Origin of the sequence: Nocardia camponoti (assembly GCF_014646135.1) — a bacterium.
In the GTDB taxonomy this organism is placed as follows: domain Bacteria; phylum Actinomycetota; class Actinomycetes; order Mycobacteriales; family Mycobacteriaceae; genus Nocardia; species Nocardia camponoti.
The window spans coordinates 1-56,807 of sequence record NZ_BMMW01000006.1 but is presented as its reverse complement, the minus strand read 5'-3'; the positions used below and the strand labels follow the sequence as shown (position 1 = coordinate 56,807).

The following is a 56,807-nucleotide window of genomic DNA, read 5'->3' as shown; positions in this document are numbered from 1 at the left end:
ATCGCTACGCTTGGCGACGCTGTCGCATTGGATGCCAATCGCTAAAGGAGACCCAGTCATGTCCCACGGTGATGACCTCGCGCTCACGCACGTCGCGCTGTTGATCGGTGATCAGGACGAAGCGCTCACCTTCTACCGCGACCTCATCGGGTTGCAAGTCCGGTCCGATATTCCGTTCGCCGACGATCAGCGCTGGCTCACCGTGGGGCCCGTTGACCAGCCGCATTTGGAGATTTTGCTGGAGACGCCGGGGATGTCGCCTGATCCGGTCAACCAAACCGCGCGCCAAGCCCGGCTCGACAGTGGCGCGCAAGGCACGTTGATCTTCGACACCAACGACCTCGACGGCACCTTCACCCGCATCAAAGACGCAGGCGCCACGGTCGCGCAGCCGATCGTCGAACAGCCCTACGGTCGCGACTGCGCCTTCACCGACCCGTGGGGCAACCAGCTCCGCTTCCACGCGCGCCAGCACCACCACGGCTAACGCTTGCCCAACGGCATCCCGAAGAACGTCGCGTACTTGGCGGCGAGCGAATCACCAAGGAACGCAAGCGATCCCGGCTCGCCGAGCATCGACGTGACGTCTGTTGTCGAGCAGCCATCCGGGGCTGGTACGCCGTCAAGGCGGTCGCGCAGCCACAGCAGTGCTGCGGGGCCGCCAACGACTTCGGCGACCACGTGTTCGCTCGCATGGTCGCGCGTGTAGGTGAGCGAGGTCTTTGGGTCGGCGCAGTAGGTGCCGACCAGGGTGTTTGTCGCGTGCAAGGGCAGAATTTCGTCCCACGCCGAATGCCAGAGGTAAAGCGGCATGTCGGGGACGGTTTTGCCCATGCGGGTGTCGGCGAGCACCGCTGCGACGGGCGCGTCGTCGAGGGGATTTCCGTCGGAACCGATCATGCCGATCATGTTGAGGAACGGCAGCAACGTCGACTGGTACTGCACGCAGAGCGGGGACTTGAGCACCGCAAGCGCCTGCCCTAGTGGGTCGAGCCGCTGGTGGAGATAGGTTGCGAAATCAGGGTATTCGCGCGCCAGACCGAGGACGGCGGCGAACACCAGACCCGACGTTGCCTGACCATTCGACATCGTCAACGCCGCGCCGAGGTCGGCACCAACGCCGCCTTCGGCCGCGCCGACGACATTCAGTTCTGGAGCATACGAGGCTTTCAACTCGGCTGCGTGCCCGGTGGCGATCGAGCCACCCGAGTAGCCGTATAGGCCAACCGGAACAGACGGTGAAAGTCCAAGCGGCGCAAAGGAAGTGGCCGCACGAATGCCGTCGAGGGTGATTCGCCCAGCAAGTGGGCCCGCGGCGTAGGCCGAGTTCGGGCCCTGATGGTCCGGCACGACAACGGCCCACCCCTGCGACAAGGCAGCCTGCGCGAAGAGGAATTCGGCGGGGACGACGACCTGGCCCGCCACGGCAGCGAGCGAAAGATGTTGCAGCGCATAGGAAGGCGCGCAGTAGCCAGCGGTGGAATCCTCGGCGAGCTGCACCGATAGCAACTTCGTCGGTGTCGCCCCGCGCGGCTTGATGACGGTCGCTACGGCCGGAATCGCCTCGTCGCGACTGTTATTGGAGCGGTAGGAGACCTGCCATGCGTCGACGTCGACGGGCAGGATCCCGAAGTCCGCGATCCGCACCTGCCGGGCGGCGATGATTTGCCCGGGCGCCGCAGCGGAAACAACGTCGCCAGCGGGCAGGTAGAACCCGGCATCCAACTCCGGCGGCAGTGGAATCGTGACCGGCGGCGTCACCGCGACGGGCTCAGCGTTCGCGGGCCACCCCGCGACCACAACGGAAAATAGCCCCGCGACCAGCAAAGACCATCGGGAACGCCTCATAACAACCACCCTTGCGCGATATTGAGACGCCATCGTCTCAATGTGAAGCACTATGGCACGGGTGTGGTGTGGATCGCAATGGGCTCAGTCGTGAAATCCGCACTGCAGCAGTCGTGAAGGGTTCCAAGACAGCGGGCAGCAGCCGACCTATCCCGCTCAAAGCGGCGACGAAACCTCACGTACGCCCAACGCTGAATGCCGTCGTCTCGCACGATGGGAGCACTGCCCGGCGACAGCGGGCACAACGTGAAGCGACCACCATGGCATAAACGTGCGCGTTCGCGGGCAAACCCCCGAAATCAGGGCCGCCAAACGCGAACCTGCACGAAAATGCCACGCCTATCGCAACTACTTAGTTGCCAAGCGGCTCAATCCGCAGTCAAAGCCGTCAACATCCTCGCGAAGATCGCAACCAATGCCTCAACCGGCGGCCGCGACTCATCCGCGCTCCACTGCTGCACCGCCCCGTTCACCGCGCCAACGAACGCCGCCATCGCCAACGGCCATCCGCCCGGCGGCGTCACCACCTCCGGTCGACCAGCGGCAATCGCCGCGACAACCTGACCCCACTCGTCACGCACCCCCGCACGGTGTCGCTCAACGGCCGGACTCACCCCGACAATCTCAACGAACGCCACCTGCACCCGCCGCCGATCCGCCGTGATCGCCTCGATGTACGCCCGGCCAGCAATCTCGATCAGCGAAGGCAACGCCGCGTCGGGAACAGCCGACAACGCCGCAACGACCGCCTCCCGCGCCTGGCCCTGCACCTGGTCATACACCGCGACAAGCAATTCCTCGCGCCCGGAAAACAGCTCATAAAACTGCCGACGCGACAATCCCGCCGCCGCGCAAACATCGGTCAGCGAACTTCCCGCATACGATTTCGTCGCGAACACCTCAAGCCCCGCGGCGAGGAATAACTCGCGCCGCTCCTCCTGCCGTTCGGCCACCGAGGAACCGCGATACGAATGCCGGGCGCGTGTCACTTTGGCGAGCCTACTGGGCTTTTCGACAGCGCCAGCGCGGCCAGGTTGAACTCGCGTAACTCCGGGCGCGGCAATACTGTTTCATCATGGGCGAGGACGTACGCATCGAGACCGTATCCGAAGCCACCCGGGAGCTGCGGGAGGACATTCGCTTCCTCGGGTCGATCCTTGGCGAGACCATCCGCGACCACGAGGGTGCCGAAGTGTTCGACCTCATCGAGGCCGTCCGCACCGAAGCGTTCCGGGTGCGCAGAGCCGAGGTTGAGCGCAGCGCGGTCGCCGACATGCTCGACGGCACGCCAACCGAAGTCGCGCTGCCGCTCATTCGCGCGTTCAGCTACTTCGTGCTGCTCGCCAATCTCGCCGAAGACATCCAGCGTGACCGTCGCCGCGCCGCCCACATCCAAGCGGGCGAACCGCCGCAGGACAGTTCCCTCGCAGCCACCTACGCCAAGCTCGACGATGCGAAACTCGACGCCGAAACCGTCGCTGACCTGCTCACCGACGCCCTCGTTTCCCCGGTCATCACCGCGCACCCCACCGAAACGCGCCGCCGCACCGTCTTCGACGTGCAAACCAAAATCACCGAGCACATGCGCACCCGGCGACGCCTCGACCCGACCGACCCCGACTACGCCGCGACCGAACTGCAAATCCGCCGCGAAATGCTCGCACTCTGGCGCACCGCGCTAATCCGCTTGGCGCGCTTGCGAATTCAAGATGAGATCGCCGTCGGCCTTCGCTACTACGACCTCACCCTCTACGACGTGATCCCCGCGATCAACGCCCAGGTCCGCACCGCGCTGCGCGAACGCTGGCCCGACGCCGACCTGCTCCCGCGCCCCATCCTGCGCCCAGGTTCGTGGATCGGCGGCGACCGCGACGGAAACCCCTTTGTCACAGGCGAAGTCGTGCGCTTCGCCGCCGAAAGCGCGTCGGCGTACGCCTTCGACCGCTACCTGCGCGAGCTGACGGAACTGGAAAAGGAACTGGCGCAGTCGGCCAGACTCGTCGACGTCACCGCGCCCGTCGCCGCCCTCGCCCAAGCGAGCTACGACGACCCGAAGGTCTTCGCCGACGAACCGTATCGCCGTGCGCTGCATGCCATTCGGGCCCGACTGAGTGCGACGGCCGCACAAGCGTTGACAGAACTTCCCGAAGCGGCCTTGTCGACACAAGCAGCCCCGTACGCGAATCCCCAAGCCGCTCTTGATGATCTAGACGCCATCGATGAATCCATGCGCGCCAACGGCGACGGTCTCCTCGCCGACGGCAGACTCGCCAATCTCCGCCACGCCATCGAAACCTTCGGCTTCTACCTCCAAGGCCTCGACCTGCGCCAGAATTCGGAAGTACACGAACAGGTCGTCGCCGAACTCCTGAAGTGGGCGGGCGTCCACGACGATTACGCGAGCCTCACCGAAGACGAGCGCGTCGCCCTCCTGCGAAGCGAACTCCACACGCGCAGACCACTTCTCGGCCCGACAGCACAGTTGAGCGAACTGGCGACCAAAGAACTTGCCGTTCTCAAAGCAGCCAAAGACGTCATCGACACGTTCGGCGTCGGCGCGATCCCGAACTACATCATCAGCATGTGCACCTCGGTCAGCGACCTCCTTGAGGCCGCGCTGCTGCTTGCTGAAGCAGGCATCCTCGACCCGAGCGGCCCGTCGAGCCCGGTCGGCATCGTCCCCCTCTTCGAAACGATCGAAGACCTCAGGGCTGGTGCCGAAACACTCAGGAGCGCACTAGAAGTCGACGTCTATCGAGATTTGATCCAAGCCCAAGGCATGCGCCAAGAGGTCATGCTCGGCTACTCCGACTCCAACAAAGACGGCGGCTACCTCGCCGCCAACTGGGCGCTCTACCGCGCCGAACTCGACCTCGTCGAAGTGGCACGCGAAACGGGAATTCGGTTGCGGCTCTTCCACGGTCGCGGCGGGACGGTCGGTCGCGGTGGCGGTCGGTCCTACGACGCGATCCTCGCCCAACCCGTCGGCGCGGTTCGCGGATCGCTGCGGCTCACCGAACAGGGCGAAGTGATCGCCGCGAAATACGCGGAAAGCGGTGCGGCACACCGCAATTTGGAGTCGCTCATCGCGGGAACGCTCGAATCGACCCTGCTCGACGTGGAAGGTCTCGGCCCCGACGCCGAACCGGCCTACGAAATCCTCGACGAACTCGCCGCCCTCGCCCGTGCCGCCTACGGCAGGCTCGTCCACGAGGCACCCGGTTTCGTCGAATACTTCCGGCAATCGACCCCGGTCGCCGAAGTGGGCGACCTCAATATCGGCAGCCGCCCTGCCTCACGCAAACCAACGAATTCCGTCGCTGACCTGCGCGCGATCCCGTGGGTGATGGCATGGAGTCAAGCGCGCGTGATGCTGCCCGGCTGGTACGGCACCGGAACCGCGCTCGCCGAATGGGTAGGCGACGATCCCGCGCGCCTCGCGCAACTGTCGGAACTGTACGAGCGGTGGCCGTTCTTCCGCACAGTGCTCTCCAACTTGGCGCAGGTGATGGCCAAAACCGACCTCGACATCGCCGCGCGCTACGCCAACCTCGTCGAGAACGAGGAACTGCGCGACCGCATCTTCGGGATGATCACCACCGAACACGCCCGCACGATCGCGATGTATCAGGCCGTGACCGGCCACGCCGAGCTGCTAACCGACAACCCTTCGCTCGCCGAGTCGATTCACAACCGGTTCCCGTATCTGGAACCGCTCAACCAACTGCAAGTCGACCTACTGCGCCGGCTGCGCGCGGGCGACGATTCGGAGTTGGTGAAGCGCGGCATCCTGCTCACGATGAATGGGCTGGCTACCGCGCTCCGCAACTCCGGCTAACCGGATTAGATGCAGATGCTGATGCTGACCGGGCCAACCGGGATGCTGGTGCAGATGGTTGCCGAGCCAACGATCGGGGTGGCCGACGGGGTCGCTGCGGCAGCGGTGCCAGCGCCAAGGGCGGTGACGGCGAAAGCGGCGGCGACGACAGCGAGCGGACGGGCGAAACGAGACATAAACACAGTCCTTGAGGTAGTGCGTTTGGTGCGGGCCCCGGGGTCGGGGTGACCCATCACAACATACGCCCGCGTGTCTCGTCGCCGCTTCCGCGAATATCGCGCTAGCGCAACATCAGTCGCTGACCACGGCGAACGCGTCGATCTCCACCAGCATCTCTTCGCGCGGCAGCCCGGTGAAAACGGTGGTGCGCGAAGGCAAAACGCCCTTGGTCGTGTGCTTCTCAACGAACTCGCCGTACGCCTCGTTCATGATCGCGAAATCCTCGCGCTTGGTGAGGTACACGCGCAGCATCATCACGTCGTCGAAGGTCGCGCCCGCCGCTTCGACGATGGCCCGCACGTTCATCAGAGTGCGGGTGGTTTGGGCGGCGACGTCGCCGGGGTGCAGGTACTCGTTGGTTTCCGGGTCGACCGGACCCTGGCCCGAGACCTGCACGAACGGCCCCTTGCGCACGCCCTGCGAAAACGTGTGCGCGGGCGCGGGCGCGGCGGTGGTAAGCACGGCGACCTTCTCAGACATGGTTAACCCTTCTTTGGCAAGACGGCTCGGGCCGGTGCGGCACCGAGTTCGGCGGAAATGGCGTCGGCGGTTGCCTTCACCTGGGGGAGCAGCGCTAGCACTTGGTCGTGGTCGAGCAGCATGTCGGGCACCGATACCGAGATCGCGGCGACGGTCGCGCCGAAGCCGTCGCGAATCCCGACCCCGACGCAGTTGACGAAACTCTCGTGTTCCTCATGGTCTTCGGCGAAACCCTGCTTGGCGACGAGCGCCAACTCGGCGAGGTACTGCTCGGGCGTTCGCAGGGTACGCGGGGTGAACGGGTGATAGTCGAGGCGCGCCGCGATGGCCGGCCACTCTTCGGGTGGCAGCGCGGAGACGAGGATCTTGCCGACGGCCGTGCAGTGCAACGGGGCGGGGCGGCCGATGCGCGAATACATCCGAACCGCTTGTGCCGCATCGACTTTGTCGAGGTAGACCGCGTCGCCGGACTCGTATGCGGCGAGGTGAACGGTCTGCCCGGTCGCCGCGCCGAGCGCGCGCAGATGCGGGCGCGCGATGGTGCGCACGTCGCGACTTTCCAGTGCGTGACTTGCCAATTCGAACATCCGCGTGCCCAGCGAGTAGCGGTGCGCGTCGTCGTGGGTCACGAACCGTTGCGCTTCCATCGTTTGCAGCAGGCGCAGCACGGTCGACTTATGGACGCCAAGTCGCGTCGCTAAGTCGTCAAGCGACTGCGCGCCCTCGCTCAACGCGATGAGAACGACAAGGGCGCGCGACACACTTTGACTCATGACGTCATCGTCGCATTCACGGCATCGGGGTAGCGGAGCGTGGCCCAGGCGTGGTCGTCCAGCGCGGCTAATGCTTGAAGTTGTTGGGGTGACGGGACTTTCGCGGAATCGCCCGGTGCGGTGAGCGCGGCGGCCGCGCACAGGTGGCCGTAGCGGAGTCGAGTGCGCGCGTCCGCGCCGTGCAGGTGCGCGGCGAGGTAACCGCCCGCGAAGGCGTCGCCCGCGCCGATGCGTTCGGTGACGGTGAGGGCGAGCGCGGGGACTTCGATATGCGCCTTGCCGTCGAAGGCGACGACGGAATGCTTGTCGTTTTTGACGACCAACTGCGCGGGCTCGGGGAACAGCGCGCGGAGTTCGTCGGGTTCGCCGGTGCCGAACAGGTCAGCGGCTTCGTCGGCACCGAGCAAAACGATGTCGGCGCCGCGGACGTGGTGGGCCAGTTCGTCCGCGGCATCACGCGAATCCCACAGGGCTGGACGGTAATTCAGATCGAAGCTGACGGTGGTCGGCTGGGCGAGCAGCGCTCGGGTGAGCTGGCTTGCTGATGGCGAAAGGGCCGGCGTGATGCCGGTGAAGTGGATGAGGTCAGCGGTCGCCAGCAATGACTGGGCAACCGAAGTCGTGAGGTCGTCCGGCGACAGCGCACTCGCCGCCGACCCCGCGCGGTAGTAATGCATGCGGCTGGAATCACCACCGAGGTCGTACCGCGACGCCGTACCGGCCCCGCGTTCCTTCACATACAGTCCCGTCGGCCGAGCGGGGTCGACCGCGACCGCGTTCACGTCCACTCCGCGCGCCGCTAGCTGGGCGACGAGGTAGCGGCCGAACCCGTCGTCGCCAACGCGCGACAACCACGCCGCCGAAACGTCCAGTTGCGCAAGCACCGTCGCGACATTGGCCTCCGCGCCACCGGCACTCCGGTCGAAGGAATCCGACGCTTCCAACGGGCCGGGTGCGGCGACCAGCACGGCCAAGCCCTCACCAACGGTGACGGCCCGCGGCTGAACTTTAGTTACCTGAGTCACCCGATTTCCCCTATGTGCTTGCGACCACTGTCTCTGAGATGCACAATAACGAGCACTAACAGACAGTGCAACCGGTGTTGCGCAGTGTGCAATTGGTATCCGCTATAGCGAAAAGGGAAGCTGTGACGATCGACAACGCCGTCGTTGACGCCCTCGCCAACGCGACGCTCGGGCCGCACGACAAGAGCGTGCCCCCAACCGCGTGGGGCGAAACCGTGCGCGACTTTCTGGTTGCCGAGCCGAGAATGGGCGCGTTTGCCACACCGTTGCTCACGCTCGATCGCGGCAGGCTCGATAGCAATCTCGCTGTCATGGCCGACTGGGCCGCCGCGGCAGGCGTCGCGTTGGCACCGCACGGCAAGACGACGATGGCGCCGCAGCTCTGGCGCGAACAGTTCGACGCTGGGGCGTGGGGGATCACGCTCGCCACGCTGTGGCAGGTGCAGGTCGCGCGGTCGGTCGGCGTTAGTCGAATCATGTTGGCTAACACCGCCATTGACCCGGTTGGGTTGCGCTGGCTCGCTGGCGAACTGGGACCCGACTTCGAGTGTTATTGCTGGGCGGACTCGGTCGCGACGGTGGAGTCGATGAACGACATCCTGCGCGACGCCCCCGCCGGGCCGCCGGTGCGGGTGATTGTTGAGTTGGGCGCGCCGGGCGGCCGCACGGGTGCGCGCACTCGCGCCGAAGCGCATGAGATCGCCAAGGCGGTCTCGGCGGCTGAGCGCCTGGAACTCGCTGGTGTTGGCGGGTACGAGGGCGCGCTCGCGCATGATCGCAGTGCGGCGGGCCTTGACGCCGTGCGCGATTACCTCGCCGACATGGCGGTGCTGCACGTTGAACTCGCCGACGAATACCCCGGCCACGCGGTCGTCACCGCAGGTGGGAGCGCCTATCCCGACCTTGTTGTCGAACAGTTGGCCGGTCTCGCTGACGCGTCAACGACGGTCGTTCTGCGCAGCGGGGCGTACCTCGTGCACGACGACGGGTTCTACGCGGGCATTTCGCCGCTCACCGCGCCCGCCGTCGAACCGGGCTTGCGCGCGGCGATGCACGGGTGGGCTCGCGTGGTGTCGCGGCCGGAACCCGAGCTCGCGTTGCTCGATGGTGGGAAGCGTGACTTCCCGTTCGACGAGGGACTTCCCGTGCCGCAGCAGGTGTTTGGCGGCAGTCTGCCCGCTGGCTCGCACGTGAGCGCGCTCAACGACCAGCACACCTTCCTTCGCCTGCCCGGTGCGAGCGCTTCGGATCTGCCCGTGGGATCGGTTGTGCGTCTTGGGCTTTCGCACCCCTGCACCGCGTTCGATAAATGGCGGCTGATCCCGGTTCTCGATGACGCCGACGCGGCGAACCCGCGCGTGGTCGACCTTGTTCGCACGTTCTTCTGAGTAGCCGCCATGAACCACTTCGTTTTTCGCGACATCGATATTGTCGACGGCACCGGCGCCGCCCGCGTTCGCGGGGATGTCCTCATCGGCGATGGCAGCATCGTGCGCATCGCAGCACCAGGGTCCATCGTGGACGAGCAAGTTATCCCGACGCTGCCCGGCTCGGTCCTCGCCCCCGGCTTCATCGACATGCACGCCCACTCCGACCTGCATCTGCTCACCGAACCCGCGCACCTGCCCAAAATCACCCAGGGCGTGACGACGGAAGTGATTGGGCAAGACGGACTTTCGTACGCGCCCATCGACGATGACGCGCTCGCGATCGTGCGCAAACAGATCGCGGGCTGGAACGGCAACCCCGTCGATTTCGACTTTTCCTGGCGCACGGTCGGCGAGTACCTCAGTCGGCTCGACGAGGGCATCACGCCCAACGCCGCCTACCTCGTCCCGCAGGGCACGCTGCGGCTGCTCGTTGTCGGCGCGGAGCAACGCGAAGCGACCACCGCCGAAATCGATCGCATGTGCGCGCTGCTCGCCGAAGGGCTCGACCAGGGCGCGGTTGGGATGTCGTCCGGGCTTACCTACACGCCCGGAATGTATGCCAGCACAGGTGAACTCGCCGCGTTGTGCTCGGTTGTCGCGTCCTATGGCGGCTTCTACGCGCCGCACACGCGCTCCTACGGCGCGGGTGCGCTTGAGGCCTATGCCGAAATGATCGGCCTCGCCCGCGACACCGGCTGCGCGCTGCACCTCACGCACGCGACGATGAACTTCGGTGTCAACCGAGGTCGTGCTGGGGAGTTCCTCGCGCTCATCGCCGAAGCGCGCGCGGCTGGCTGCGACATCACCCTCGACACCTACCCGTACCTGCCCGGCTCGACCACGCTGTCGGCGCTGCTGCCCAGTTGGGCGATGTCGGGCGGACCGGACGCCGCGCTCGACCGACTCACCGATCCCGCGGTGCGCCAACGCGTTACCGAAGACGTGAACGTCAACGGTTCCGACGGCTGCCACGGCGTAACGGTGGAATGGGAGACCATCCAAATCAGCGGCGTTGGCAACCAGGAGCTCAGCGACGCGGTCGGACACACGATTGCCGAGTTAGCCGAAACCTCAAGTCGCCCACCGGTTGACGTGTTCTTCGACCTGCTCACTCGTGACCAACTCGCCACCACGATCCTCCAACACGTCGGTCACGAGGACAACGTCCGCGCGATCATGCGGGACGCCGGGCACATGGGCGGCAGCGACGGCCTGCTCGTCGGCGCGCGACCACACCCGCGCGTCTGGGGCACCTTCCCGCGCTACCTGTCGCACTACGTTCGCGAACTCGGGCTACTCGGGCTCGAAGACTGCGTGCACCACCTCACCGGCCGCCCCGCCGCGCGCCTCCGACTCGCCGAACGAGGTCTGGTTAAGCCCGGCTATGCCGCTGACCTGGTTGTCTTTGACCCGGCGACCATCTACGACACCGCGACTTTCGACCACCCACGCCAGCCCGCGCGCGGCATCCAGCACGTGCTCGTCAACGGCGCGTTCGCCGTCGAGGACGGAACGCCGACCGGTATTCGTGCTGGCCGGGCGCTGCGGATGAACGCGATCAACAAGGAGACTCGATGAGTACCCAGCCCGACGCGATGGAAGTGATTCGCGCCGACCGAGCACTCACGGTGGTGCGCGCGCCAGTGCCGATTTCCGACCCGATCGCGCTCGCGGAAAGCCTTGCGGGCGCGGGCATTCGGGCCGTTGAACTCACCTTCACGACGCCTGACGCGCTTGATGCGGTGCGCGCGGCGGCGAAGGTCGCCGACGCGGTGATCGGGATCGGGACGGTGGTCACGCGCGAGCAGGCCGAGCAGGCGATTGACGCCGGCGCGCGCTTCCTCGTGACCCCCGCGTTGCGACCTGAAGTTGCCGAATTGGCTGTCGCACAAGGTGTTCCGGTCGTGATGGGCGCGTTCACGCCCTCCGAAGTGCTCGCCGCCATCGACATGGGCGCGGCCGCGGTCAAGATTTTCCCAGCCCGGGCGCTGGGACCCACCTACCTGAAAGATCTACGAGGGCCGTTCCCGGACGTGGCCCTCATCCCCTCCGGCGGCGTCAACTCCGGCAACGCCCGCGAATTCTTGCGGGCCGGAGCCATCGCCGTCACTGCGGGCACCGAAGTGGTTGCCCCGTCGGACGTGGCGGACGCGCGTTGGTCGGCCATCGCCACCCAAGCGCACCGTTTCGTCCATTCGCTTGATTGAGAGGTAACCCTATGGGCGCCACTATTGATTGGTTGCGCACGACCACACCAGGCTTGCTTGTGTTGTGTGGTCTAGCGATCGCCGTGCTCCTTTTCGCCATTATCAAGGTGAAATTGGAGCCGTTTATCGCGCTGTTGATGACGGGCCTTTTGCTCGCGCTCGCAGCCGGTCTGCCTGTTTCCAAGATTGTCGGTACCCCGCTTAAAGCGGGCGAATCCATTCTCGAAACTGGCTTCGGCGGCATTCTCGGGCACATCGCGGTCATTATCGGATTGGGCACCGTACTCGGTGCGATTCTCGAAAGATCCGGTGGCGCCGACGTTCTCACCGACCGCTTGCTGCGGATCTTCGGGGAAAAAGGCGCGCCCATCGCGATGGGTCTGCTCGGGCTGATCTTCGGCGTTCCCGTCTTCTTCGACATCGGCATTTTCGTGCTCGCCCCGATCATTTATGTCGCGGCCAAGCGCGGCGGGCGTTCACTTGTGCTGTATGCGATGCCGATGCTTGCCGGTCTGTCGATGACGCACGCGTTCCTGCCGCCGCACCCGGGCCCGGTCGCGCTTGGTGGGCTGCTCGGAGTGAGCCTCGGCTGGTTGATCATCATGGGCTTTGTCTGCGGTATTCCCGGCTTTATCGCCGCCGGTATCGTGTGGGGTACGTGGATTGGTAAGCGCGTCATTGTTGAGGTGCCCGCTGATTTCACGCCGATGGAACCGGATGAGGATCCCGAAGCAGCGAAGGCCGCTAAGAATCCGCCGTCGGTTTGGTTGATCTGCGCGATCATCGCGATTCCGCTTGTGCTGATTCTCGGTGCCACGTTCGGCTTCCAGATTCTGGACAAGGATTCGCGCCTGCTGCAGGTGCTGACCTTCTTCGGTACCCCCGCTGTCGCGCTGCTGATCACCGTGCTTGTCGCGTTTTATCTGCTTGGCATTCGACGCGGGCAGAGCGTGCAGGAATTGAGTTCGATCACCGCTGAGTCGCTTAAGCCGGTCGGCATGGTGCTGCTCGTTGTCGGTGCTGGCGCGTTCTTCGGCAAGGTCATTTCGGCGACCGGAATTGGTACCGCGCTGGCGGACACGATGTCGGCGGCGGGTTTGCCCGTGATCGTGCTGTCGTATCTGATCAGCTGTGGTCTGCGGATCGCGCAGGGTTCGGCGACCGTCGCGATTGTGACGACGGGCGGCATCGTCGCGCCGTTGGTGATCGACCACGGGTACTCGCAAATGTCGATCGCCCTGATCGCGATGTCGATCGCGGCAGGCTCGATCATCCTGAGCCACGTCAACGACGGCGGTTTCTGGATTATCGCGAAGTACTTCAACATGACGGTCAAGCAGACCCTGCAGACCTGGACGGTGCTCGAAACCATCCTGTCGGTGGTGAGCTTCGCGGTGGCAGCGCTGCTGTTCGCGATCGTCAGCTAGGTGAAACGTGCGCAAGCGGGGCGGACTCTGGTTCGCCCCGCTTGCGCGTTTCATCGACCTTGCCGCGGTAATGCGGTGCAGGTAATGTAGGTACATACCTACAAGGGGAGTGGTGCGATGACGTCGATGAGTGCTCGGGAGTTCAATCACGATGTGAGTGCGGCCAAGCGGGCTGCTGAGCAAGGTCCCGTCGTGATCACCGATAGAGGCGACGAAGCGTTCGTGCTGCTCTCGATCGCCGACTATCGACGGCTGAAAGCAGACAGTCGAGACCTGGTCGCCCGGTTGAGCATGGATGATGACGACATCGAATTCGAGCCAGCGACGCTCGATGTCACGCTCAAGGACGTGGACCTGTGAGCTTCCTGCTCGACACCAATGTGTTGAGTGAATTGCGTAAATCGCCGCGATCAGCTTCGCCTGCGGTTCGCGCGTGGACGGCGCGCCATCGCCCGTCAGACCTGTACCTGAGCACGATCACGGTGATGGAGGTCGAGCTCGGCATTTGTCGAGTTGAGCGTCGCGATCCCGCGCAGGGCGCTCGGTTACGCAGTTGGCTCGAAAGTGAAGTGCTTGACGCCTTCGCTGGCCGCGTCTTAGCGCTTGATATGGCAGTCGGTCGTCGGGCTGCCCGGCTCCACGTTCCAGATCCCCGACCTGAGCGCGACGCGATGATCGCCGCGACGGCGAGTGAGCACGGGATGTCGGTGGTCACGCGCAACGTCAAAGACTTCGTGCCGATGGACGTTCCGGTGATCAATCCCTGGGACCACGTCGATTCTTGAGGCGTCACGAAAAAGGTTGGTGGCGGCAAGAACACGTAGACTGACTGAAGCGATGGAGTTGGCGGACCGCAGACCGCCAGTTCCATCGCTTTTACGTTTCGGCGTGCCACGATGACCTGCATGAATCTGCTCGCGCACGCGGTTCAAGCAGCTGAACCAACGGGTCAGTCCCACTCGCCGATCGTGTCGCTCCTGTGGATCGCGGTAATCGCCGTCGCGGCACCACTGGTCTCGAAGATGCTGCGCGGGTATCTGCCTGGTGTCGTCGTCCTGCTTGGGGCGGGGGCCCTGATCGGGCCGTATATGGCCGACTTCGCGGCCTCGACCGGTGGTGTTGAGTTGGTTAGCCAACTAGGGCTCGCCATGTTGTTCTTGCTCGCCGGTTTCGAACTCGACCCCAAGCTCGTTCGCGGTAAGGCGGGTCGCGTCGCATGGGAGACGTGGATCATCTGCCTGGTTTTCGCGTTCGCCCTCGTTTCGCTCGTCGCTACGCGCGGTGTCGAGTCGCGCATCGCCATCGCGATCGCGTTGACCTCGACCGCGCTCGGCACCCTGCTCCCGATCATCACCCAAGCGGGCATCCTCAACACCCAACTCGGCAAAGCGGTCATGCGCAACGGCGCGGTCGGCGAGCTGGGGCCGGTCGTCGCGATATCGGTGCTGCTGTCGAGCAAAAGCCCCGGCTCCGCGATCGCGGTCGTTGTCATGTTCATCGCCGCTGTCGTCGTTATCGGGTTTGTCCCCGTTCGGCTGCTTGACCGGTTTCCCCGCCTCGTCAGCGCGCTCAGCGGGCTCAGTGGCGGTGCGTCACAGTTCCCGGTGCGCGTCGTCGTCATGCTGCTGCTTGTCCTGATGGCGCTTGCCCAAGAATTCGACCTCGACCTCGTTCTTGGCGCGTTTGCGGCGGGCATGATTTTGCGCCAGTTCGTCGTCGCAGGGATGCCGTCGGTGCAAGAATCGCTTGAGTCGATGGGATACGGCCTGCTCATCCCGGTCTTTTTCGTGGTCTCCGGGATGGGTATCGATCTTCACGCCGTGACCGAGGAACCCGGCAAATGGCTGTTGTTCGTCGCGACGATCGCCGTCGCGCGCGGCATCCCGGTGTTCCTCAGCGAATGGTTGGTCCCGCACGGCGACAACCTGCAAACACCACGCGAACGCGTCGAATTGGCGTTCTACTCCGCGACCGGTCTGCCGATCATCGTGGCCGTGACCGAGGTGGCGACATCCGCACACCTCATCACCGACCAGCTCGCCTCCCTGCTCGTAGCGGCGGGCGCGACGACCGTGCTGCTGTTCCCGCTGGCAGCGCGCCTGATCGGCACCACTTCATGAATGAGCTTGCATAGTCGTGCATAATACTCACATGGTTGATTCGTCTGGAGCGCCCGTGTTGCGGGTGGCGGTCGCTGGTGCGAGTGGGTACGCGGGCGGCGAAGTGTTGCGACTGCTGCTTGGACACCCGGAGTACCGCGCTGGGCGCCTCGACATCGGGGCGCTGACCGGCGGATCTAACGCGGGCACCGCGCTCGGCACCCTCCAGCCGCACCTGCTGCCGCTGGCCGATCGCATCCTCGAACCGACCACCCCCGAAACCCTCGCTGGCCACGACATCGTCTTCCTCGGCCTCCCGCATGGCCAGTCGGCCGCCATCGCCGCCGCCCTGCCCGACGACACCGTCGTCATCGACTGCGGTGCCGACTTCCGGCTCACCGACCCCGACGCGTGGACGAAGTACTACGGCAGCGAGCACGCCGGCTCGTGGCCGTACGGTCTGCCCGAATTGCCCGGCGGACGCGACCAGCTCGTCGGCGCGCGGCGCATCGCGGTGCCCGGCTGCTACCCGACTGTCGCCAGCCTCGCGCTCGCCCCTGCCATCGCGGCGGGCATCATCGAACCCACCGTCACCGTCGTCGCGGTCAGCGGTACTTCGGGTGCGGGCCGCAAGCTCGACACGTCGCTGCTGGGTTCGGAAGTCATGGGTAACGCCCGCGCCTACAACATCGCGGGCGCGCACCGGCACACCCCGGAGATGATCCAGAACTTGAAAGCCGCTGGCGGCGTTGACGTTTCGGTGTCCTTCACGCCGGTGCTCGCGCCGATGTCGCGTGGCATTCTCGCCACCTGCACCGCACCGGTGAAGGTCGACGGCGCCCAAGCGCGCGCGGTGTACGAAAAGGCTTACGCCGATGAACCTTTCATCCACCTGCTCCCCGAAGGTCAACTGCCACAAACTGCTTCGGTGCTCGGGTCCAACGCCTGCACGCTGCAGGTGGCCGTTGACGAAGACGCTGGCCTGCTCATCGTGGTTGGCGCGATCGACAACCTCACCAAGGGCACCGCTGGCGCGGCCGTCCAGTCCATGAATCTCGCCGTCGGTTTCGACGAAACCGCCGGACTTTCCACCGTAGGAGTCGCACCGTGACCAGCAAAATCGTCAAGAACCAGGGTGTCACCGCGCCGCTTGGGTTCCGCGCTGCCGGTATCGCGGCGGGCATCAAAGCCAGCGGCAAACCCGACCTCGCGCTTGTCCTCAACGAGGGCCCCGAATACTCGGCGGCCGCCGTCTTCACGAGCAACCAGGTCAAGGCAGCGCCCGTCTTGTGGTCGCAGCAGGTGATCAAGTCCGGTCAGGTGCGCGCCGTTGTCCTCAACTCCGGTGGCGCGAACGCGTGTACGGGCCCGCTCGGCTTCCAAGATACCCACCGCACGGCCGAGGAAGTTGCTGCGGTACTGAGCAATTGGGGCACCGAGACCGGCGCGGGCGAGGTGCTCGTCTGCTCGACCGGCCTCATCGGCGACCGGCTCCCGATGGACAAGCTCATCCCCGCGATCACCGAACTCGTTCATGAGATGGGCGGCGGGATCTCCGGCGGTGCCGACGCCGCGCGCGCGATCATGACCACCGACACCGTGCCGAAGGAAACCGCCGTTCACCACGAGAACAAGTGGAATGTCGGCGGCATGGCCAAGGGCGCTGGCATGCTCGCGCCTTCGCTCGCGACGATGCTCGTCGTGCTCACCACCGACGCGATCGCGACGCCCGACCAGCTCGACCAGGCACTGCGCAAGGCGACGAAATACACCTTCGACCGCCTCGATGTCGACGGATCGTGCTCGACCAACGACACCGTGATCCTGCTCGGCAACGGCGCGAGCGGCATCGCCCCTTCGCAAGAAGAACTCGACGCCGCCGTTTTCGCCGCCTGCGACGACCTCGCCGCCCAGCTCATGGCCGACGCCGAGGGCGTCACCAAACGCGTGCAGATCACCGTCGAAGGCGCGGCTTCCGAGGAGGAAGCGTTGATCGTCGCGCGTGCGGTCGCGCGGGACAGCCTCGTCAAGACCGCGCTGTTCGGCTCCGATCCGAACTGGGGTCGCGTGCTCGCCGCTGTCGGGATCGCGCCGGTGAAGCTTGACCCGAATCGAATTGCCGTGTCGTTCAACGGAAATCCGGTCTGCGTCGACTGCGTTGGCGCGCCCGGCGCACGCGAGGTTGACCTGTCGGGCGAAGACATCAACGTGCTCATCGAACTCAATGTGGGCGACGGCACCGCGATGGTGCGGACGACCGACCTGTCGCACGCTTACGTCGAAGAGAACTCGGCGTACAGCTCATGACCGCCGCGCTCTCCGCGCTGGACAAGGCGCACATCCTCGCCGACGCGCTGCCGTGGCTGCAGAAGTTCCACGACAAGATCGTCGTCATCAAATACGGCGGCAACGCGATGATCGACGACGAACTCAAGGCCGCGTTCGCCGCCGACATGGCGTTTTTGCGGACCGTCGGTGTGCATCCGGTTGTCGTGCATGGCGGTGGCCCGCAGATCAACGCGATGCTCAAGCGGCTCGGCATGCAGGGCGAGTTTCGCGGTGGCTTCCGGGTCACGACGCCCGAGGTCATGGACGTGGTTCGGATGGTGCTCTTCGGCCAGGTCGGGCGCGAACTGGTTGGGCTCATTAACGCGCACGGCCCGTACGCGGTTGGGATTTCCGGCGAAGACGCGCACCTGTTCACCGCGACGCGTCGCACGGTCACCGTCGACGGCGAGCCAACTGACATCGGCCTCGTCGGCGATGTCACGGAGGTGAACCCGAGCGCGGTGTTGGATCTCATTGGCGCGGGGCGCATTCCGGTGGTGTCGACCATCGCTCCCGACGCCGACGGGGTCGTCCACAACATCAACGCCGACACCGCCGCCGCCGCGCTCGCCGAAGGCATCGGCGCGGAAAAGCTGGTCGTGCTCACCGATGTCGAAGGGCTGTACACGAACTGGCCCGACCGCAGTTCGCTGACCAGCCGCATCGACGCCGACGCGCTCGCGACGTTGCTGCCAAGCCTCGACGCGGGCATGGTGCCCAAGATGGAAGCCTGCTTGCGCGCGGTCACCAATGGGGTACCGAGCGCGCATGTGATCGACGGACGGGTGCCGCACGCGGTCCTGCTCGAACTTTTCACCGGTGAAGGAATCGGAACGATGGTGACTGCTCATGAGTGACGTAGCCGGACTGCAACAGCGCTGGTCAGCCGCGATGATGCACAACTACGCGACGCCCGCGGTGGCGTTGGCGCGCGGTGCGGGCGCGGTGCTCTATGACGCCGACGGCAAGCGCTACCTCGACTTCCTCGGTGGCATCGCCGTCAACAGCCTGGGCCACGCGCACCCGGCGATCATCGAAGCCGTCACCAACCAGCTCGGCACGCTGGGCCATGTGTCGAACATTTACGCCTCCGAGCCGGTGATCGAGTTGGCTGAAAAGCTGCTCGCGCACTTCGGCGACGGCGAGGGACGCGCGTTCTTCTGCAACTCGGGCACCGAGGCGAATGAGGCCGCGTTCAAGATGGCGCGGCTCACTGGGCGCAGCAAGATCGTCGCTGCCGATGAGGCGTTCCACGGGCGCACGATGGGCGCGCTCGCGCTCACCGGTCAGCCGAGCAAGCGGGCACCGTTCGAACCGATGCCTGCCGGCGTCGTTCACGTGCCGTACGGTGACGCGGAAGCCCTTGCCGCCGTTGTTGATTCGGATACGGCGGCGGTGTTCCTCGAACCGATCATGGGGGAGAGCGGTGTTGTTGTTCCGCCGCTCGACTACCTGGCTCGCGCACGCGAAATCACTTCCGCCGCAGGTGCTTTGCTGATTCTCGACGAGGTACAGACCGGCATCGGCCGCACCGGGCACTTCTACGCGCATCAGGCCGCTGGCATCGTGCCCGACGTGATCACCCTCGCGAAGGGGCTAGGCGGCGGACTGCCGATCGGTGCCGTGCTCGCGCAGGGTCCGGCGGCTGAGTTGCTCACGCCGGGCCTGCATGGGACGACCTTCGGCGGCAACCCGGTCTGCGCGGCGGCGGCGTTGGCCGTGCTGAAGACCATCGACGAGCAAGACCTGCTCGTGCACGTCGACGCGCTCGGCAAGCGCATCGCTGACGGTATCGAGGTGCTCCAACACCCGGCCGTCGACCACGTGCGTGGCGCTGGCCTGCTGATCGGCATCGTGTTGACCGACGACATCGCCGCACACGTCGACCTGCGTGCGCGCGAAGCCGGTTACCTGGTCAACCCCGCTAAACCCAATGTGATCCGGTTGGCACCACCGTTGGTGCTCACCGAAACCCAGGCCGACAACTTCGTCGCCGACTTGCCCGAGATTTTGGACGCGGCTGTCGCCGACGCGAAGGGAACGACCAAGTGAGCACCACCCTGCGGCACTTCCTCCGGGACGACGACATCACCCAGGCCGAGCAGGCGGAAATCCTCGCGATCGCCGCCGAGCTGAAAGCCAATCCCTTTGCCCACCAGCCGCTTTCCGGGCCGCGCGGGGTCGGGGTGATCTTCGAGAAGAACTCGACCCGCACGCGGTTCTCGTTTGAGTTGGGCATCGCGCAGCTCGGCGGACACGCGGTTGTGGTCGATGGGCGCGACACCCAGCTTGGTCGCGAAGAAACCCTCGGTGACACCGGACGGGTGCTGTCGCGGTACGTCGACGCGATCGTCTGGCGCACCTTCGAACAGACCCGTCTTGACGAAATGTCGGCTACCGCAACGGTTCCCGTCGTGAACGCGCTGTCGAACGAGTTCCACCCGTGCCAGGTGCTCGCCGATTTGCAGACGATCGCCGAACGCAAGGGCGAGCTTGCCGGGCTCAACCTCACCTATTTCGGCGACGGTGCGAACAACATGGCGCACTCGCTGCTGCTGGGTGGTGTGACGGCGGGGATCAACGTCACCATCGCGGCCCCAGCCGGTTTCGAGCCGCTGCCGTGGATTATGGAAGCCGCCGCCAAGCGTGCTGCCGAGACGGGCGCGACCGTCACTGTGACGAACGATCCCGTCGCCGGGGCAACCGGCGCGGACGTGCTGGTGACGGACACGTGGACGTCGATGGGTCAGGAAAACGACGGCCTCGATCGCGTTGGCCCGTTCCGTCCGTTCCAGCTCAACGAGGACCTCGTTGGCTTGGCGAACCCGGAATCGCTTGTGCTGCATTGCCTTCCGGCGCACCGTGGTGAGGAAGTCACCGACGGTGTTCTCGACGGCCCGCACAGCGTGGTGTGGGACGAAGCCGAGAACCGGTTGCACGCGCAAAAGGCGCTGCTAGTCTGGTTGCTTGCGAAAGCTGCCGCGTGAGAACACCTTTGGCCGCCCGCGCGCGAGAGCGACGATCATGAGCGCACCTGAGAAGGGTGCGCCGATGATCGCGCGCACGCGCGCGGGCCGCCAGTCGCGCATCGTCGAACTGCTCGCCGCCCATTCGGTGCGTAGCCAGACCGAACTGGCGGCGCTGCTTGCCGCCGAAGGCATCGAGACAACGCAGGCGACGCTGTCGCGTGACCTCGATGAACTCGGCGCGGTGAAGCTCCGCGCGGCCGACGGTGGCGCTGGCGTCTACATCGTTCCGGAAGATGGCAGCCCGGTGCGTGGCGTCACGGGCGGCACAACACGGTTGGCGAAACTGCTTGGCGACCTGCTGGTTTCGACCGATGCGAGTGGAAATCTCGCGGTCCTGCGCACGCCGCCGGGCGCCGCACATTATTTGGCGAGCGCCCTCGACCGTGCGGCTCTGCCGTACATCGTTGGCACGATCGCCGGCGACGACACGATCGCGGTCATCGCCCGCGAGCCCCTCACGGGTGCCGAATTGGCCGCTCGCATCGAGGCATTGGCGTAAACCGCCGCTTACGCGTCGTCGCGCAGGTACTCGCCGATCACTTCCAGATTCGCGGCGCGCTGAGTCGCCGCGGTGTCGCCTAAGGCCACCTCCACCGCCGCGACGAGCCCCTCGGTCAGGATGACCTGGGGGATTCGGCTTGTCACGGTCAGCTCGTCGCGGAACGTTATTTCGGCCATCCCGGTCACCAACGTCACGTCAGCGACGTCCGTGAGTGGGGAACGCGAAAAGGACGTCAGGCCAACCACTTTCGCACCTACCGACGCGGCCAGTTCCGCCGCACGCAAGCTGGGAGTCGTCGCGCCGCTACCGCTGACCACGATCGCTACGTCGCCCTCGCGCAGCATGCGGGCCGAAATATGTTGACTCATCACATCTATCGGCGCGACAACACGCAAGCCGAGGGCTTGGAGACGCGCCGCCACCGACGTCGCGACTGAGATCGACAAGCCGTTGCCGACGACCAACACCGTTTCGGCAGCCAGGATCGCCGTGACCGTCGCCTCGATCGCGGCGTCGTCAAGCAACGCCGTCATCGCTGTCATTGAATCGGCCGTATGCGCGAACGCCGCGCGGACAGTGCCCGCCGGACCGTCGGCGACCGGCGAAGCAGCGGGCGCGTCCTCGCGCGCAAGCAACATCCTGACCTGCTGATACCCGGTGAAACCCAAGCTTTGGCACGTGCGAACCACCGTCGCGCGCGAAGCGCCAGCGGCGTCGGCAACCTGCTGTGACGACAGCTCAACGACGCCGCCAGCCCGGTCGATGAGCACCTGCGCGACGCTGCGTTCAGCGGGCAACAGCGAAGGCGCTGCCGCGCGAATGTGCGCGAGCACCTCGCCGGGGCGGTTCACCCGCGCCACCGCCCGGTGACGATCTTGGTGCGGATGCGTCCGGAAACGCCGTCGATCATCATCGTCACCACGACGACAACGATAAACAGCATCCCGACCGTCGACCAATTCCGATACTGCACGTTCTGCACAAGCATCGACCCGATTCCGCCCGCGCCGATGAGCCCAAGCACCGCCGAAGCGCGCACGTTGATCTCAAAGCGGTACAGCCAGAACGCGAAAACCTCGGGCGCGACCGTTGGCCACAGTCCCCACCGCATCACCTGCACCGGCGAAGCGCCACAGGTGAGCGCGGCGACCATCGGCCCACGCTCGGCATTCTCAATGGACTCGTAGCCCCATTTACCAAGTGTGCCAATGGATCCGATGCCGATTGCCAGCGCACCGGTGAACGGCGTGAGCCCGGTGACCGACAAAATGATGATCGCGATCACGACCTCGGGCACCGCGCGCAGCAGTCCGAACAGTCCACGCATGGGCAGCCGGACCCAGCGTGGTGCTACCCCGCTCGCCGCCAAAAACGACAGCGGAAACGAGACGACGATGCCCAAAACTGTGCCAAGCCAGGCCATTTCGACGGACTCGATAGTCGCGGTCAGTGCTTGACCGAACGACGCCCAATCCGGCGGCAGGAACATTAGCCGCAGGTACCGAACCAGGCTGGCGGGGAAGTCGGCGAGCCGGTCCCATTTGATGTGGGCGCTCATCGTCGCGCCGATCACGACGGCGGTGATCGCCACCCACAGCACCCGCACCCCGAGCCTGCGGGGCTTTTTGGGCCGAACCGCAACCGAAACAGCGTGTGCGACAGCAACACTCATGCGAGCAACCTCTTTCGCACCATCGTCGACACGGTCTCGATCACCACGACGACGATCAGGATCTCCAGAATGATCAGCGAAAGCTGGTGGTACCGGTAGAAGCTGCGCACCTCGTCGATGAGCATGCCGAGCCCGCCCGCGCCAACCAGGCCAAGTACCGACGACGCGCGCACGTTCAGTTCAAGCACATACAGCGTCTGCGCGATAAACGCGGGCACGATCGCCGGGACAATCGCCGCGCGGTTGGCTTCCAGATAGGTCGCGCCGGTCGCGATCGCGGCCTCCTGTGGTCCAAGATCGGCGGCGTCGAGTGCTTCGGAAATCAACTTCACCACGATCGCGACATCAAACAGGATGAGCGCCAAAATGCCTGGGAGCGCGCCGATTCCGACCATTGAGACCAGCACCGCGGCCGACAACAGGTCAGGTATGGCCCGCGCGACATTCATGACCGTGCGCACTGTGCCGAGCAGTGGCCCCGACGGGTTCGTCGCGCGGGAGGCGAGGAAACTGAGTGGGAACGCGATCGCCGCGCTGACCGCCGTCGCGATCACCGCCATTCGCAACGTTTCCAGCAGCGGCCCCACCGTGTGCGGGAAGAACGCGTAGTCGGGCTGCGTGAGGGCGATGATCTTGTCGGCACCGTTGCGCCAATTGGCGACGATGTCGGTGAGGTTGCCGCCCACGTCATGCCAGGTCAACCAGGTGATCGCGGCGAGCACGGCGGCGATCAACCACAGTCGCCATGCCGTGCGCGGCTTAGTCGGACGCGAAACTGTTGTCATAGCGCCGCTTTCGCGTCCATCACGTCCTCGCCGGTGAGCGACCGACCGTAGATCCGTTCGAAAACCGACTCATCAGCGTCGCTACCCGGCCCGTCGAAAACCACTCTGCCCGCACGCAATCCGATCAACCGTTGCCCATATTCGCGGGCTAGGTCGAGGAAGTGCAGGTTGATCACCACGGTGATCCCTAGCTCGGCGTTGATGCGTTGCAAATCGCGCATCACCACATGCGACGTCGGCGGATCGAGCGAAGCGACGGGTTCGTCGGCGAGAATCACCTGCGGACTCTGGGCGAGCGTGCGGGCGATCGCGACCCGTTGTTGTTGTCCACCAGAGAGATTCGCGGCCTTCTCATACGCCTTGGCGACAATCTCGACGCGCTCCAGCGCTTGCATCGCCAGCTCAACGTCGCCGGAGCGCCACGCGCCAATCACGCTGCGCCACAACGGCGTGTGATAGAGCCGCCCCATCAGCACGTTGTTGAGCACCGAGGTGCGCCCAGCTAGGTTGAAGCTCTGGAAAATCATGCCTACTTCGGCACGTAACGCGCGTAATTCCTTGCCGCGCAACACCGTTCCCGAGGCAGAACGCAACTCACGGTGACCAACGGTGATGGCACCGTCGGTCACCGGAACGAGCCCATTGATCGCGCGAATCAATGTCGACTTACCCGCACCGGACAACCCGACAACCGCGACCAACTCGCCCGGCGCGATCGACAGCGAAACCTGATCGAGCCCGACGACACCGTTGGGGTAGCGCACCGAAACGTTGTCCAGCACCACCCCGGCGGGCGCGACTGGCTGCTGTCGATTCGTCATGCGTTAGCGCCCAACCGAATCCGCGGTCACCTTCGCCGCCTGCAACGCGACCGGGTCAGCGGGCTTGAGCCCCGTGATCTGGTAAATCGCGTTCAGCGCCTTGACGCCCTCGTCGGTGCCCGCGTAGTCGAGCAACGCCTGCTTGATTTTGTTCTGCCACTCGGGGTTGAGCTTGCTGGTGATCGAGACGCCGTCGTTGGGGATTTCCTTCGTCAACGCGAAAACGACAAGCTTCGCGGTGACCTCGGGGCTGTCCTTGAGCAGCGACTGACGCGCGTCCCAGTACGAAACGCCAACCTCGGCGTCGCCCTTGAGCGCGGCGGCGACCGCAGCCGGGTGCCCGCCGACCTGGGTGAGCTCGGTGTCCTTCTTGATGTCGACGCCAACCGCCTTCAATGCCGCCGACGGGTAGATGTAGCCAGCCGACGATGCCGACTCAAGCGACACCATCTTCGCGCCCTTGACCTTGGCGATCTGATCGAGACCCTTTGGCCCGTTGCCGTCGGCGGTGCCGTTACAGAAAAGCAGACCCTTCGCGCCGGGCGCGGGGGTATCGGCGCAGTACTTGGCCGGGTTGTTGGTGTAGAACTGCGCGGCGTAGGTGATCTTGCCTGCGCGGGTGCTCTGCAGCGCGGGGACGGCCTGGTATCGGTCGCACGCCTGGACCATCTGCAGCGGCGGCAGCATGCCGATCTGCGCCTGACCAGCACCGATCGCTTCGACAGCAGCCTGATAGTCCTGGGTGATTACCCCCTTGACCGGGATGCCGAGACGCTGCGTGAGCGCTTCCTCAAGTGGCTTCACCGTCTGTACGAGCTTGTTCGCGTCGCCGGACGGGACGAGCGCGAGGGTGAGCTTGGTCGGGGCTGGGGCGGCGGCGTCGGACTTGCCAACGCACGCCGCGTTGGGGTCGGCGGGCGCGGCGGTGTCGTCGGACGCGCCACAGCCGGTGAGCAGCATCGGGGCCACTGACAACGCCGTGACCAGGCTAAAGATGCGGTGTTTCGTGCTCATCGTTCTCTCTTTGTTCGAGCCACTGTGAGATCGGGGAGTAGAGCCCGGGGAAGTCGGGCGCGGACATGTCGGGGGCACCGTCGCCCCGGCCAAAACGATCGATATAGGCGGTGGCGCAACCCATTTCGTGGGGCCCACGTAGGTCGTTGCGCCAGATGTCGCCGATGGAAAGCAGCGTTGCCGCATCGGCGCCGTCGAGGATGGTCTCGACGATGGGGTCGAGGCCATCGGGTTTGCCCGCGTCGGTGATGATCTCGTCGAAAACGCCGACAAGGCCGATCGCGCTGAGAGTTTCGTCGATGCCGATGCGGGGGGAGTTGGTCACGAGCACCTTGCGCGCCGACGTAGCGGCGAGGAAATCCGCGAGGCCGCGCGGGGCGGCGACGACCAATTTGCCTGCGGCGAGGTCGATTCGGCTCGCGAGGTAAGCCTCTTGTAGCTCAGCGGGGCTCAGTAAGTCGCCCGCGAGTGCCTGGACGGCTTGGTAACCGTCGGCGAACCGCGAATCATGGTGCCCGGCAAGGTAATCGCGCAGTCCATCGTCGATCGCGCGGGCGACGTCACGGTCGACGAGGTCGCCAACATGGCCCGCATAGCTCCAGACAGGATCGTCGCCGACGCATACGGTGCCGTCGAAATCGAGGAGGAGAGTCGCGGTCACCGACCGAACATAAAGCCGTCTTGAACCAACTGTCCACGGGGGCAGCAATCATGAAACATGTGTTCATGCGCCGTTCACGGCACCACTACGGTGGCTACGGGTTGTCTGCGTGCGGAACGGGATTCGCGTCGGTGCCTCCCGCGATCATGTTGTTCGCGAGGTGCGGGGTGATTCCTAGGGTGTTGCCACGATGGGGTTCAAACCCGGGGCGATCACGGAAATCATTTTCTGCTCACCGGACTAGTGGCCTTGACTAATCTCGCTTGTCAATACCAATTACTTTCCGTTGCTTTTCTTTCGGACAGCCGCGATCCGAAGAGGGGTCAACGTCGGGATCTTCGCCTGACCGGCGATGTTGTCGCTCGCCTGGGCCGTTTGGTGGCCCACATAGCGCAATATAAAACCGAGGATTTCAATTCCCTTGATTCGAAATGCAATTTGGTCACATTATCGGAATGACCCGTCTTTAGCCGCGGTGGCCGAAAGTGAACTATCGTCGCCACCGTGTTGCCACTCGACCACTTCAGTCATGGCTTGATCAATCCCGCACTGGCCTACGGCATCTCGTTCATCGGGTCATTGCTGGGTTTGCGGTGCGCGTTTCACGCCGAAACCGCGCGACTAAACCTGGGCTGGCTCGCCGCCGCCGCGGTCGCGCTAGGCGGAACCGGGATCTGGGTCATGCACTTCACCGCGATGCTCGGGTTCACCATCAACGGGTCAGTTGTCCACTACGACATGGGCATTACCTTGCTCAGCGCGATCGTCGCGGTGGTGATCGTGTTCCTTGGGCTCTGGATTGTCACCAGCGGCGATCGCGGCTGGTCGCGGTTGGCGCTCGGCGGCGCGACCACCGGCTTGGGCGTCGCGGCCATGCACTACCTGGGCATGTCCGCGATGCACACCGGCGCGCGTATCACCTACGCGGCGCCGATGGTCGCGTTGTCGCTGGTGATCGCGGTCGTCGCGGCCACCGCGGCCCTGTGGTTCATGCTCAATATCCGCTCGCTGGTCACCTCGGTGATCGCTTCGCTGATCATGGCGTTGGCGGTAAACGGGATGCACTACACGGCGATGGCGGCGATGTCGGCCTACCCCGACCATCACGCCGGATCGCCGTCGGGTGCGGCACCCGTCGAGTTGCTCACGCCGCTCATCACATGTGTCGCACTGGTTGTCATGGCGTTGTTCGTTGTTGTTGGGCTCGCGGAGTTGGAGGTGCGTGGCAACACTGTCGCGCCGGTCGCCAGCGCCGGTTCGCCGAACGCGTTGCGGACAACCGACCCGGCTACGCTGGCTGCGAGCGGGCGGCAGTGGCCACGGAAACCGAGCTAGGTTTCGCGGTGAACGTCGCCGCGATGGTCAGCGCGGCGACGGCGAAGCAGGCTGCGGTGTAGATGAGGTTGCCAACCGGGTCGCCGTCGATGGTGGTGCCGTTGTGCGCGGTGAGGTAGTCGGGGAGCGCGAACAACCAAAGTCCAGCTAGCACAACCACATACGCGACGCCGTACCACCCGACGATGCGGTTCGTATACGTCGGGCGCTCGGCGCCAGCACGCACTCGTCGCCATTGCGCGACGAGCGCGTACACCGCGACCGCCGACAAGATCGCCAGCTCAGCGGCGTACAGTGCGCCGCGCACGGTGTCGCTGCGGTAGCCGAGCACCGTCGCGGGGAGCGGAAGCAGGAACGTGCCGAGCGAAGCGGCGAAGCCGACAACGATGGTGCGCCAGGTGATCTCGATAGCGCTGAACTGTTTGGTCGCGACGTGTCGGCCAACAAAGAACTGCACGCACCACGCCAACGACATCGGCCACAGTGCGGCGAAAACCACGACGCTGCCCATCGGCACCGAGTCGAGCATCGGCTGATTGAGCGGGTTATCGAGGGTCCACTCCCACCACCGCAGTTGCGGCCCAAGGTGATCGAAGATTTCGTAGAACGCGTGGTGGACGAAGCCGACGCACGCCGCGCCGATCAGGGTGCCGTAGCGCTCGAAGATCCCGAGCGAGCGGACGAGGCCGAACGCGAGCGTCGCCATGAACGGGTAAATCGCCACGATGTACAAGGGCAAACGGCCCCACAGGAATTCGACCGTGAACACGTTGTGGGCGAACATCGTGTCGACGTGGCCGTCGAGACCGAACGCGGCGGGGAAGTACAGCGGGGGTTCGATGACGAAGAGGTAGGCGAGCGCACCGAACCAGACAACAAGATCGGTGGGGTCGTGCTGCTTGCGTAGTCGTTGAATCGCGAAAATCAGCGCGAGGACCGCGCCAACGACGACGGTGACTTCGAGGATCGGCAGCGTCGCGTTCTCCAGGGTCGCGGGATTGCGAAACTCGACAAGACCGCCTGCCTCGCCACACGAAAACCCAAGGCGCGCGGCAAGTTCGGCGAACGTGGTGGTGCACTCGGGTGCCATCACGCCTCCGCTGCCGTGTACCAGCGGGTCACGTCGTAGCCTGCGTCATAGCGCCGGAACCACTCTTCGGCTAGCGCGGGCAGCACTTCGTTCGCTGGGTTGTGCCCCGGAATCTGGCTGCGCACAACACCATTCAGGGCGACGAGCTGTTCGCGCAGGCCCAGGTCGTCGAACGCGCGTGGGCTCGTCCCGTTGTCGACGCGCGTGAGACCGGGCACCAAGCCGCGCAGCGACTGCGTCAATCGGTAGGTGGCGAACATCGACAGCGCGTCGACCTCCCGATCGTCGACGGGGACGTGCTCGTTGAAGCCCGCGCATGCAACGCGGATCACCTTCATTACGTGGCGAAAGATCGAGGGCGCCACGCGCATTCGATAGAGCCCGGAGTTGACCACCGAATCGAAGATGATCAGCGCCGAACTGCGATGCTCAACCTCTTCGACGAAATGCCACAGGAAAAGCGAAGCGACGCGGTCGTCGCCGGGCGCGAACAGTGTGGCCTCGTTGTCGAGCATCAGCTTGAAAACGGGGGTGAAGGTGGCTTCCAGGTCGGCGGTGTAGGCGAGTCGGTAGCGCACCGAGGTGCTCGCGGTGAGCTTGTCGAATTCAGCGACGACCGCGTCCAGGGTTTCCTGCAAGCCGGGATAGCGGTCGATCAGCGCCCGGACATGCTGACGGTGCGCGGTGGAGTGTTGGCCCTCCTGCCGCATGAACGCGTCGGCTTCGGCGGCCACTTCCGGGTCGGTGATGAGCGGCTTCGCCTGGGTGATGAGCTGGACGATCATCTTTTCGAAGCCGATAGCCAGGAACGACACCGCGTTCGCCATCGAGGAGAACGCCGGGTTCGCCGGGTTCCAACAGAACGGCACGGGTCGGTCTTTGAACGCGAAGTCCATTTTGCGGACGTGAAGGTCGGTCACCCATCCGATGATATGGAACGTGTTCTAGTTTTGGAGCTAGTTTCGCCGCCAACGCCATTCGGCACGCACGTCGAGGGGATCGGTTGGCGTGACGATGCGCGGGTCGGTGTTGAGCCCGTTCGGTGGGCCTGACTGCGGTTCGACTGACAGTGATTCCTCCGGCAGCGTCCACACCACCATGTCGTGCACCGGGCTAGTGATCGTGAGTTCGAGGAAGCCTGGCCAGGTGAGCGTGGCGCGCGCACCGTCGGGCATGCCGAAATCGTCGTCCCACGGCGGTTCGGTTGGCGGGATGTGGCGGCCGGTCGGCAGGTAGTCGGGCCCGCGTTCCTCCTGCCACGCGGGGTCGAACGACAGTTCAAGCGGGCCCTTCGCAGGCGGGACATCGCGCAAAAACCACGGGTGCCAGCCGCCTTGGGCGGGGAAGGGTTCTTCGGTCGCGGTGATGCGCATCGTCATCGCGAGGCTGTCGTCGGCGAGAGTGAAGCTCTGGGTGACCGTGCCGGGAAACGGCCACGGGTCGGTGAGTTGATGCGTGATCGTCGCGGTGGTCGGCGACACCGCGACCACCTCCCACGTGCCGTCGCGCGCGGTGCCGTGAATGCTGTGCGGCGGCTTGTTGGTTGGCAGGTGATAGGTGTGCCCGTCGACTTCGAACTCGCCATAACCGAGGCGGCCCGCCCACGGTGCCATGACGAATTGGCCGGTGCCGGGGTCTTGGCGCAGCAATTCGGTGCCGTCGATGCGCAATCCGTGCAGGGAGCCGCCGTCGCTTGGCGCGATGATGAGCTCCGCGTTGCCAGCGCGGAGCGTGAGGTCGGACTCGGCCACGTCAGCTCTTGAGGAAGCTGAGGATGTTGGCCAGCAGGGGAGCGGCGATGGTGAAACCGGAATCCAGCGCGAAAACCGCGAGCCCGGCGATCGCGTAGTAGTTGTTCGACAGGGTTTGCAGGATCGCATCGGTCATGTAGGCCTCCTGAGTTCGGTGACGCGGGGTGGTTCGGTGTTAGAGAGCCCCGAGTAACTCGCGCAGGATGGGCGCGCCCATGTCGATGGTGACCTTGGCGATGGTGAGGCCGAGGTTGCCTAAGCCGACGACAACAGTGCCGAGCAATTCGTAGTTGTCCTGAGCGAACTGGCGTAATTCATTCATGATGACGCTCCTTCTACCCCGACCGCGAACAAGCTGTGTGACCAGCGTCTCATAATTGCGGGGTGGTCGCTACGCACCCCGCTGGTGAATGAAATTGCACTGGTGTGCATAATCATTTATCGAACGAACCGGCTGGTTGAGCGACGTGGGAGCGGACGTAAGCTCGACCGCTGGCGGATGGCAACCATGCCGTTAGGACACGCGGCAGCGAGGCGAAGGACGGGCGATGACGCACAGCGGAACCAATGAAGGCGCGCTTTGGGGCGGGCGATTCGCGTCTGGCCCCGCCGAGGCGATGGCCGCGCTGAGCAAGTCGACCCACTTCGACTGGGTGCTCGCGCCCTATGACATTCGCGCGTCCAAGGCGCACGCCCGCGTGCTGCATAAGGCTGGGCTGCTCGCCGACGCTGACCTCGCCGACATGCTCGCCGGTCTCGACGTACTCGCCGCCGACGTCGCATCGGGTGCGTTCGGGCCCGCCGACTCCGATGAGGACGTGCACGGCGCGCTTGAGCGTGGGCTTATCGAGCGGGTTGGCACCGAGCTCGGTGGGCGACTGCGGGCCGGTCGGTCGCGCAACGACCAGGTCGCGACGCTGTTCCGCATGTGGTTGCGTGACGGTGCCCGGCGGGTGGCCGCTGGCGTGCTCGACGTTGTTGACGCGCTCACCGCGCAGGCCGCCGCGCACCCCGACGCCGTGATGCCGGGCAAGACGCACTTGCAGGCCGCGCAGCCGGTGCTGTTGGCGCATCATTTGCTCGCTCACGCGCACCCGTTGCTGCGTGACCTTGAGCGCTTGCGTGACTTCGACAAGCGCGCCGCCATCTCGCCGTACGGGTCGGGTGCGCTCGCTGGTTCGTCGCTGGGCCTGGATCCTGAGCAGATCGCCGAAGAGCTCGACTTCACCGCGTCGGCGGCCAACTCGATCGACGCCACCTCGTCGCGTGACTTCGCCGCCGAGGCCGCGTTCGTTTTCGCGATGATCGCGGTCGACCTTTCGCGCCTCGCCGAAGAGGTAATCCTGTGGAGCACACCGGAATTCGGCTACATCACGCTCGCTGACGCGTGGTCGACGGGGTCGTCGATCATGCCGCAGAAGAAGAACCCGGACGTTTCCGAACTCACGCGTGGCAAGGCTGGTCGCCTGATTGGCAACCTCACGGGTCTGCTCGCGACGTTGAAGGCGCAGCCGCTCGCCTACAACCGCGATTTGCAGGAGGACAAAGAGCCGCTTTTCGATTCGGTCGCGCAGCTTGAACTGCTGCTGCCCGCGATCGCCGGTTTGGTCGGCACGTTGACCTTCCACACCGACCGCATGGCCGAATTGGCCCCTGCCGGTTTCACTTTGGCGACCGACATCGCGGAATGGATGGTGCGCCAAGGTGTTCCATTCCGCGTCGCGCACGAGGCGGCGGGCGCGTGTGTGCGGGTAGCCGAGGGACGCGGAGTTGGTCTTGATGAGCTGACCGACGAGGAATTCGCGGCGATTGACCCGGCGCTGACCGCTGGGGTGCGCGAGGTGTTGACGGTGGAAGGTTCGATCGCGTCGCGTAACGCGCGTGGTGGGACGGCGGGTGTGCAGGTCGCCAAGCAGTTGGCTGGGGTGCGCGCCGACGCCGACGATGCGCGTGGGTGGTTGCGTTAAGTTTCGGCGCGCGGAAGCGGCGTTGGGTACAGGCGATCGGTGGAGCGGAGCCAGCGCCGTAGTGCCGCGCGGAGTGACTGTCGGTCCGGGGCGTCGGGGTGGGGTGACGCGGTTGCCCAGGCGACGTGGCAGTCCGGGCGCAGGAGCACGGCGGCGGGCGATCCGGGTTGGGGGCGTGCGGTGACGACGTCGAGTTGGTCATGCCATTCGGGAAGCGTTTCCGCCAGGCGCGTGTCGCCGGTCAGGTCGAGTAGTAGTGGCCGTGCGGTCCTGGTCAGCTCGGCCAGCCGGACCCTCCCGTCCGGGGTGAGCAGTTCCATGTCCGGGGCGAACCGGCCGATGAGCGGGTGGGTGTCGGGGATGCCCATGTCGTAGTGGATGTCGGCGCCTGCGGTGAGGGCGGCGAGACGCCGCACGGTGTCCTGGTCGAGCAGTAGTTCGCTGAACAGGGTGCGCAGGGCGGTGACGTCGCTGCCCGGGGTGATCAGCGCGGATTGTGCTTGGGCGTAGGTGACCATGCGAGAGGCGGCTTGCCCGCGTTCGGATTCGTAGCTGTCCAGCAGCCCGGCCGGGGCGTTGCCGAGGATGGCGGCGGCTAGTTTCCAGCCGAGGTTGGCTGCGTCCTGCAGGCCGAGATTGAGTCCGGGTCCGCCTCCTGCGGTGTAGATGTGGGCGGCGTCGCCGATGAGGAACACGCGGCGGTCTCGGAATCGGTCGGCGATTCGGGTGTTGCCGCCGCTGAGTCGGCGCAGTACGTGCGGGCCCTGGCCGGTGGGTTGACCCATCGGCAGCTCGGCGGCGAGCACTCGGCCAGCGCTCGCCTGGAGCTCGTCGAGGCTCATGGGAGCGTCTGTTTCGGGCTGGTCCCACTCTGTGGTGCTGATCAGTGGCGGCTGCCCGGGGAACGGTGCGTAGGAGAATCCGCCGCGTTCGGTGCGTAGCGGCAGGAACGGCTGGACGGTCCCGTAGCCAGGCACGGTCAACGCGCCGGTGGTCGGGTCCACCCAGTCGGACGGGATGGTTGCGTGTGCAGCCCGGCTGGTCGTGCGGTCGTAGCTGACACCGGGGAATCCGATACCGGAAAGCTTGCGGGTGAGGCTGTGCGCCCCGTCTGCGCCGACGAGATAAGCGGCCCGCAGCCGGTAGGTTCCGTCCGGGCCCGCGACGTCCACGGTGACCGCGTCGTCCTCCTGTGCCAGCCCGACGACCTCGTGTCCGCGCCGGATCTGCGCGCCGAGCTCGACAGCGCGCTCTTCCAGAACCTGCGTGATGTGGTGCTGTGGGGCGGCCAGACCGTAGATGGGGCTGTCGTCGAGCAGGCTCAGGTCCAGTGCCATCGCGGCGAACATGAAGTAGGTGGAGTTCGGTTGCGGCGGTGCCGGGCTGGCGCTGAGCGACTCGTAAAGGCCCCGCCGGTCCAGAAGTTGCACGACTTGGCCGAGCAGGCCGTTGGCTTTCGGTTCTGTGCTCGGTGCGGCCAGTCGCTCCAACACGAGCGGCCGGACCCCGGCCAGGCTCAGTTCGCACGCCAACATCAGCCCGTTGGGGCCACCTCCGCTGATCACAACATCGACGGTCACGAGTGCTCTTCTCCTTCTGGTTCGAGCCGCGACGTGGTCGGCCGCGGTAGTACTCGCCAAGGGCGGTGGTTCCTTGGTGCTAGGGCAGATGGCCGCCAGAGTAGAGGAAAAAATTGCGCGCACGCAAATTTTCGTGCACGCACTCAGTGATGCGATACTGAGACCGTGACACAACGGAAAGGGCTGCGCGAACAGAAGAAGCAGGCCACCCGGGAGGCATTGCGGGAGGCGGCGCTTCGGCTGGCGCTCGAGCGCGGGCCGGACAACGTGCGCGTCGACGACATCGCCGAGGCCGCCGGCGTCTCACCGCGGACCTACAACAACTACTTCTCCAGCCGCGAACAGGCGATCGTCGCCGCCGTCACCGCGGAGCGGGAAACACGGGTCGCGGCGGCAGTGGCCGCCCGGTCCGCCACCGGGCGTCTCGCAGATGCTGTCATCGACGCGATCGTGGATCAGTACACGACACAGAGCGAGTCCGGGCGCGACGCGCTGCTGCTGATCACCACCCATCCAGCACTACGTGACGCATTTGTTCACGCCGCCACCGCGATCGAATATCCCCTCACCGAGGCTATCGCCGAACGCCTCGGAGACACCGACCCGCATACCGCCCGCGTGCTCGCGGCCTGCGTGGCCGCCGCGGTTCGTGTCGCCCTCCAACAATGGTTGCGGCCCGCCATGACTTCCCCGGCGAGCAGCGGACTCGTCGTGCCGTCCGGCGCGTTGCCGGACCTACTACGCACCTCACTCGCACCACTCGCTCCGGCGCTCGATGCCGCCGAGAAACGATCAGGCAGCCGACAGCAGTGAACCTCGTGCCCCGCAGCAAAACGACAAGCCCTAACCACGGGCCCGGTTCTGGCTGGGACTTCGCTGGTCCGTCCGCTGCCGCACGATCGGGTGCCGCGATGATCGGATACCGCGACGTGGGCGGCACCGGGTTGGACTTGCGCGTTGCCGCGACGACGGCGGTCGCCGTGGTGATCGAGTTCGGGGGCGCCGAACTGATCGTCGGCGACGACGACGGACGTCAGGTATCGGGCGGTTTCGTCGTCGGGCTCCCCCTTACTGCCACGCGCATCCGCACAAGGCATGCCGAGTGCGTTGAGGTTCGTTTGTCACCGATCCAGGCACACGCTCTGCTGGGTGTGGCCGCGACCGACCTGGGCCAAGGCGTTGTCCCGTTGGACGAGTTGTGGGGATCGCAAGTCCAGCGACTACGGGAGCGACTCGCGGCCGCGCGGTCCTGGGAGGAACGGTTCGCGTTGACGACATCGTTTCTGGCGCAGCGCGACCGGCCGACGCGGACGCTTGATCCCGAGGTGATCGCCGCCTGGCACCACATACTCGCCTCCGGCGGCCAGGTGAAGGTCGGCGAGCTCGCCGAATCCCTCGGATGGAGCCGTAAACGGCTGTGGGCGAGGTTCGAATCCCAGATCGGACTGACACCCAAGCGGGCAGCGATGCTGGTCCGCTTCCGGTGCGCGGTCGTGGGTTTGCTGGCGGGCCGCCCCGCCGCCGACGTCGCTGCGGTGTGCGGGTACACCGATCAGGCGCATCTGTCCCGGGATATGGCGATCTTCGCGGATCGCACACCGGGGGCACTGCACGCGGGCAATCTGCCTGTCATCGCCCTGGAGCGGTACCGGGCGTGGGGAACATTTTTCCAATCTCCGGGGCGGCCGATCGGTCGATAGTGGTGTCCACCTCGGGTGCGGCCGACGAGCAGAAGGCAACCCGAGACTCCACCCCGATCGACGACGAGAGGACGTGTGTCGTGACCGACACTCTCAGCCGTAAGACCACGGCACGAAATACGGGACAGCTGTCAGCGGCGACGCCAATACTGCTGGCCTGCGGCATCATCGCTCCGCTGCTCAACATCAGTGTCCTACTCGTCCTTGGGGCGATACGCCCCGACTACAACGCCCTCGTTGTGCCCGACAGCAACCTCGAACTGGGGCCCGGCGGGTGGATGCAGATCACCAACTACATCGTTACCGGAGCGCTCCTGCTCGCCTTCACCGTTGGGGCGAAATGGCGGCTCTTGCGAGGACCCGGATCCACCTGGGTCCCCGTACTGCTGTGCGTCTACGGCCTCACCTTCGTCGCGATCGGACCGATCCTGCCCGACCCGTCGCTGGGTTACCCGCTTGGCGCATCAGAGGAGTTGACCGTGCACGGCGCCGTCCACAGTCTGCTCGGCCTCGTTCAGTTCTCTTCGCTGACCGCGGCGTGCTTCGTGCTGGCGCGACGTGACGCGAAACTCGGAAACCTCGGCTGGTCCACATATTCGAAGGTATCCGGACTGCTGATCGCGGGCTCTTACCTCGCCTTCGCCCTCGTCGCCAAATTGGTGGACGGAGGACCCGCAGGGCTCATCGAACGGATCGGGCTCGTCGTCTGCGGCACATGGATTGCGCTCTTGGCGATCCGCCTGATGAAACAGTCGGCCCAACACGGATCTGCCACATAGCCCAACCTGCCAGGCCGGAGACCTCGACCGCGTCTACCGCCAGGGTTGCTAGGGCTCCGCGCGCACGCCAAATCCCGCGTCCCGCAACGTTTTTAGTACTTCGTCGCGGTGCGCGGGGCCTCGGGTTTCTAGGGTGAGGGAGACCTCTACCTCGTCGACTGCCAGGGTTGACGCGGTGCGGGAGTGGGACACGTCGACCACGCTCGCCTCGGCCGCGCCAACTACCGCGAGCAGGGCCGACAGCGCGCCTGGGCGGTCGGCGATCGTCACGCGCAGTTCGAGGTAGCGACCGCCCGCGCTCAGGCCGTGACCGATCACGCGCGTGAGCAGCAGCGGGTCGATGTTGCCGCCCGACAGGATCGCGACGACCGGGCCTTCCAGATTGGGAATCGCGTGCGTGAGTAACGCGGCGACTCCTGCCGCCCCCGCCGGTTCGACCACCAGTTTGGCGCGTTCCAAGCTCAGGACCAGCGCTTTCGCGAGCGCGTCCTCGTCGACGGTCACGATCTCGGTGCCCAACGCGGCGACCTCGGCGAAGGGGACCGCGCCGGGCAGGCCGACCGCGATGCCGTCGGCCATGGTCGCCATTTTCGGCAACGCGGTCGGCGCGCCCGCCGCGAGCGAACTGGGCCATGCGGCGGCGTCGGCGGCCTGCACTCCGATTACCCGGACATGCGGGGCGAGGGCGTGCATCGCCGCGGCGACCCCAGCGAGAAGCCCGCCGCCGCCGGTTGGGACGACGACCGTCGCGACGTCAGGCACCTGTTCCAGGATTTCCAGTGCGACGGTGCCCTGGCCAGCGACGATGTCGGGGTGGTCGAACGGGTGGATGAGTGTCGCGCCGGTGCGGTCGGCGAATTCCCTTGCGGCAATGAGGGCTTCGTCAACGGTGTGGCCAACCTGATGCACGTCGGCGCCGTAAGCGCGGGTCGCGACGAGCTTCGGCAGCGAAGCGCCCAACGGCATGAAAACCGTTGACGCCGTTCCCAATTCGGTCGCTGCCCACGCGACCCCTTGCCCGTGATTGCCCGCACTCGCCGCGACAACGCCTCGCGCGCGCTCGTCCGCCGACAGATTCGCGATGCGGTTATAAGCCCCACGCGGTTTGAACGACCCCGTGCGCTGCAAGTTCTCACACTTGAGCAGGACGGGCGCGCCGACCCGGTCGGACAGCACCCGCGACTCCACCGTCGGCGTACGCCGCACCACCGGCGCGATGCGCGCGGCGGCCGCTTCGATGTCGTCGAGCGTCACGGACTCCATGCGCCCATGCTGCCAGCCCTAGGACGTTGACGGGCCGAGGCGCGAGGGGCCGAGCCTCACTCGGCGGCCGCACCCCGCGCGATGTGGTCGGCGACCATGCTCAATCGCGTCAACCTCGCATCGCCCAACGGGGTCAGTTTGCCGCCCAATCGGTTCGTCACGAATGCCAGCGACAGTCCCGTTTTGGGGTCCGCGTACGCGCCCGAACCGCCAAGGCCGAAGTGGCCGAAAGCCGAGATCGGGTCGCGCTTCGACGGCTTCATCGGCACACCGTGGTAGCCGAGCGCCCACGGGACGCGGAACGACGCGAGCACGTAGTCGGGCGTGAAAACCTGACGGGTCGCCGCGCGAGTGATGGTGTCCGCGTTGAGGATTCGCGTGTCTCCTAGCACGCCGCCATTAGCCAACGCCCCGTACACCCGCGCCAACGCGCGCGCCGAAAACACCCCGTTCACGCCCGGCATCACCGAATCGTGGATGCGCGGGTCGGCCATCAGGTCGGCGAAACCGCGCGGCGTCGTCTCCGCTGCCGCGGCGAAGCGGGTGCGGGTCAACAGGTCGGAGCCGGTGTCCCAATCCATGCCCGCCGCCTTCAACCGAGGGAACATGGTCGCGATGCGGTGACGTTCGGACACGGGCACGCGAAACCAAAGTTCTTCCGCACCAAGAGGTTCCGCGAGTTCGGTACGCACGACCTCGGTGAACTCACGCCCCGTCACGCGACGCACCAGTTCGGCGGCAAGGTGGCCGTAACTGATGCCGTGATACCCGCTCGTCGTCCGATGGCGGGGGTCGGGCGTTGCCGCCGCGAGTGCGGCCGTGACCGACGCGTCGTCGAAAAACCGGTCCGTCGCGCCCGGTAACAGCCCACGCAACCGATGCAACCCCGCGCGATGGGTGAGCAGATCAGCGACAGTGATGTGCTCCTTGCCCGCCGCGGCGAACTCCGGCCAGTACGTGGCGACGGGCTCGGCGTAATCGAGCTGACCACGTTCGACTAACTGGTGAATCACCGTCGAAGCGACACCTTTGCCCGTCGAAAACCCCAGCGCGACACTGTCGCTCGTCCACGGAACACCGGGGCTCGCGTACCCAGCCCACACGTCAACGACGGGCTCACCACGCAAGTACACCGCGAGCGCTCCACCGCCGTGACCCGGTTTGCGGAACAATCGGTCAAAGACCGTAACCAGGCTGACGAACCGACGGTCAACCACTTGCGCTGTCGAAACTCCCATCATTCGAGCATGCCACCTCCCGCCCGCACATCGGACCGGTCGGTTCTGGGAGCGTTTCCTAACTGTCACATCAAGCAGTCCGGCCGCAATACTTCCGCCATAGCATCTGTGCATGTCATCAAGACGACGATCAGCGTTGCTCGCGAGACTGGTGGTCGACCAGCCGGGCCGTCCGCAAGGCATCTTAGGCGAATTGCGCCGCGTGATACTCGACGGAGCGGTCCCGCCAACCACCGTCATTCCGCTGCGTGAGGTGTCGGAACTCTTTGGGGTGAGCCACATTCCGGTGCGTGAAGCACTGAAAACGCTCATCGGCGAAGGGCTCGTGACGCACCGGCAACAACACGGCTATCAGGTGGCCCAGCTCACCGTCCAAGAGTTGCGCGAAATGTATATCGTGCGCGACACCCTCGAAACCGCGTCGCTTGCCGCCGCCGCACTCGCGGCCGACGACGACGATCGCGACCACCTCCGCGAGGTCAACGACCTCCTCGAACGCGCCATCCTCAACGACGACCCCGTTGCCTACCACCGCCAATCGCGCCGTTTCCACGTTGCCCTCACCCGACCATCGCGCATGCACCGGCTACTCCACATGCTCGAAACCGCGTGGAATGTCACCGAACCCGTGCAATCGATGGTGCATATCGACCGTAGCGACCGCGAAAGTCTGCACACTGACCACCTTTTGCTGCTCGAAGCTTTCCTCGCCCGCGATGTCGACGCACTGCTCGCCGCTGCCGACCTGCATCATCGCCGACTAGAATCGGTCATCGCCACCCTCCCAACCGATACCGGCCTGCTCGCCCCGGAACATATATCTTCGCCGCAATAGTCGAGAAATTCACGAGCAATCACGAGGAAACGGCTGATACTTACCCTCAGGGCAGCTTGATTTGCCCTCGGATTGGGAAGTGCGATGACCGACACCATTACCTCATCGGCGGGGATTTCCGCGCCGGAACCCCCAGCTTACGATCCCAGTCTCACGAATGCGGATCTCGCTCCGCTGAAAGATCAAAAGTGGGGCACCTACAACATCTTCGCGTTCTGGATGTCGGATGTGCACAGCGTCGGCGGATACGTCACTGCCGGAAGCCTTTTCGCCCTTGGTCTGGCCAGTTGGCAGGTACTCGCCGCGCTGCTCATCGGCATCACGATCGTGTACTTCCTCTGCAATTTGGTCGCTAAACCGAGCCAACTCACCGGCGTTCCCTATCCGGTGATCTGTCGCAGTGCGTTCGGTGTACTCGGTGCGAATGTGCCCGCGATTATTCGCGGATTAATCGCGGTGGCCTGGTACGGCATTCAAACATTCCTTGCTTCGGCCGCACTCGATGTTGTGTTGGTGAAACTGTTCCCCGGCCTCGCGCCCTACGCGGTCACCGCCGACTACGGATTCCTCGGCCTTTCCCTGCTCGGCTGGGGTAGCTATCTCGCGCTCTGGGTCATTCAGGCCTGCGTCTTCTGGCGCGGCATGGATTCGATTCGCAAGTTCATCGATTTCTGCGGTCCCGCCGTCTACGTCGTGATGTTCCTGCTGTGCGGCTACCTCATCGCCAAAGCGGGCTGGAGCGCCATCGACCTCAACCTCGGCGCGGTGAAATACACCGGCTGGGACTCGGTTCCGGTGATGCTCGGCGCGATCGCGCTCGTCGTCTCCTACTTCTCTGGCCCCATGCTCAATTTCGGCGACTTTTCGCGCTACGGCAAGAGCTTCGCGGCGGTCAAACGCGGCAATCTGCTTGGTCTGCCGGTGAACTTCCTCGCGTTCTCCCTGCTCGTTGTTGTCACCGCTTCGCTTACCGTCCCGATTTACGGCGAATTGATCACGGACCCGGTCGCGACCGTCGCCAAGATCGATTCCACCTTCGCTATTCTGTTGGGCGCGTTGACTTTTACGATCGCGACCATCGGCATCAATATCGTCGCCAACTTCATTTCGCCCGCGTTCGACTTCTCGAATGTGAGTCCCCAGCGCATTAGTTGGCGTGCCGGCGGCATGATCGCGGCAGTCGGTTCAGTGCTCATCACGCCGTGGAATCTCTACAACAATCCCGACGTCATCCACTACACCCTCGAAGTGCTCGGTGCCTTTATCGGCCCACTGTTCGGCGTGCTGATCTGCGATTTCTACCTGGTGCGCAAGCAAAAGGTGATCGTCGACGATCTGTTCACCCGCTCAACAACCGGCGCCTACTACTACACGAAGGGCTACCACCCCGCCGCGATTATCGCGACGATTATCGGTGCGGCCATCGCGGTATTCCCGGTGCTTGCCAACAGCATTTACGGCATGCACACCGCGGCCCAGTACAGCTGGTTTATCGGCTGCGGCATCGGCTTTGCCGTGTACTACCTGCTCACCGGTGCCAAGCGCGCGGCGGTGCAACCGTAAATGCGCATCCGAGTGGTCAACCCCAACACCACTCGGTCGATGACGCTCGCAATCGAGCAGTGTGCCAAGGCCGTGATCGCGCCGGGCACACTGCTCGACGCGGTCACGTCACCGACCGGACCGGCTTCGATCGAAAGTCACTACGACGAAGCGCTGAGCGTGCCCGGCCTGCTCACCGCGATTCAGCAAGGTGAAGCCGACGGCGTCGACGGGTACGTGATCGCGTGCTTCGGCGACCCGGGGCTCGACGCGGCACGCGAACTCGCCACCGGTCCGGTGCTCGGCATCGCGGAAGCGGCGATGCACACCGCGAGCCATCTCGGGCGCGGGTTCAGCGTGGTCACCACGCTCGCCCGAACGATGGGCCGCGCCCGTGACCTTGCCGAACGCTATGGGATGGATCGGTTTTGCCTGGGCGTGCACGCTTGCGAACTGCCGGTACTCGCGTTGGAAACCGACCCGCGCGCGCGTGCCGTGGTGACCCAAGCATGCCGACAGGCCGTCGAACAGGACGGTTCGGACGCGGTCGTGCTCGGCTGTGCGGGGATGGCCACCCTGTGCGCGAGAATTTCCGACGACATCGGCGTCCCAGTCGTTGACGGGGTCGCCGCGGCGACGCTGACCGTGCAGTCGCTGGTGACGCTGGGACTACGAAAATCGGGCAGGGGCGAATTCGCATCGCCACTGCCCAAGCCGTACACGGGTGCGCTCGCCCATTACGAGCTGGGGGAGCGGTCAGGCCGCCGCTGAATGCGGGGCGAGTTCACGGATGACGGCGTCGACATTGTCGACATCAACGACCAAGCGCGTGAAATCGCCGCCCGGTGCTAAGTCGATTTGCACCGCGTTGCCGCCGAACTTCGTGTCCCAAAATTCGCGACGGCCCTTACCTCGAAAAACGCCAGCGGCGATAACGCCGGGCAGGAACGTGCCGGGCGCGCGGACCCACGGCGGACGCAGGTCGACTTCGGCGGGAACGATGCTGACGACCGCGTCGCGATCGAAGCTGGCCTGCTGGCGCAGCGCGAGCAGACGGTGACTGCCGAGCACGTGGACAGACACAGTGTTGTCGTTGTCGTTGATCTCCAGTTCGACCATCGTCGCCTCACTTCGTTCGCAACGCCGGGACCCCTTCGCTGTGCGGTCAAGCCTGGTCGACCGTCCTGTTCTCACGCTGTGGCGATGCTGTGATTTCGCCAAGGAAACGGGCCATCACCACATAGAGATATGCGCATCCATGCGAAAGAGGGGCGACAGTGGCTCCCGTCGCACCGGCCGAGGAAATGCGGCATAGACCGCCCGAACATGCGGCGTGTCACACGGGACACATAATAGAGGCACGGTGTGGTTAGCTCATATGAGCACATCGGGGTGTGTGAGGTGTGTCACTATAAGCAGTAGGGCCAGGTGGGAACGTGGATATCAGTCCAAAGGGCATGGTCGGTTCGGTGCAGCGGTTGTTGGCGACCGCGCAGAACGGCCTGGAAGTGGTTCGCTTCGGCGGGTTGAGCCACGACGTCGAGTCGTCGCCCTTTGAGGTTGTTGAACGCAAGCGGATGTATCGGCTGCGGCATTACTTCCCGGACGATACGACCCCGGGTCGCCCGGTCGCGTTGCTTGTGCCGCCGCTGATGGTCAACGCCGATATTTGGGACGTGAACGCCGCTGGCGGTGCTGTCGGCATTCTGCATGCGGCTGGAATCGATTGCTGGGTCATCGATTTCGGCTCACCAGCCACCGAAGAGGGCGGCTGGGAACGCGACCTCGCCGACCACGTGCTTGCCATCGATTCGGCGATTGACACCGTCACCGCCGCCACCGGCGCGCAGGTGCACCTGATGGGGTACTCGCAGGGCGGCATGTTCGCCTATCAAACCGCCGCCTACCGGTATGGCAAGGGCGTCGCGTCGATCGTCACCTTCGGCAGCCCCGTCGACATCGTCGCTGGCATGCCGTTCGGGCTGCCCTACGGCATCGTGTCCGACGTCGCTGATTTCCTCGCCGACCATGTGATGCCGCACCTGCCGATCACCGAATCGATGGTGCGCATTGGCTTCCAGCTGCTTGACCCGGTGAAGACCGCTAAGTCACGCATCGACTTTCTTATGCAGCTCCACGACCGAGAAGCGTTGCTGCCCAAGGAACGTCAGCGCCGATTCCTCAATAGCGAAGGCTGGGTTGGGTATTCAGGTCCCGCTGTCGCCGACCTGTTGAAGCAGTTCGTCGCGCACAACCGAATGATGTTGGGCGGCTTTATCATTCGTGACCACCCGGTTTCGCTCGCCGAACTCAAGTGCCCGATCCTCGCGTTCCTCGGCGAGGTTGACGACATCGGTCAGCCCGCCGCAGTGCGTGGCATCGTGCGTGCCGCGCCCAATGCTGAGGTGTACGAGGCGAGCCTGGTCGCCGGGCACTTCGGGCTGGTCGCTGGCTCGACGGCAACGCAGCAGACGTGGCCGCTTGTCGCGAAGTGGATCGACTGGCACAACGGCGACGGCGTGCTGCCCGACCCGATCGTCGCGATGAGCCCCGAGACCACGTCGAACGCGCCACGCACCGCGGCGACGCGCGTGATTCACGCCGCCGCGAGCCTCGCCGAAGCCGGCGCGGGCGTTGGCAAAGCGTTAGAAGGCGTGGCGGGCAACACGATTCGCGGTTCGGTCGAAATCGCGGGGGAGGCCGCGCGTGCCCTGCCGCGACTCACCCGACTCGGCATGATCCAGCCGCACACCCGCATCTCGCTCGGCAAGCTGCTGCGCGAACAGGCACGTCGCGCGCCGAACAAAGACCTGTTCCTCTTCGACGATCGCGTGCACACGCATGCGGCCGTCAACACGCGCATCGACAATGTGGTGCGCGGGCTGATCTCGGTTGGTATTCGGCCAGCGACGCGCGTTGGCGTCGTCATGGGCACTCGACCGAGCGCGCTCGCCGCGGTGTCGGCGCTGTCGCGGTTGGGTGCGGTCGCGGTGTTGCTCGCGCCCGGTCCCGACCTCGCGCGTTCGCTCGACCTGACCGGCGTGAAGACCGTCATCACCGACCCCGAACACCTCGTCGACGTTGCCGCTACCGGCAAACGCGCGCTGGTACTCGGCGGCGGCGACAAGCGCGCGCTCGCGTTGCCGACCAGCGACCGGGTAATCGACCTTGAGCAAATCGACCCCGACCTCGTCCGCGTTCCCGCCTGGTACCGGCCCAACCCGGGCTTGGCGCGTGAGCTCGCGTTCGTGCTCGTGATCGGCAGCGGCGACCGGCTGGAAGCCAAATACATCACCAACCACCGGTGGGCGCTCTCGGCGTTCGGCACCGCGAGCGCGGCCGACCTCGACCGTCGCGACACCGTGTATTGCCTTGCGCCGCTGCATCATTCTTCGGGGCTGTTGGTGAGTCTCGGCGGTGCGGTCGCTGGTGGGTCGCGTATCGCGCTCGCCCGGTCGACCGAATTCGACCCCAGTCGCTTTGCCGAGGAAGTGCATCGCTACGGCGTCACCGTCGTCACCTACACGTGGACGATGGTGCGCGATCTCCTTGACGCCCAAGTGTTTCCGGCCGGACACGCGCATCCGATTCGCCTGTTCATCGGGTCGGGCATGCCGGCGGGGCTGTGGCGACGCACCATCGAACAGTTCGCGCCTGCGCGGGTGCTTGAGTTTTACGCCTCCATCGACGGCGACGTTGTGCTCGCGAATGTCACGGGCGCGAAGATCGGCGCGAAGGGGCGGCCCGTGCCTGGCACCGCGCGGGTGGAACTCGTCGCCTATGACCCGGTCAGCGAGCAAATCCTGGTGGGCGACAACGGTTTCGCGCTGCGCAGCGCCGACAACGAGCCGGGCCTGCTGCTCGGCAAAGCCGTTGACGCTGGCGACATTTCCGACGGTGGGTTGCGTGGAGTCTTTGAACAGGGCGACGCGTGGTGGCCGACGGAGAACCTGTTCCGCCGCGACAGCGACGGCGACTACTGGCTCGTCGACCGCCGCGACACGGTAATCATCACCCCGCGCGGCCCGATTTTCACCCAGCCGATCACCGACGTGCTCAACGACATCACGCCCGTCGACATGGAAGTGGCGTACGGGCTGCCGATCGGTGACGTGACGCTCGCTGTCGCCGCGGTGAGCGTCCGCAGTGGGTTCAGCATCTCCGCCCAAGACGTCACCGAAGCGCTGCGCGCACTCGACCCCGACCAGCGGCCCGACGTGGTGTGGGTCGTCGACGAGATCCCGCGCAGCGCGAGCTTCCGCCCGTCATCGAGCGCGGTCCAGGCGTTGGGCAACCCGACCCCGGGCCCGACGACGTGGTTCTACCACCGCGACCACGACGCGTACGAGGAACTCACGCCGGAGCTGGCCGCCGAGCTGTACGCGGTCGACTGACCCTGCCGCGCGCCGGGGCAGGTCCCGACAATGCTTAACGAAAACGTCCGCCCGATCCTGGTGATCGAGCGGACGTTTCGCGTTAAAGCAGTTAGACCTGGTACTCCGTAACCGCGTCAACAACGCGACCAAGCTGCGCCTCCGACAACATCGGCCACAGCGGCAAGCGCAGAATCGTCGCCGAGAAATTCGCCGAGCGCGTGCACGGCACCGGCGTGCGGCCATACTTCAACCCGGCGGCGCTCGAGTCGAGCGGGATGTAGTGGAACGGCGCGACGATGCCCCGCGCCGAGAGGTGCGCGATGAGCCCGTCGCGGCTGTCCTCGTTCGGCAGTTGCAGGTAGAACAGGTGCGCGGTGTGCCCACGATCGTCGGGCACGTGCATCAGTCGCACGTCGTTGCGCGCGGCCCAGTCGGGCAGCGCGGTGGCGTAGGTGTTCCACACGCGATGGCGTTCGGACTGAATGGTGTCGAACTCAGCGAGCTGCGCGTCGAGAACGGCGGCGTTCAATTCGCTTGGCAGATAACTGGATCCGATGTCCTGCCACGAATACTTGTCGACCTGCCCGCGCAGGAATCGCGCGCGGTCGGTGCCCTTCTCGCGCATGATCTCGGCGCGACTCATCAAAATCTCGTCGGAAAGCAGCAACGCGCCGCCTTCGCCGCAATGCACGTTCTTCGTGTCGTGGAAACTCTGCGTTCCCATCGTGCCGATCGTGCCAAGCGCCTGACCGCGCCACGTGCCGCCAAGGCCGTGCGCGTTGTCTTCGATGAGCGCGATGCCGTTCGCATTCGCCAGCGCGAGCAGCGCTTCCATATCGGCACCGACGCCGCCGTAGTGCATCACCAGGATCGCTTTGGTGCGCGGAGTGATGGCCGCGGCGGCAGCTTCGGGGTCGATGTTGCCGGTCGACTCGTCGATGTCGACGAAGACGCACGTCGCGCCACGCAACGCCATCGCCGTCGCGGCTGAGGTAAACGCGAAACTGGGGACGATGACCTCGTCGTCGGGGCCCAATTCCAGGAGCAGCGCGGACAATTCGAGCGCGTGCGTGCACGAGGTGGTGAGTAACGCGCTCGGCGAACCGGTGATCTGCTTGATCTTCGCGGTTGCCGACTTCGTGAATTGACCGTCACCGTGCGAGTGGTCGGAGTCGAGCACGGCCATCAAGTTGTCGCGCTCGGCGGCCGACCGGAATGGCCTGCTGAAGATGATGCGGTCGGTCACTCGTGTGGGCCCTTCTCCGTCGCGACTGCTTGGCCCACCGCGGCGTCGATGCGATGGTGCGCGGCTATCGTATCCGGGCGCGGAGTGGGCGTTTGCACAGTGAGGTACAGCGGTTTGCCGACCAGAATGTGCAGCGCGACCCCGAGGTACTCGGCGATGAGGCCAAGTGAGAACAAGATGGCACCCGAGCACAGCAGCAGCACGACGATGATCGACGCCCAGCCTTCGGGATCGTTATGGTCGCCGGTGATCGCGGAAACGATCACCACGCCAGCCATGATCACGCCCGCGAGCGCGAGGCTGACGCCAAGCATGCTCACGAGCCGCAGGCCACGGGTGCCGCTGCACAGCACCATTTTCCAGAACAGGGAGAACAGGCGACGGTAGTTGTAGCCCGACTCGTCGCGACCTTCCGCGCGCAACACAACCGGCACCTGCACGGCGTTGCCGACGACCCAGGTGAGCGCGACGTCGAGGTACACGCCGTTGGCCGCCACCTCGGCGAGCTGCCTGCCGATGTCGCCACGGATGAGGCGGAAACTTTCAAATCGCGTTGAGTCTGGGAACGCGAACACGGTCGCGAGCACGATTTTCGCGCCGCGCGAGGTGACGTTGCGCAACAGGCCGTGCGGGCGCGTGTTCGTCGGCTTCGAATAAACAAGGTCCGCGCGTGACGACAGCGCGGCGTCGAGGAAGTCGGCGATGAACGCGGGGTCGTGCTGACCGTCCTCGTCCATCGTGACGATCCAGTCGCCCTGGGCGGCGGCCATGCCCGCGATGGTCGCGGCGTCCTGGCCGAAGTTGCGGCTCAACCACACCGGGCGCACCTGCGGGTAGCTGCTCGCCAATTCCTTGAGCACAACATCGGATCGGTCGGGGCCGTTGTCGTGAACGAGGATGATCTCCTCAACCGCGAAACGCGCGCCGCCCGTCGAGGTGGATGGCCCGGTGAGTCGCGCCAATTCAGCGACGAGCGCGGCGATGGTTTCCTCACCGCGATAAACCGGAACAACAACCGACACCGAATGCACCGGACTCGAACCAGCGCGCGCGGGCGCGACCACCGATGGCGCGACCGTGCTGGGGGAGGACGAGGGTGCGGAATTGGGCGGCATCGTCGACTTTCTTGGCTGGAAGGGGTCAGCGCACTTTAACACCGGAATATGGCCGTATGCGGCGTGGCGGAGCGACTGTTTGCCGCAGGTGAGTGCGACGATGCCGACCCGCGCTGTTGCCTGTAGGGTCTGGTGCTCGTGGTGGAAAGTAGAACCCCTTCCCGTCGTTCCGTGTACCTGTGGGGCTTGATCACTTCGCTTGGGGTGATCGCGGGCTATGGCGCGGTTCTGCTGGCGAACGTCCGGCACTTCTACACCGATGACACTGAATCGCAGTACGTTCCGCTCTGGGTGATGCTCGGGCGGCGGCTGCGCGACGGTGACCTGCCCGTGCTTGTTCCCGAGCATTGGATGGCGGGCAACTATTCGATCGAAGAAGCTGGTCTGCTGAATCCGCCGCAGCTGCTCATCGACTTCCTCGCGCCCTCGTTCGACAACCTTGTGCTCTACGCGACGGTCGTGAAGCTGATCTTCGCGATCATCCTTGGCCTTGGCGTGTACCGAATTTGCCTTGCCTACGGCTCGCGCGTGCAGTGGGCCGCCCTTGGTGGCGTGTCGATTCCGTTCACCGGCTGGCTACTTTTCTTCGATTCCGCGAGCTGGATGACCGCCTTCACCGGCACCGCGTGGCTCGTGCACGCGTGGGCGTCGGGCGTGCGATACGCGCGCGGCAAGAGCAGCCCGATTCCGGTGTTCCTCTTTCTGTACCTTGCCATTTCCGTGCAGTACATCTTCCCGGCCGCTGAGGCCGGACTGATGATTGGCGCTGTCGCGGTTGGCGAGTGGATCTACCAGCGCAAATGGCAGCCCGCAGCGCGACTGCTCGCGGTGTCGGCGTTCGCCGCGCTCGCTGGCATGGCGACCTATCTGCCAAGCATGTTGTCGGCCAAGGTCACCTGGCGTGGCACCGCGCAGATCAACAACGACCAGTTCCTCACCGTGCCGTGGTCGGAATCGTTGAACGCGAGTTTGCCGTCGACGTTGCCCGCGTTCAGTTCGTGGTGGGGCTACGTCCAGCCATTGCCGGTTGTCTACATCGCGTGGTTCCTCATCCCCGCGCTCGCCTTTATCGATTGGGCCGAAGCGCGCAAGGCGTGGCGAGAGTTCAGCGGCATCGGCCTGTTCGCGATCGCGGCGTTGATGTGGACGGCTGGGCCGGGCACGATCGGTCCGCTGCGCTGGCCCGCGCGCGTGCTACCGATGGTCGCGCTTGGATTGCTCGTGCTTGTCTGCGTGCTGCTTGGTCGATTCGCGACCGTGAAGGAGTGGCGTGGGCGCGCGATCGCGGCCGCGGTGCTGATCGGGTTGCTGTGGATTCGGTCGTTCTCGGCCGACCCGCATAACGTGCTCGCGCACGTTATCGCCGCCGTCGCGTTGCTCGCGTTGACCGCTGGTGTCGTGTGGCTTGGGCTGAACAAGGGGACAACCGCCGCTGTCGCGCTCGCGATTGTCGCGGTGTTCCCGATCGCCTACGTCCAGGTCGCGCGTGCGCAGCCGACGCCGATGAGTTGGAACCTGCCCAGCGATCGCGCTGAGGCGAAAGCCGCGTTCCCCGACTTCGCGGGCACCACGTTGCAGCTTGGCGATCGCGCGTTGATTCCGCCGAACGAACGCACCGTCGACGGCGCGTACGGTTCGCTCGTCTTCGGCAACTACGCCAAGGACGTCGAGAAGACCTACGTCAGCGGGTACACGCCCAACGGGCATTTCTACTTCGGCGAGATGCTGTGCATGCGCTGGGACACCAGCGTGTGCCCCGACGCGTTCCGTCGCGCGTTCGCCGTCGAGCCGTCGACGGGCAAGCCGATTGTCGACCTGATGAATGTCGACCGGGTCGTACTGCACAACGCGCTCTACCCCGACGCGCGCGCCCAGGACCCGCCCGCTGGCTGGAAATGGGTCGACTACCCCGGGCACGACCGCTACATCTCGGTCCTCGAACGCGAAGGCGGGCTGATCTCGACGCGCAACGGTCGCGTTTCGGCCGTCGACGGCGGCACCGCGGTGTCGGTGTCGGAAACCGACACGACAAGTCGCGTGCGGGTCACTTCCGACAACGGCGGTCGCGTTGTCTTCGCGCGACTCGGCTGGCCCGGGTACCGCGCGACGCTCAACGGCAACGACGTGCCGTTCAAGGTAGTCGCGAAGAGCTTCGTCGCGATCGACATCCCAGCGGGCACGCGCGACGGCGACCTCGAACTCACCTGGCGACCGCCGGGCTGGAAGATCGGTGGCGCGTCGATCCTCGCCGGGCTCGCCGGGTTGGCGGTGTTCCAGTGGCTCTACCTGCGTGGACGTCGCCCGGAACGCGGTTCGAGTGAAGCACCGGATGCCGAGTCGATCCCGGACTCCTCGCTCGCCGACGTGACTCGATGACAACCGTTCTTGACACCCCAGGCCCGCTGCTGCGAGTCGTCAAGCGCCAAGAACTGGCGTTCGCGATCGTCGGCGGGTTCAACACCCTGCTCGGCATGGCACTCGCCGTGTTCTGGCTGCACGTACTTGGCGACGGGCGACCCGGGCTCGCGATGGTCTTGGCGTACGCGGTGAGCACGGTCGTCGCGTTCGTCGGGCATCGCACGCTCGTTTTTCGGGTGCGCGGGCATGTGCTGCGCGATTTCGTCGCGTTTTGCGGGGTCAACGCGGGCGGGCTGCTGCTCAATGTGGTGCTTGTCGAGGTCGCGGTGACCGGTTTCGGTTTGCCCGCCGCGCCGTCGGCGGTTGTTGTGATGGGCATCGTCGCGGTGGTGAGCTTCTTCGGACACCGCTACATCTCGTTTCGCCGGCCGCGGTAGGTTGAACGACATGGCGCACGAAACCACCATCGACGCAACCCTGCTCAGCCTGCTCGCATGCCCGCAAGATAAGGGCCCGCTGCTGCTCGCGCGCACCGATGCGACCGGCGACGCGGTGCTCTACAACCCGCGCTTGCGCGTGGCATACCCGATCGACAACGGCATCCCGGTGCTCCTCGCGGACGAGGCACGCGCGGTTGTCGACGACACCGAGCACGAATTCCTCAGCGCCCAAGGCTAATTCGCGTGGTGGTGGCCGGTCGGCGTGCCAGCCGACTGGCCGGGCTCGACAACAACGAACTGGCCCATCATCCCAAGATCCTCATGCCACAGCAGGTGGCAGTGATACATGTAGGGCGTGTTCGGGTCGGATGGCCCGTCGAAGCGCATCACCAGCGTGACGGTGGTGTTCGGCGGCAGATAGATGGTGTCTTTCGCGCCTCGCAGCTCGGCAGGCGGTGGCGCGCCCGCATAGTCGATGACGCGAAATTGCACGTCATGAACGTGAAAATTGTGGGGCGTTCCGTCGTCGTTGCGGACGATCCATTTCTCGGTCGTTCCACGGACAACCGTCGCGTCGACGCGGTCCATCGCCATCTCGGCGTTGTTGATCTTGCCGAAGGTCAGCGAGAAATGACGCTCGGTGGCGACGTCGGAGCCGTCGGGCGTCGATGGTGCAACGAGGTGGGTTGGCAACTCGGGCGACGGCCGCAGCTGCGCGGCAGCGCGGAGTTCCATCACGTCGAAGCGGTCGTCTCCACCGGAAAACCGCGTTGTCCAGAAGTTCGTGCCAAGGTCGACGTCGCTGTCACGCAACACCGCCCGCTCGCCCGGCAGCATCCGCACCACAATCTCGGCGCGCTCTCCCGGCGAAAGACGAAGGGCCGTCATGGTTTCCGGTTGTGGCAGCAGACCACCGTCGGTGGCGATAAACGCGAACGGTTTGTCATCGGCGAAGTGGAAGTTGTGCACGCGGGCCGTTGACGCGTTGAGCAGCCGGAGTCGAACCAGTTCGTCACCCACGTCGAGGTGCGGCGCGAGTGTGCCATTGACCAGGAGCTGGTCGCCGAGGAAGCCAACGTCGCGAAACGCCCCGTGCGTTTCGTCGATGCGCCCGTCGCGCAGTCGTACGTCCTGCACGATCAGCGGAATGTCGTCGACGCCGTAGTCGCGTGGCAGCGGAAGCGACGACGCCGCGGCGTCGTCAACGAGAAACAACCCAGCCAACCCACGACGGACATGGTCCTCGGTCGCACCGTGTGGGTGCGGGTGGTACCAGAGCGTCGAAGCAGGCTGCGCGACAGTCCATTCCGGCGTCCACGTGGCTCCTGGCTCGATCATCTGGTGCGGGCCACCATCCATTCTTGCGGGCAGGTGCATGCCGTGCCAATGCACCGACGACGACTCGGTCAGGTTGTTGCGCACCCGCACGCGCACCTTCTCGCCACGCTCGGCGCGCAGCGTTGGGCCCAGGTAGCTTCCGTTGAAACCCGACGTCGGTGCCTGCGTCCCAGAGTTGAATTCTGTTGTACCCGACTGCATTTGGAGGTCGAAGGCGCGGGTTCCGTCCGGTTCGACGGTCGACGTGGCGAGCGGCGGAATGTTGAGGGTGCGGCCAAAATCCGTTGTGCCAACGGTGGATATATCGGCGCTCGCGTATACCCACGTCACGATGCCGCTGACAACCACCACGAACGTCAACGCGACAGCGCCCACACCGAACAGAACACGCCGAACGTGACGAAGAGACAAAGCCATGCGGCGACGGTACGAAGAATCGCGGTCCGTCCACATCGGGCGAAGCCCCGATTTCGACCCCGGTCTCCCACCCTGAGCCGACGTCGCCACTCCGCACGCGCGCCACCGGCGACCTAGGATTTGGCGGTTTTCACCATCACCCAGCTCGCGCACGTGTTCGTGCATCATCCAGGGCCTACCGCCGTCGTGCAGATCGCGGTGATGTTCGGGCCGATCTGGTGGATGTATGGCGGGTACGTCTGGCTCACCAATGAGGTCGCGCCAAGCAGTTCGGCGCGGCGCACCTGGTTGCTGATCGGCATGTTCGCGTTCTTCGTGCTCGCGCTTGCCGTGCCGAACGCGTTCCACGGCGGCGGCGTCGCGTTCGGTGTTGGGTACGCGCTGGTCACCGGAGTACATACCGCGCTTTTCGCGTCGGCGGGCGGAGCGTCGGCCAGCTTGGCGATCCGGCGAATTGGGCCGCTCAACGCGTTGTCGGCAGGGTTGGTGCTTGCGGGCGGTCTCGTGCATGGAGTCGCGCAATACGGGTTGTGGGCGGCGGCGTTCGCGCTGCAAATCGCGACGCCGTATCTCGTCGATGCGGGCGGTTTCGTTGTTCGCGCTTCGCATTTCTGTGAACGGCATGGACTGGTGATCATCGTCGCGCTTGGTGAATCCGTTGTCGCGCTTGGTGTTGGGCTCGCGGGGGAGCCGATCACCGTCGGGCTCATCGTGATGGTCGCGCTTGGCCTCGGCCTCGCGTACGTGCTGTGGTGGGCGTACTTCGGTTTCGACGACGAACGTGGTGAGCACGCGCTTGCCGCCGTTCCGGATAGCGACCGTGTTCGACCCGCGCTCGTCGCCTACGACTACGCCTTCTATCCGCTGCTCGTCGGCGTGATCCTGACCTCGGCTGGCATCGCGCTGAGCATCGCGCACGGGCACGAATCGGTTGGCTGGCCCGCCGCGCTGGCGTTGTCGGGTGGCGTCGCGCTGTATTTCGTTGGGCAGGCGTGGTTCCGCGCGACACTCAAACTGCCGGGCGCGCGGAGTCGGCTCATCGGCGCTGTCGTTGTTGCCGCGACGGCACCGCTCGGTGTCTACACCGTCGCGTGGATCCAGTTGGCCGCGCTCGTCGGTCTCGCCTTCGCCGTCGTGATCGCCGACGACAAAGCCATTCTGCGCGCGGGCGAACACAGCTCATACGCCTGACCAGGCCCGACGCGGTCATCGGCGACAATGGCTCGGTGACCGCTGAAGAGCTGATGGTCGATCCGCCGACCGCCGCGCGCAGGTTGTTGGGCAGCGTCGTGTGGTCGGGCCCGGTCGGGATGCGCGTTGTCGAAGTTGAGGCCTACGGCGGCGACCCGACCGGCCCGTGGCCCGACCCGGCCGCCCATTCGTGGCCAGGTCCGACCGCGCGCAATGCCGCGATGTTCGGGCCAGCTGGGCGGCTTTATCTCTACCGGTCCTACGGGATTCACGTCTGTGCGAACGTGACCTGCGGATATGACGGTGCCGCGTCGGGGGTGCTAATGCGAGCGGGCGAGATCATCGCCGGGCATGAGGAGGCGCGGGCCCGTCGCCCTGCCGCGCGCTCGGATGTCGACCTTGCGCGCGGCCCGGGCAACGTCGGCAGCGCGCTCGGTTTCACCTTCGACGATTACGGCACCGAACTCTTCGACCCGTTCTCGCCGATCCGCGTTGACCTGCGCGAACCGATCCCCGCCGAGCAGATCGCCGAAGGACCGCGCGTTGGCGTGAGCTCAGCCGCCGACGTGCCGTGGCGATTCTGGTTGCCCGATTCCCCGTCGGTGTCGGCGTATCGGCGAAGTCCCCGAGCGGATTCGGTGAAAAATTCTTCGCGCGGGCGATGAGTTTTCCACGCGGGCAACGTCCTACCTGATAACGCGCTACCCCACCAAGCGCGACTCACCAGGAGGAAACATCATGACCGCCGCATTCGTCCCCGCGTCCACCACCACCGTCAACTCCAGCAAGGTTCGCCGCCGCGTCGTCACGGGCCTTTCGATCGTGCTCGGCTTGTTCTTCATCATCGCCTCAGGCGGACCGAAGCTGGTCATCCCGCACGTGCTCATGGACAACGCACCGGCGAACCTGACCATCCCGCTCGGCCTGCTGCTGTTCATCGGTGTCGCCGAGGTCGCTGGCGGCATCGGCGTCATGATCCCGCGTCTGCGCGCACTTGCCGCGATTGGCCTCGCTGTCCTCACCGTGCTCGCCGCAGCGACGCAGGCCTTCATCGCCAACGCGCCCGGGATGGCCATCTTCCCGCTGGTCCTCGCCGCGATCTTCAGCTGGATCGCCTACGAATCCCGCGCCAGCCTCCCCGCGCTGCTGCGTCGATAAGCCACTTCGATCGCCACTAACGATCGCCGGAGACCGCTCCGGCGATCGTTGTCGTGCGTCGACACCCGGTGGGATGTTGGCGCACGACACGGATACGGAAAGATAGCGCTCTGTGACTGGCGACATCTTCGACGAACTGACCTGGCGCGGCCTCATCGCGCAGTCCACCGACCTGGACGAGCTGCGCAAAGCCGCCGCCGAAGCGCCCCTGACCCTCTATGCCGGATTCGATCCAACCGCCGCGAGCTTGCATGCTGGCCACCTGGTCCCGCTGCTCGCACTGCGGCGGTTTCAGCGTGCTGGCCACCGCCCGATCGTCCTCGCGGGCGGCGCGACCGGCCTGATCGGCGACCCGCGTGACGTCGGCGAACGCAGCATGAACTCCACCGACACCGTCGCGGAATGGGCGGGCCGCATCCGCTCCCAGCTCGAACGCTTCGTTGACCTCGACGATTCGCCGACCGGCGCGATCATCGTCAACAACATGGACTGGACCGGCCCGCTGTCGACCGTCGACTTCCTGCGCGACATCGGCAAGCACTTCTCGGTCAACGTGATGCTCGCGCGCGACACCGTGAAGCGTCGCCTTGAAGGTGAAGGCATCTCTTACACCGAGTTCAGCTACATGCTGCTGCAGGCGAACGACTACCTCCAGTTGCGTCGCGAACACGGCTGCACCTTGCAGGTCGGCGGCTCCGATCAGTGGGGCAACATCATCGCTGGCGTCGAACTCAACCGTCGCGTTGATGGCGAACACGTCCACGCGCTCACCGTTCCGCTCGTGACCTCGGCCGACGGCAAGAAGTTCGGCAAGTCGACCGGTGGCGGCAGCCTGTGGCTCGACCCTGAACTCACCAGCCCCTACGCCTGGTACCAGTACTTCGTGAATACCGCCGACGCCGACGTCGTCCGGTACCTGCGCTGGTTCACCTTCCTCAGCCGCGAAGAACTCGACGAACTGGAACAGGCGACGATCGAGCGTCCGTTCGCCCGTGAAGCGCAGAAGCGCCTCGCTGCCGAGATGACGACGCTGGTCCACGGCGAAGCGAACACCCGCGCGGTTGAGCTCGCGAGCCAGGCGCTGTTCGGTCGCGGTGACCTGCACGGGCTGGACGAACCGACGCTCGCCGCCGCGCTGCGGGAGACCGCGGTTGACGGGAAAATCGCGGAAATCGTTCCGGGAGAACCGAATACGATCGTCGACCTGCTTGTTGCGACGGGACTCGCCGACAGTCGGGGTGCGGCTCGTCGCGCGGTCAACGAGGGCGGTGCCTCGGTGAACAACGAGCGCATTAGCGATGTTGACTGGACGCCTGCCGATGCCGACTACCTGCACGGACAGTGGTTGGTGCTGCGTCGCGGCAAGAAGAACATGGCTGGCGCGCGCCGGATAGCTTGACGAAATCGCGGAGGTCTGGGTCACATTCTCGTGGCTTAGGCCTCCGCGAGGCCGAATCGTAACCCGCTGACCTGCGGCGATGCGACGCTGACCTGGGCATTTGACGTAGCGTTATCCGAGGCGTAACTTAGTTGAAGTCAGAGCGACACGGACACCAACCCGGTGCCGAGCGGCTGGTTCTCTTAGAGACTAGCGCGGTCCGGGAAACGAGGTAGTACGGGGAGCGCCTGGCAGAAGCCGAAACTATGTGACCAGGGTTACGATTGACTTTCCCGCGGTTCATGAGCTAGGCTGGAACAGTTGCCTTGCTGAAGCCCACGATAACTTGTTCGGTGGACGCATGTGCGTGTGTTCTTTGAGAACTCAATAGTGTGTCGATGAATGTCAGTGCCAATATTATTATTGGTTCCAACCTTCGCGTACCCCCCGGTCGTGGGAGGTTGGACATTTGAACAACAGCAAACTTTTGCTGGTGTTTGGCTTTGCTAGATTTTTCGGACTCTAGTTTAGATATTTCTGATTCACGTCTTC

At 65.3% G+C, this 56,807-nt stretch carries 56 protein-coding genes (1 of these 56 running past the window's edge); 32 read left to right on the top strand and 24 right to left on the bottom strand.

Features of this window, described 5'->3' with window-relative positions; all coding sequences use genetic code 11:
• Positions 1-45, top strand: partial view of a sugar O-acetyltransferase gene (locus tag IEX78_RS22250; protein ID WP_188831011.1) — the final stretch only. Its footprint begins 564 nt before the window's first position; the window shows 45 of its 609 coding nt (coding positions 565-609); its start codon lies off the left edge, out of view; it ends in the stop codon at positions 43-45.
• Positions 46-58: 13 nt separating this feature from the next.
• Positions 59-487, top strand: a complete 429-nt coding sequence (locus IEX78_RS22245) for a VOC family protein (RefSeq protein ID WP_188831010.1) — start codon at positions 59-61, stop codon at positions 485-487.
• On the opposite strand, the gene IEX78_RS22240 is transcribed toward IEX78_RS22245, so the two are convergent.
• The gene (locus tag IEX78_RS22240; RefSeq protein ID WP_188831009.1) at positions 484-1,848 is read right to left on the bottom strand and encodes a lipase family protein; all 1,365 of its coding nucleotides are present in this window, start codon (positions 1,846-1,848) and stop codon (positions 484-486) included. The genes IEX78_RS22245 and IEX78_RS22240 overlap by 4 nt on opposite strands.
• Positions 1,849-2,216: 368 nt before the next feature.
• Entirely contained in the window at positions 2,217-2,837 is a 621-nt protein-coding gene (locus IEX78_RS22235; RefSeq protein ID WP_188831008.1) for a TetR/AcrR family transcriptional regulator, read from the bottom strand.
• Between the two features lie 86 nt (positions 2,838-2,923).
• Here IEX78_RS22235 and ppc point away from each other — a divergent pair, with 86 nt between their 5' ends.
• On the top strand, positions 2,924-5,686 hold the full coding sequence (ppc, locus tag IEX78_RS22230; protein WP_188831007.1) for a phosphoenolpyruvate carboxylase: 2,763 nt from the start codon (positions 2,924-2,926) through the stop codon (positions 5,684-5,686).
• A gap of 5 nt (positions 5,687-5,691) precedes the next feature.
• Here ppc and IEX78_RS22225 read toward each other — a convergent pair whose 3' ends face one another.
• The 4 genes from IEX78_RS22225 to IEX78_RS22210 form a co-directional block, all read right to left on the bottom strand.
• On the bottom strand, positions 5,692-5,862 hold the full coding sequence (locus IEX78_RS22225; RefSeq protein WP_188831006.1) for a hypothetical protein: 171 nt from the start codon (positions 5,860-5,862) through the stop codon (positions 5,692-5,694).
• Positions 5,863-5,977: 115 nt separating this feature from the next.
• Positions 5,978-6,385, bottom strand: coding sequence for a RidA family protein (locus IEX78_RS22220; protein ID WP_188831005.1), 408 nt, complete (start codon positions 6,383-6,385; stop codon positions 5,978-5,980).
• A 2-nt stretch (positions 6,386-6,387) separates the two neighbouring features.
• Positions 6,388-7,158 (bottom strand): IclR family transcriptional regulator, encoded by a 771-nt coding sequence (locus IEX78_RS22215; protein WP_188831004.1) that lies wholly within the window; start codon positions 7,156-7,158, stop codon positions 6,388-6,390.
• Entirely contained in the window at positions 7,155-8,183 is a 1,029-nt protein-coding gene (locus tag IEX78_RS22210) for a sugar kinase (protein ID WP_188831003.1), read from the bottom strand. Before IEX78_RS22210 ends, IEX78_RS22215 begins: the two co-directional genes overlap by 4 nt.
• Positions 8,184-8,305: 122 nt before the next feature.
• On the opposite strand from IEX78_RS22210, the gene IEX78_RS22205 reads away from it, so the two are divergent.
• From IEX78_RS22205 to IEX78_RS22145, 13 genes are all read left to right on the top strand, one after another.
• Positions 8,306-9,571 carry a type III PLP-dependent enzyme domain-containing protein gene (locus IEX78_RS22205; RefSeq protein WP_188831002.1) on the top strand — a complete coding sequence of 422 codons (1,266 nt, stop codon included), beginning with the start codon at positions 8,306-8,308 and terminating at the stop codon, positions 9,569-9,571.
• A 9-nt stretch (positions 9,572-9,580) separates the two neighbouring features.
• A complete protein-coding gene (locus IEX78_RS22200) occupies positions 9,581-11,191 on the top strand; it encodes an N-acyl-D-amino-acid deacylase family protein (protein WP_188831001.1) in 1,611 nt (536 codons plus the stop codon).
• Positions 11,188-11,820: a bifunctional 4-hydroxy-2-oxoglutarate aldolase/2-dehydro-3-deoxy-phosphogluconate aldolase gene (locus IEX78_RS22195; RefSeq protein ID WP_188831000.1), complete on the top strand. Its 633-nt coding sequence runs from the start codon at positions 11,188-11,190 to the stop codon at positions 11,818-11,820. The genes IEX78_RS22200 and IEX78_RS22195 overlap by 4 nt, the downstream gene beginning before the upstream one ends.
• A gap of 11 nt (positions 11,821-11,831) precedes the next feature.
• Entirely contained in the window at positions 11,832-13,247 is a 1,416-nt protein-coding gene (locus tag IEX78_RS22190; protein WP_188830999.1) for a GntP family permease, read from the top strand.
• 117 nt (positions 13,248-13,364) lie between these two features.
• Positions 13,365-13,607: a type II toxin-antitoxin system Phd/YefM family antitoxin gene (locus tag IEX78_RS22185; RefSeq protein ID WP_188830998.1), complete on the top strand. Its 243-nt coding sequence runs from the start codon at positions 13,365-13,367 to the stop codon at positions 13,605-13,607.
• Positions 13,604-14,032, top strand: coding sequence for a type II toxin-antitoxin system VapC family toxin (locus IEX78_RS22180; RefSeq protein ID WP_188830997.1), 429 nt, complete (start codon positions 13,604-13,606; stop codon positions 14,030-14,032). The genes IEX78_RS22185 and IEX78_RS22180 overlap by 4 nt, the downstream gene beginning before the upstream one ends.
• Positions 14,033-14,152: 120 nt before the next feature.
• Positions 14,153-15,367 (top strand): cation:proton antiporter, encoded by a 1,215-nt coding sequence (locus IEX78_RS22175; protein ID WP_188830996.1) that lies wholly within the window; start codon positions 14,153-14,155, stop codon positions 15,365-15,367.
• Positions 15,368-15,398: 31 nt separating this feature from the next.
• Entirely contained in the window at positions 15,399-16,457 is a 1,059-nt protein-coding gene (gene argC / locus IEX78_RS22170; RefSeq protein ID WP_188830995.1) for an N-acetyl-gamma-glutamyl-phosphate reductase, read from the top strand.
• Positions 16,454-17,653 (top strand): bifunctional glutamate N-acetyltransferase/amino-acid acetyltransferase ArgJ, encoded by a 1,200-nt coding sequence (argJ, locus tag IEX78_RS22165; RefSeq protein WP_188830994.1) that lies wholly within the window; start codon positions 16,454-16,456, stop codon positions 17,651-17,653. Before argC ends, argJ begins: the two co-directional genes overlap by 4 nt.
• Complete coding sequence (gene argB / locus IEX78_RS22160) at positions 17,650-18,531, top strand: acetylglutamate kinase (protein ID WP_188830993.1); 882 nt, start codon at positions 17,650-17,652, stop codon at positions 18,529-18,531. Before argJ ends, argB begins: the two co-directional genes overlap by 4 nt.
• The gene (locus IEX78_RS22155; protein WP_188830992.1) at positions 18,524-19,726 is read left to right on the top strand and encodes an acetylornithine transaminase; all 1,203 of its coding nucleotides are present in this window, start codon (positions 18,524-18,526) and stop codon (positions 19,724-19,726) included. The genes argB and IEX78_RS22155 overlap by 8 nt, the downstream gene beginning before the upstream one ends.
• A complete protein-coding gene (gene argF, locus IEX78_RS22150; RefSeq protein WP_188830991.1) occupies positions 19,723-20,661 on the top strand; it encodes an ornithine carbamoyltransferase in 939 nt (312 codons plus the stop codon). Before IEX78_RS22155 ends, argF begins: the two co-directional genes overlap by 4 nt.
• Before the next feature lie 37 nt (positions 20,662-20,698).
• Complete coding sequence (locus tag IEX78_RS22145) at positions 20,699-21,202, top strand: arginine repressor (RefSeq protein ID WP_188830990.1); 504 nt, start codon at positions 20,699-20,701, stop codon at positions 21,200-21,202.
• An 8-nt stretch (positions 21,203-21,210) separates the two neighbouring features.
• Here IEX78_RS22145 and IEX78_RS22140 read toward each other — a convergent pair whose 3' ends face one another.
• From IEX78_RS22140 to IEX78_RS22115, 6 genes are read right to left on the bottom strand one after another with little or no spacing between them, the layout of a single operon-like run.
• A complete protein-coding gene (locus tag IEX78_RS22140) occupies positions 21,211-22,056 on the bottom strand; it encodes a MurR/RpiR family transcriptional regulator (RefSeq protein WP_188830989.1) in 846 nt (281 codons plus the stop codon).
• Entirely contained in the window at positions 22,053-22,877 is an 825-nt protein-coding gene (phnE, locus tag IEX78_RS22135; RefSeq protein WP_188830988.1) for a phosphonate ABC transporter, permease protein PhnE, read from the bottom strand. The genes IEX78_RS22140 and phnE (IEX78_RS22135) overlap by 4 nt, the downstream gene beginning before the upstream one ends.
• A complete protein-coding gene (gene phnE, locus IEX78_RS22130; RefSeq protein ID WP_188830987.1) occupies positions 22,874-23,662 on the bottom strand; it encodes a phosphonate ABC transporter, permease protein PhnE in 789 nt (262 codons plus the stop codon). The genes phnE (IEX78_RS22135) and phnE (IEX78_RS22130) overlap by 4 nt, the downstream gene beginning before the upstream one ends.
• A complete protein-coding gene (gene phnC / locus IEX78_RS22125; RefSeq protein WP_188830986.1) occupies positions 23,659-24,483 on the bottom strand; it encodes a phosphonate ABC transporter ATP-binding protein in 825 nt (274 codons plus the stop codon). Before phnC ends, phnE (IEX78_RS22130) begins: the two co-directional genes overlap by 4 nt.
• A gap of 3 nt (positions 24,484-24,486) precedes the next feature.
• Complete coding sequence (gene phnD, locus IEX78_RS22120; RefSeq protein WP_188830985.1) at positions 24,487-25,497, bottom strand: phosphate/phosphite/phosphonate ABC transporter substrate-binding protein; 1,011 nt, start codon at positions 25,495-25,497, stop codon at positions 24,487-24,489.
• Positions 25,472-26,158 (bottom strand): HAD family hydrolase, encoded by a 687-nt coding sequence (locus IEX78_RS22115; RefSeq protein WP_188830984.1) that lies wholly within the window; start codon positions 26,156-26,158, stop codon positions 25,472-25,474. The genes phnD and IEX78_RS22115 overlap by 26 nt, the downstream gene beginning before the upstream one ends.
• Positions 26,159-26,662: 504 nt before the next feature.
• On the opposite strand from IEX78_RS22115, the gene IEX78_RS22110 reads away from it, so the two are divergent.
• Positions 26,663-27,493, top strand: a complete 831-nt coding sequence (locus tag IEX78_RS22110; protein WP_229684237.1) for an MHYT domain-containing protein — start codon at positions 26,663-26,665, stop codon at positions 27,491-27,493.
• Here IEX78_RS22110 and IEX78_RS22105 read toward each other — a convergent pair.
• From IEX78_RS22105 to IEX78_RS22090, 5 genes are read right to left on the bottom strand one after another with little or no spacing between them, the layout of a single operon-like run.
• Positions 27,447-28,583, bottom strand: a complete 1,137-nt coding sequence (locus IEX78_RS22105; protein WP_188830983.1) for a hypothetical protein — start codon at positions 28,581-28,583, stop codon at positions 27,447-27,449. The two genes, IEX78_RS22110 and IEX78_RS22105, sit on opposite strands and share 47 nt — an antisense overlap.
• Positions 28,583-29,503: a metal-dependent hydrolase gene (locus IEX78_RS22100; RefSeq protein ID WP_188830982.1), complete on the bottom strand. Its 921-nt coding sequence runs from the start codon at positions 29,501-29,503 to the stop codon at positions 28,583-28,585. The genes IEX78_RS22105 and IEX78_RS22100 overlap by 1 nt, the downstream gene beginning before the upstream one ends.
• Positions 29,504-29,539: 36 nt before the next feature.
• The gene (locus IEX78_RS22095; RefSeq protein WP_188830981.1) at positions 29,540-30,334 is read right to left on the bottom strand and encodes an aldose epimerase family protein; all 795 of its coding nucleotides are present in this window, start codon (positions 30,332-30,334) and stop codon (positions 29,540-29,542) included.
• 1 nt (position 30,335) lies between these two features.
• Positions 30,336-30,470: a hypothetical protein gene (locus IEX78_RS24565; protein WP_268240923.1), complete on the bottom strand. Its 135-nt coding sequence runs from the start codon at positions 30,468-30,470 to the stop codon at positions 30,336-30,338.
• Positions 30,471-30,509: 39 nt separating this feature from the next.
• Complete coding sequence (locus tag IEX78_RS22090; protein WP_188830980.1) at positions 30,510-30,656, bottom strand: hypothetical protein; 147 nt, start codon at positions 30,654-30,656, stop codon at positions 30,510-30,512.
• Positions 30,657-30,882: 226 nt separating this feature from the next.
• Between IEX78_RS22090 and argH the strand changes: the two genes are divergently transcribed.
• Positions 30,883-32,301 carry an argininosuccinate lyase gene (gene argH / locus IEX78_RS22085; protein ID WP_188830979.1) on the top strand — a complete coding sequence of 473 codons (1,419 nt, stop codon included), beginning with the start codon at positions 30,883-30,885 and terminating at the stop codon, positions 32,299-32,301.
• On the opposite strand, the gene IEX78_RS22080 is transcribed toward argH, so the two are convergent.
• Entirely contained in the window at positions 32,298-33,881 is a 1,584-nt protein-coding gene (locus IEX78_RS22080; RefSeq protein ID WP_188830978.1) for an FAD-dependent monooxygenase, read from the bottom strand. The genes argH and IEX78_RS22080 overlap by 4 nt on opposite strands.
• 165 nt (positions 33,882-34,046) lie before the next feature.
• On the opposite strand from IEX78_RS22080, the gene IEX78_RS22075 reads away from it, so the two are divergent.
• The 3 genes from IEX78_RS22075 to IEX78_RS22065 all read left to right on the top strand — a co-directional run bounded on the left by IEX78_RS22075 (position 34,047) and on the right by IEX78_RS22065 (position 36,360).
• A complete protein-coding gene (locus tag IEX78_RS22075; RefSeq protein ID WP_188830977.1) occupies positions 34,047-34,694 on the top strand; it encodes a TetR/AcrR family transcriptional regulator in 648 nt (215 codons plus the stop codon).
• 116 nt (positions 34,695-34,810) lie between these two features.
• Positions 34,811-35,581, top strand: a complete 771-nt coding sequence (locus IEX78_RS22070; RefSeq protein ID WP_229684236.1) for a helix-turn-helix domain-containing protein — start codon at positions 34,811-34,813, stop codon at positions 35,579-35,581.
• An 80-nt stretch (positions 35,582-35,661) separates the two neighbouring features.
• On the top strand, positions 35,662-36,360 hold the full coding sequence (locus IEX78_RS22065) for a DUF998 domain-containing protein (protein ID WP_188830976.1): 699 nt from the start codon (positions 35,662-35,664) through the stop codon (positions 36,358-36,360).
• Positions 36,361-36,408: 48 nt separating this feature from the next.
• Here IEX78_RS22065 and ilvA read toward each other — a convergent pair whose 3' ends face one another.
• Entirely contained in the window at positions 36,409-37,623 is a 1,215-nt protein-coding gene (ilvA, locus tag IEX78_RS22060) for a threonine ammonia-lyase (RefSeq protein WP_188830975.1), read from the bottom strand.
• 56 nt (positions 37,624-37,679) lie between these two features.
• Positions 37,680-38,861, bottom strand: coding sequence for a serine hydrolase domain-containing protein (locus tag IEX78_RS22055; RefSeq protein WP_188830974.1), 1,182 nt, complete (start codon positions 38,859-38,861; stop codon positions 37,680-37,682).
• Between the two features lie 112 nt (positions 38,862-38,973).
• Here IEX78_RS22055 and IEX78_RS22050 point away from each other — a divergent pair, with 112 nt between their 5' ends.
• The 3 genes from IEX78_RS22050 to IEX78_RS22040 all read left to right on the top strand — a co-directional run bounded on the left by IEX78_RS22050 (position 38,974) and on the right by IEX78_RS22040 (position 42,009).
• Positions 38,974-39,696: a GntR family transcriptional regulator gene (locus tag IEX78_RS22050; protein WP_188830973.1), complete on the top strand. Its 723-nt coding sequence runs from the start codon at positions 38,974-38,976 to the stop codon at positions 39,694-39,696.
• A gap of 84 nt (positions 39,697-39,780) precedes the next feature.
• Positions 39,781-41,259: an NCS1 family nucleobase:cation symporter-1 gene (locus IEX78_RS22045; protein WP_188830972.1), complete on the top strand. Its 1,479-nt coding sequence runs from the start codon at positions 39,781-39,783 to the stop codon at positions 41,257-41,259.
• A complete protein-coding gene (locus IEX78_RS22040) occupies positions 41,260-42,009 on the top strand; it encodes an aspartate/glutamate racemase family protein (RefSeq protein ID WP_188830971.1) in 750 nt (249 codons plus the stop codon).
• On the opposite strand, the gene IEX78_RS22035 is transcribed toward IEX78_RS22040, so the two are convergent.
• Positions 41,995-42,357 carry a hypothetical protein gene (locus IEX78_RS22035; RefSeq protein ID WP_188830970.1) on the bottom strand — a complete coding sequence of 121 codons (363 nt, stop codon included), beginning with the start codon at positions 42,355-42,357 and terminating at the stop codon, positions 41,995-41,997. The genes IEX78_RS22040 and IEX78_RS22035 overlap by 15 nt on opposite strands.
• A gap of 338 nt (positions 42,358-42,695) precedes the next feature.
• On the opposite strand from IEX78_RS22035, the gene IEX78_RS22030 reads away from it, so the two are divergent.
• Positions 42,696-45,632, top strand: a complete 2,937-nt coding sequence (locus IEX78_RS22030; protein ID WP_188831124.1) for an AMP-binding protein — start codon at positions 42,696-42,698, stop codon at positions 45,630-45,632.
• Positions 45,633-45,723: 91 nt separating this feature from the next.
• On the opposite strand, the gene rffA is transcribed toward IEX78_RS22030, so the two are convergent.
• Together rffA and IEX78_RS22020 are read right to left on the bottom strand one after the other, a co-directional pair.
• A complete protein-coding gene (gene rffA / locus IEX78_RS22025; protein WP_188830969.1) occupies positions 45,724-46,860 on the bottom strand; it encodes a dTDP-4-amino-4,6-dideoxygalactose transaminase in 1,137 nt (378 codons plus the stop codon).
• Complete coding sequence (locus IEX78_RS22020) at positions 46,857-47,891, bottom strand: glycosyltransferase (RefSeq protein WP_229684260.1); 1,035 nt, start codon at positions 47,889-47,891, stop codon at positions 46,857-46,859. The genes rffA and IEX78_RS22020 overlap by 4 nt, the downstream gene beginning before the upstream one ends.
• Before the next feature lie 225 nt (positions 47,892-48,116).
• On the opposite strand from IEX78_RS22020, the gene IEX78_RS22015 reads away from it, so the two are divergent.
• Genes IEX78_RS22015 through IEX78_RS22005 form a run of 3 tightly spaced genes read left to right on the top strand, consistent with a single transcriptional unit; the run spans position 48,117 to position 51,011 of the window.
• On the top strand, positions 48,117-50,351 hold the full coding sequence (locus IEX78_RS22015) for a glycosyltransferase family protein (RefSeq protein ID WP_229684234.1): 2,235 nt from the start codon (positions 48,117-48,119) through the stop codon (positions 50,349-50,351).
• Positions 50,348-50,770 (top strand): GtrA family protein, encoded by a 423-nt coding sequence (locus IEX78_RS22010; RefSeq protein ID WP_188830967.1) that lies wholly within the window; start codon positions 50,348-50,350, stop codon positions 50,768-50,770. The genes IEX78_RS22015 and IEX78_RS22010 overlap by 4 nt, the downstream gene beginning before the upstream one ends.
• A gap of 10 nt (positions 50,771-50,780) precedes the next feature.
• Positions 50,781-51,011: a Trm112 family protein gene (locus IEX78_RS22005; RefSeq protein WP_188830966.1), complete on the top strand. Its 231-nt coding sequence runs from the start codon at positions 50,781-50,783 to the stop codon at positions 51,009-51,011.
• On the opposite strand, the gene IEX78_RS22000 is transcribed toward IEX78_RS22005, so the two are convergent.
• Positions 51,008-52,528 (bottom strand): multicopper oxidase family protein, encoded by a 1,521-nt coding sequence (locus IEX78_RS22000; RefSeq protein WP_188830965.1) that lies wholly within the window; start codon positions 52,526-52,528, stop codon positions 51,008-51,010. The two genes, IEX78_RS22005 and IEX78_RS22000, sit on opposite strands and share 4 nt — an antisense overlap.
• A 120-nt stretch (positions 52,529-52,648) precedes the next feature.
• Between IEX78_RS22000 and IEX78_RS21995 the strand changes: the two genes are divergently transcribed.
• The 4 genes from IEX78_RS21995 to tyrS all read left to right on the top strand — a co-directional run bounded on the left by IEX78_RS21995 (position 52,649) and on the right by tyrS (position 56,276).
• Complete coding sequence (locus tag IEX78_RS21995; RefSeq protein ID WP_188830964.1) at positions 52,649-53,719, top strand: low temperature requirement protein A; 1,071 nt, start codon at positions 52,649-52,651, stop codon at positions 53,717-53,719.
• A gap of 35 nt (positions 53,720-53,754) precedes the next feature.
• The gene (locus tag IEX78_RS21990; protein WP_188830963.1) at positions 53,755-54,384 is read left to right on the top strand and encodes a DNA-3-methyladenine glycosylase; all 630 of its coding nucleotides are present in this window, start codon (positions 53,755-53,757) and stop codon (positions 54,382-54,384) included.
• Positions 54,385-54,457: 73 nt separating this feature from the next.
• Positions 54,458-54,877: a DoxX family protein gene (locus IEX78_RS21985; RefSeq protein WP_188830962.1), complete on the top strand. Its 420-nt coding sequence runs from the start codon at positions 54,458-54,460 to the stop codon at positions 54,875-54,877.
• 112 nt (positions 54,878-54,989) lie between these two features.
• On the top strand, positions 54,990-56,276 hold the full coding sequence (gene tyrS / locus IEX78_RS21980) for a tyrosine--tRNA ligase (protein ID WP_188830961.1): 1,287 nt from the start codon (positions 54,990-54,992) through the stop codon (positions 56,274-56,276).
• Positions 56,277-56,807: the final 531 nt, after the last annotated feature.

What these genes read in the sequence shown, in the direction of transcription:
- IEX78_RS22245 (WP_188831010.1), top strand. Translation starts at nt 59, where the DNA reads ATGTCCCACGGTGATGACCTCGCGCTCACGCACGTCGCGCTGTTGATC.
- IEX78_RS22240 (WP_188831009.1), bottom strand. Translation starts at nt 1,848, where the DNA reads ATGAGGCGTTCCCGATGGTCTTTGCTGGTCGCGGGGCTATTTTCCGTT.
- ppc (WP_188831007.1), top strand. Translation starts at nt 2,924, where the DNA reads ATGGGCGAGGACGTACGCATCGAGACCGTATCCGAAGCCACCCGGGAG.
- IEX78_RS22225 (WP_188831006.1), bottom strand. Translation starts at nt 5,862, where the DNA reads ATGTCTCGTTTCGCCCGTCCGCTCGCTGTCGTCGCCGCCGCTTTCGCC.
- IEX78_RS22220 (WP_188831005.1), bottom strand. Translation starts at nt 6,385, where the DNA reads ATGTCTGAGAAGGTCGCCGTGCTTACCACCGCCGCGCCCGCGCCCGCG.
- IEX78_RS22215 (WP_188831004.1), bottom strand. Translation starts at nt 7,158, where the DNA reads ATGAGTCAAAGTGTGTCGCGCGCCCTTGTCGTTCTCATCGCGTTGAGC.
- IEX78_RS22200 (WP_188831001.1), top strand. Translation starts at nt 9,581, where the DNA reads ATGAACCACTTCGTTTTTCGCGACATCGATATTGTCGACGGCACCGGC.
- IEX78_RS22195 (WP_188831000.1), top strand. Translation starts at nt 11,188, where the DNA reads ATGAGTACCCAGCCCGACGCGATGGAAGTGATTCGCGCCGACCGAGCA.
- IEX78_RS22190 (WP_188830999.1), top strand. Translation starts at nt 11,832, where the DNA reads ATGGGCGCCACTATTGATTGGTTGCGCACGACCACACCAGGCTTGCTT.
- IEX78_RS22185 (WP_188830998.1), top strand. Translation starts at nt 13,365, where the DNA reads ATGACGTCGATGAGTGCTCGGGAGTTCAATCACGATGTGAGTGCGGCC.
- IEX78_RS22175 (WP_188830996.1), top strand. Translation starts at nt 14,153, where the DNA reads ATGAATCTGCTCGCGCACGCGGTTCAAGCAGCTGAACCAACGGGTCAG.
- argC (WP_188830995.1), top strand. Translation starts at nt 15,399, where the DNA reads ATGGTTGATTCGTCTGGAGCGCCCGTGTTGCGGGTGGCGGTCGCTGGT.
- argB (WP_188830993.1), top strand. Translation starts at nt 17,650, where the DNA reads ATGACCGCCGCGCTCTCCGCGCTGGACAAGGCGCACATCCTCGCCGAC.
- IEX78_RS22155 (WP_188830992.1), top strand. Translation starts at nt 18,524, where the DNA reads ATGAGTGACGTAGCCGGACTGCAACAGCGCTGGTCAGCCGCGATGATG.
- IEX78_RS22145 (WP_188830990.1), top strand. Translation starts at nt 20,699, where the DNA reads ATGAGCGCACCTGAGAAGGGTGCGCCGATGATCGCGCGCACGCGCGCG.
- phnE (WP_188830988.1), bottom strand. Translation starts at nt 22,877, where the DNA reads ATGAGTGTTGCTGTCGCACACGCTGTTTCGGTTGCGGTTCGGCCCAAA.
- phnE (WP_188830987.1), bottom strand. Translation starts at nt 23,662, where the DNA reads ATGACAACAGTTTCGCGTCCGACTAAGCCGCGCACGGCATGGCGACTG.
- phnC (WP_188830986.1), bottom strand. Translation starts at nt 24,483, where the DNA reads ATGACGAATCGACAGCAGCCAGTCGCGCCCGCCGGGGTGGTGCTGGAC.
- phnD (WP_188830985.1), bottom strand. Translation starts at nt 25,497, where the DNA reads ATGAGCACGAAACACCGCATCTTTAGCCTGGTCACGGCGTTGTCAGTG.
- IEX78_RS22105 (WP_188830983.1), bottom strand. Translation starts at nt 28,583, where the DNA reads ATGGCACCCGAGTGCACCACCACGTTCGCCGAACTTGCCGCGCGCCTT.
- IEX78_RS24565 (WP_268240923.1), bottom strand. Translation starts at nt 30,470, where the DNA reads ATGACCGATGCGATCCTGCAAACCCTGTCGAACAACTACTACGCGATC.
- IEX78_RS22090 (WP_188830980.1), bottom strand. Translation starts at nt 30,656, where the DNA reads ATGAATGAATTACGCCAGTTCGCTCAGGACAACTACGAATTGCTCGGC.
- argH (WP_188830979.1), top strand. Translation starts at nt 30,883, where the DNA reads ATGACGCACAGCGGAACCAATGAAGGCGCGCTTTGGGGCGGGCGATTC.
- ilvA (WP_188830975.1), bottom strand. Translation starts at nt 37,623, where the DNA reads ATGGAGTCCGTGACGCTCGACGACATCGAAGCGGCCGCCGCGCGCATC.
- IEX78_RS22055 (WP_188830974.1), bottom strand. Translation starts at nt 38,861, where the DNA reads ATGGGAGTTTCGACAGCGCAAGTGGTTGACCGTCGGTTCGTCAGCCTG.
- IEX78_RS22050 (WP_188830973.1), top strand. Translation starts at nt 38,974, where the DNA reads ATGTCATCAAGACGACGATCAGCGTTGCTCGCGAGACTGGTGGTCGAC.
- IEX78_RS22045 (WP_188830972.1), top strand. Translation starts at nt 39,781, where the DNA reads ATGACCGACACCATTACCTCATCGGCGGGGATTTCCGCGCCGGAACCC.
- IEX78_RS22040 (WP_188830971.1), top strand. Translation starts at nt 41,260, where the DNA reads ATGCGCATCCGAGTGGTCAACCCCAACACCACTCGGTCGATGACGCTC.
- IEX78_RS22035 (WP_188830970.1), bottom strand. Translation starts at nt 42,357, where the DNA reads ATGGTCGAACTGGAGATCAACGACAACGACAACACTGTGTCTGTCCAC.
- IEX78_RS22030 (WP_188831124.1), top strand. Translation starts at nt 42,696, where the DNA reads ATGGTCGGTTCGGTGCAGCGGTTGTTGGCGACCGCGCAGAACGGCCTG.
- IEX78_RS22010 (WP_188830967.1), top strand. Translation starts at nt 50,348, where the DNA reads ATGACAACCGTTCTTGACACCCCAGGCCCGCTGCTGCGAGTCGTCAAG.
- IEX78_RS22005 (WP_188830966.1), top strand. Translation starts at nt 50,781, where the DNA reads ATGGCGCACGAAACCACCATCGACGCAACCCTGCTCAGCCTGCTCGCA.
- IEX78_RS22000 (WP_188830965.1), bottom strand. Translation starts at nt 52,528, where the DNA reads ATGGCTTTGTCTCTTCGTCACGTTCGGCGTGTTCTGTTCGGTGTGGGC.
- IEX78_RS21985 (WP_188830962.1), top strand. Translation starts at nt 54,458, where the DNA reads ATGACCGCCGCATTCGTCCCCGCGTCCACCACCACCGTCAACTCCAGC.